The 56,369-nt window shown below is 73.6% G+C and carries 55 protein-coding genes and 1 riboswitch (1 of these 56 running past the window's edge); of the genes, 9 read left to right on the forward strand and 46 right to left on the reverse strand.

Annotation, left to right across the window (positions count from 1 at the left end; all coding sequences use genetic code 11):
* Positions 1-306: 306 nt before the first annotated feature.
* From AC4BGE_RS18525 to AC4BGE_RS18570, 10 genes are read right to left on the reverse strand one after another with little or no spacing between them, the layout of a single operon-like run.
* Positions 307-915 carry a DNA-3-methyladenine glycosylase gene (locus AC4BGE_RS18525; protein WP_490576245.1) on the reverse strand — a complete coding sequence of 203 codons (609 nt, stop codon included), beginning with the start codon at positions 913-915 and terminating at the stop codon, positions 307-309.
* On the reverse strand, positions 899-2,293 hold the full coding sequence (gene argH / locus AC4BGE_RS18530) for an argininosuccinate lyase (protein WP_490576281.1): 1,395 nt from the start codon (positions 2,291-2,293) through the stop codon (positions 899-901). The genes AC4BGE_RS18525 and argH overlap by 17 nt, the downstream gene beginning before the upstream one ends.
* Before the next feature lie 59 nt (positions 2,294-2,352).
* Positions 2,353-3,786: an argininosuccinate synthase gene (argG, locus tag AC4BGE_RS18535; protein WP_490576246.1), complete on the reverse strand. Its 1,434-nt coding sequence runs from the start codon at positions 3,784-3,786 to the stop codon at positions 2,353-2,355.
* 51 nt (positions 3,787-3,837) lie between these two features.
* The gene (locus tag AC4BGE_RS18540; RefSeq protein WP_490570227.1) at positions 3,838-4,350 is read right to left on the reverse strand and encodes an arginine repressor; all 513 of its coding nucleotides are present in this window, start codon (positions 4,348-4,350) and stop codon (positions 3,838-3,840) included.
* 5 nt (positions 4,351-4,355) lie between these two features.
* Entirely contained in the window at positions 4,356-5,291 is a 936-nt protein-coding gene (gene argF, locus AC4BGE_RS18545; protein WP_490570208.1) for an ornithine carbamoyltransferase, read from the reverse strand.
* On the reverse strand, positions 5,288-6,421 hold the full coding sequence (locus AC4BGE_RS18550; protein ID WP_490576282.1) for an acetylornithine transaminase: 1,134 nt from the start codon (positions 6,419-6,421) through the stop codon (positions 5,288-5,290). The genes argF and AC4BGE_RS18550 overlap by 4 nt, the downstream gene beginning before the upstream one ends.
* Positions 6,422-6,450: 29 nt before the next feature.
* On the reverse strand, positions 6,451-7,389 hold the full coding sequence (argB, locus tag AC4BGE_RS18555; RefSeq protein ID WP_490570207.1) for an acetylglutamate kinase: 939 nt from the start codon (positions 7,387-7,389) through the stop codon (positions 6,451-6,453).
* Entirely contained in the window at positions 7,386-8,537 is a 1,152-nt protein-coding gene (argJ, locus tag AC4BGE_RS18560; RefSeq protein WP_490576247.1) for a bifunctional glutamate N-acetyltransferase/amino-acid acetyltransferase ArgJ, read from the reverse strand. Before argJ ends, argB begins: the two co-directional genes overlap by 4 nt.
* A complete protein-coding gene (argC, locus tag AC4BGE_RS18565) occupies positions 8,534-9,568 on the reverse strand; it encodes an N-acetyl-gamma-glutamyl-phosphate reductase (protein ID WP_490576248.1) in 1,035 nt (344 codons plus the stop codon). The genes argJ and argC overlap by 4 nt, the downstream gene beginning before the upstream one ends.
* A 29-nt stretch (positions 9,569-9,597) precedes the next feature.
* Positions 9,598-11,199 (reverse strand): GDSL-type esterase/lipase family protein, encoded by a 1,602-nt coding sequence (locus tag AC4BGE_RS18570; protein WP_490576249.1) that lies wholly within the window; start codon positions 11,197-11,199, stop codon positions 9,598-9,600.
* A gap of 64 nt (positions 11,200-11,263) precedes the next feature.
* Here AC4BGE_RS18570 and AC4BGE_RS18575 point away from each other — a divergent pair, with 64 nt between their 5' ends.
* Entirely contained in the window at positions 11,264-12,094 is an 831-nt protein-coding gene (locus AC4BGE_RS18575; RefSeq protein ID WP_490576250.1) for a maleylpyruvate isomerase family mycothiol-dependent enzyme, read from the forward strand.
* Between the two features lie 21 nt (positions 12,095-12,115).
* Here the strand turns inward: AC4BGE_RS18575 and AC4BGE_RS18580 are convergent, their stop codons facing one another.
* The 11 genes from AC4BGE_RS18580 to AC4BGE_RS18630 form a co-directional block, all read right to left on the reverse strand.
* Positions 12,116-12,997, reverse strand: coding sequence for an alpha/beta hydrolase family protein (locus AC4BGE_RS18580; protein ID WP_490570202.1), 882 nt, complete (start codon positions 12,995-12,997; stop codon positions 12,116-12,118).
* 163 nt (positions 12,998-13,160) lie between these two features.
* Positions 13,161-15,641, reverse strand: coding sequence for a phenylalanine--tRNA ligase subunit beta (pheT, locus tag AC4BGE_RS18585; RefSeq protein ID WP_490576251.1), 2,481 nt, complete (start codon positions 15,639-15,641; stop codon positions 13,161-13,163).
* A 10-nt stretch (positions 15,642-15,651) separates the two neighbouring features.
* Positions 15,652-16,749: a phenylalanine--tRNA ligase subunit alpha gene (pheS, locus tag AC4BGE_RS18590; RefSeq protein WP_490570200.1), complete on the reverse strand. Its 1,098-nt coding sequence runs from the start codon at positions 16,747-16,749 to the stop codon at positions 15,652-15,654.
* Between the two features lie 37 nt (positions 16,750-16,786).
* Positions 16,787-19,459, reverse strand: a complete 2,673-nt coding sequence (locus tag AC4BGE_RS18595) for a DUF4153 domain-containing protein (RefSeq protein ID WP_490576252.1) — start codon at positions 19,457-19,459, stop codon at positions 16,787-16,789.
* Positions 19,456-20,187: a response regulator transcription factor gene (locus tag AC4BGE_RS18600; protein ID WP_490570198.1), complete on the reverse strand. Its 732-nt coding sequence runs from the start codon at positions 20,185-20,187 to the stop codon at positions 19,456-19,458. Before AC4BGE_RS18600 ends, AC4BGE_RS18595 begins: the two co-directional genes overlap by 4 nt.
* Positions 20,188-20,286: 99 nt before the next feature.
* Positions 20,287-21,321 carry a sensor histidine kinase gene (locus AC4BGE_RS18605; protein ID WP_490576253.1) on the reverse strand — a complete coding sequence of 345 codons (1,035 nt, stop codon included), beginning with the start codon at positions 21,319-21,321 and terminating at the stop codon, positions 20,287-20,289.
* A gap of 79 nt (positions 21,322-21,400) precedes the next feature.
* A complete protein-coding gene (locus AC4BGE_RS18610; protein ID WP_490576254.1) occupies positions 21,401-22,201 on the reverse strand; it encodes a TrmH family RNA methyltransferase in 801 nt (266 codons plus the stop codon).
* A gap of 10 nt (positions 22,202-22,211) precedes the next feature.
* Complete coding sequence (gene rplT, locus AC4BGE_RS18615) at positions 22,212-22,595, reverse strand: 50S ribosomal protein L20 (RefSeq protein WP_490570195.1); 384 nt, start codon at positions 22,593-22,595, stop codon at positions 22,212-22,214.
* Between the two features lie 71 nt (positions 22,596-22,666).
* Entirely contained in the window at positions 22,667-22,861 is a 195-nt protein-coding gene (rpmI, locus tag AC4BGE_RS18620) for a 50S ribosomal protein L35 (RefSeq protein WP_157339999.1), read from the reverse strand.
* Between the two features lie 67 nt (positions 22,862-22,928).
* Complete coding sequence (gene infC / locus AC4BGE_RS18625) at positions 22,929-23,639, reverse strand: translation initiation factor IF-3 (RefSeq protein ID WP_490570194.1); 711 nt, start codon at positions 23,637-23,639, stop codon at positions 22,929-22,931.
* A gap of 263 nt (positions 23,640-23,902) precedes the next feature.
* Positions 23,903-24,421, reverse strand: a complete 519-nt coding sequence (locus AC4BGE_RS18630) for an SseB family protein (protein ID WP_490570193.1) — start codon at positions 24,419-24,421, stop codon at positions 23,903-23,905.
* A gap of 41 nt (positions 24,422-24,462) precedes the next feature.
* On the opposite strand from AC4BGE_RS18630, the gene AC4BGE_RS18635 reads away from it, so the two are divergent.
* The 5 genes from AC4BGE_RS18635 (at position 24,463) to AC4BGE_RS18655 (ending at position 29,700) form a co-directional block, all read left to right on the forward strand.
* A complete protein-coding gene (locus AC4BGE_RS18635; RefSeq protein WP_490570192.1) occupies positions 24,463-24,936 on the forward strand; it encodes a hypothetical protein in 474 nt (157 codons plus the stop codon).
* A complete protein-coding gene (locus AC4BGE_RS18640; RefSeq protein WP_490576255.1) occupies positions 24,936-26,153 on the forward strand; it encodes an amino acid deaminase/aldolase in 1,218 nt (405 codons plus the stop codon). Before AC4BGE_RS18635 ends, AC4BGE_RS18640 begins: the two co-directional genes overlap by 1 nt.
* A gap of 11 nt (positions 26,154-26,164) precedes the next feature.
* The gene (locus tag AC4BGE_RS18645; protein WP_490576256.1) at positions 26,165-26,785 is read left to right on the forward strand and encodes a nucleoside/nucleotide kinase family protein; all 621 of its coding nucleotides are present in this window, start codon (positions 26,165-26,167) and stop codon (positions 26,783-26,785) included.
* Between the two features lie 69 nt (positions 26,786-26,854).
* On the forward strand, positions 26,855-28,414 hold the full coding sequence (locus AC4BGE_RS18650) for a DUF1800 domain-containing protein (RefSeq protein ID WP_490570189.1): 1,560 nt from the start codon (positions 26,855-26,857) through the stop codon (positions 28,412-28,414).
* Positions 28,415-28,419: 5 nt separating this feature from the next.
* The gene (locus AC4BGE_RS18655) at positions 28,420-29,700 is read left to right on the forward strand and encodes a DUF1501 domain-containing protein (protein WP_490570188.1); all 1,281 of its coding nucleotides are present in this window, start codon (positions 28,420-28,422) and stop codon (positions 29,698-29,700) included.
* A 43-nt stretch (positions 29,701-29,743) separates the two neighbouring features.
* Here the strand turns inward: AC4BGE_RS18655 and AC4BGE_RS18660 are convergent, their stop codons facing one another.
* From AC4BGE_RS18660 to ribD, 8 genes are read right to left on the reverse strand one after another with little or no spacing between them, the layout of a single operon-like run.
* Positions 29,744-30,187, reverse strand: coding sequence for a PH domain-containing protein (locus AC4BGE_RS18660; RefSeq protein WP_490570187.1), 444 nt, complete (start codon positions 30,185-30,187; stop codon positions 29,744-29,746).
* Positions 30,171-31,037: an ATP phosphoribosyltransferase gene (gene hisG / locus AC4BGE_RS18665; RefSeq protein WP_490576257.1), complete on the reverse strand. Its 867-nt coding sequence runs from the start codon at positions 31,035-31,037 to the stop codon at positions 30,171-30,173. The genes AC4BGE_RS18660 and hisG overlap by 17 nt, the downstream gene beginning before the upstream one ends.
* Before the next feature lie 12 nt (positions 31,038-31,049).
* A complete protein-coding gene (locus AC4BGE_RS18670) occupies positions 31,050-31,313 on the reverse strand; it encodes a phosphoribosyl-ATP diphosphatase (RefSeq protein ID WP_490570185.1) in 264 nt (87 codons plus the stop codon).
* 28 nt (positions 31,314-31,341) lie between these two features.
* Positions 31,342-31,884 (reverse strand): 6,7-dimethyl-8-ribityllumazine synthase, encoded by a 543-nt coding sequence (gene ribH / locus AC4BGE_RS18675; RefSeq protein ID WP_490576258.1) that lies wholly within the window; start codon positions 31,882-31,884, stop codon positions 31,342-31,344.
* A complete protein-coding gene (locus AC4BGE_RS18680) occupies positions 31,881-33,104 on the reverse strand; it encodes a bifunctional 3,4-dihydroxy-2-butanone-4-phosphate synthase/GTP cyclohydrolase II (RefSeq protein WP_490576259.1) in 1,224 nt (407 codons plus the stop codon). Before AC4BGE_RS18680 ends, ribH begins: the two co-directional genes overlap by 4 nt.
* Positions 33,101-33,823, reverse strand: coding sequence for a nicotinamide mononucleotide transporter family protein (locus tag AC4BGE_RS18685; RefSeq protein ID WP_490576260.1), 723 nt, complete (start codon positions 33,821-33,823; stop codon positions 33,101-33,103). Before AC4BGE_RS18685 ends, AC4BGE_RS18680 begins: the two co-directional genes overlap by 4 nt.
* Positions 33,820-34,452, reverse strand: a complete 633-nt coding sequence (locus tag AC4BGE_RS18690; RefSeq protein WP_490570181.1) for a riboflavin synthase — start codon at positions 34,450-34,452, stop codon at positions 33,820-33,822. The genes AC4BGE_RS18685 and AC4BGE_RS18690 overlap by 4 nt, the downstream gene beginning before the upstream one ends.
* A gap of 1 nt (position 34,453) precedes the next feature.
* The gene (ribD, locus tag AC4BGE_RS18695) at positions 34,454-35,521 is read right to left on the reverse strand and encodes a bifunctional diaminohydroxyphosphoribosylaminopyrimidine deaminase/5-amino-6-(5-phosphoribosylamino)uracil reductase RibD (protein ID WP_490576261.1); all 1,068 of its coding nucleotides are present in this window, start codon (positions 35,519-35,521) and stop codon (positions 34,454-34,456) included.
* An 84-nt stretch (positions 35,522-35,605) separates the two neighbouring features.
* A riboswitch (FMN riboswitch) is annotated at positions 35,606-35,760 on the reverse strand.
* A 148-nt stretch (positions 35,761-35,908) separates the two neighbouring features.
* Here ribD and AC4BGE_RS18700 point away from each other — a divergent pair.
* Complete coding sequence (locus AC4BGE_RS18700; protein ID WP_490576262.1) at positions 35,909-37,279, forward strand: hypothetical protein; 1,371 nt, start codon at positions 35,909-35,911, stop codon at positions 37,277-37,279.
* Between the two features lie 25 nt (positions 37,280-37,304).
* Here AC4BGE_RS18700 and rpe read toward each other — a convergent pair whose 3' ends face one another.
* The 6 genes from rpe to def are packed head-to-tail and all read right to left on the reverse strand — an operon-like array spanning position 37,305 to position 42,397.
* A complete protein-coding gene (gene rpe / locus AC4BGE_RS18705) occupies positions 37,305-37,973 on the reverse strand; it encodes a ribulose-phosphate 3-epimerase (protein ID WP_490570178.1) in 669 nt (222 codons plus the stop codon).
* A 20-nt stretch (positions 37,974-37,993) separates the two neighbouring features.
* A complete protein-coding gene (ligD, locus tag AC4BGE_RS18710; RefSeq protein ID WP_490576263.1) occupies positions 37,994-38,956 on the reverse strand; it encodes a non-homologous end-joining DNA ligase in 963 nt (320 codons plus the stop codon).
* 38 nt (positions 38,957-38,994) lie between these two features.
* A complete protein-coding gene (locus AC4BGE_RS18715) occupies positions 38,995-40,461 on the reverse strand; it encodes an RsmB/NOP family class I SAM-dependent RNA methyltransferase (RefSeq protein ID WP_490576264.1) in 1,467 nt (488 codons plus the stop codon).
* Positions 40,454-40,912, reverse strand: coding sequence for an MmcQ/YjbR family DNA-binding protein (locus AC4BGE_RS18720; RefSeq protein WP_490576265.1), 459 nt, complete (start codon positions 40,910-40,912; stop codon positions 40,454-40,456). Before AC4BGE_RS18720 ends, AC4BGE_RS18715 begins: the two co-directional genes overlap by 8 nt.
* A gap of 1 nt (position 40,913) precedes the next feature.
* Complete coding sequence (gene fmt, locus AC4BGE_RS18725) at positions 40,914-41,849, reverse strand: methionyl-tRNA formyltransferase (RefSeq protein ID WP_490576266.1); 936 nt, start codon at positions 41,847-41,849, stop codon at positions 40,914-40,916.
* A 2-nt stretch (positions 41,850-41,851) separates the two neighbouring features.
* Entirely contained in the window at positions 41,852-42,397 is a 546-nt protein-coding gene (gene def, locus AC4BGE_RS18730) for a peptide deformylase (RefSeq protein WP_490576267.1), read from the reverse strand.
* A gap of 103 nt (positions 42,398-42,500) precedes the next feature.
* Between def and AC4BGE_RS18735 the strand changes: the two genes are divergently transcribed.
* Both AC4BGE_RS18735 and AC4BGE_RS18740 read left to right on the forward strand, forming a co-directional pair.
* Positions 42,501-43,418, forward strand: a complete 918-nt coding sequence (locus AC4BGE_RS18735; RefSeq protein ID WP_490570172.1) for an ABC transporter ATP-binding protein — start codon at positions 42,501-42,503, stop codon at positions 43,416-43,418.
* Positions 43,415-44,266, forward strand: coding sequence for an ABC transporter permease (locus tag AC4BGE_RS18740; protein ID WP_490576268.1), 852 nt, complete (start codon positions 43,415-43,417; stop codon positions 44,264-44,266). The genes AC4BGE_RS18735 and AC4BGE_RS18740 overlap by 4 nt, the downstream gene beginning before the upstream one ends.
* Before the next feature lie 49 nt (positions 44,267-44,315).
* On the opposite strand, the gene AC4BGE_RS18745 is transcribed toward AC4BGE_RS18740, so the two are convergent.
* The 11 genes from AC4BGE_RS18745 to carB all read right to left on the reverse strand — a co-directional run.
* Positions 44,316-46,382: a primosomal protein N' gene (locus tag AC4BGE_RS18745; RefSeq protein ID WP_490576269.1), complete on the reverse strand. Its 2,067-nt coding sequence runs from the start codon at positions 46,380-46,382 to the stop codon at positions 44,316-44,318.
* Positions 46,383-46,443: 61 nt separating this feature from the next.
* Positions 46,444-47,637: a methionine adenosyltransferase gene (gene metK, locus AC4BGE_RS18750; protein WP_490576270.1), complete on the reverse strand. Its 1,194-nt coding sequence runs from the start codon at positions 47,635-47,637 to the stop codon at positions 46,444-46,446.
* 66 nt (positions 47,638-47,703) lie between these two features.
* On the reverse strand, positions 47,704-48,966 hold the full coding sequence (gene coaBC / locus AC4BGE_RS18755) for a bifunctional phosphopantothenoylcysteine decarboxylase/phosphopantothenate--cysteine ligase CoaBC (protein WP_490570168.1): 1,263 nt from the start codon (positions 48,964-48,966) through the stop codon (positions 47,704-47,706).
* A gap of 9 nt (positions 48,967-48,975) precedes the next feature.
* Positions 48,976-49,305, reverse strand: coding sequence for a DNA-directed RNA polymerase subunit omega (gene rpoZ / locus AC4BGE_RS18760; RefSeq protein ID WP_490570167.1), 330 nt, complete (start codon positions 49,303-49,305; stop codon positions 48,976-48,978).
* Positions 49,306-49,338: 33 nt separating this feature from the next.
* Positions 49,339-49,953 carry a guanylate kinase gene (gene gmk / locus AC4BGE_RS18765; RefSeq protein WP_490576271.1) on the reverse strand — a complete coding sequence of 205 codons (615 nt, stop codon included), beginning with the start codon at positions 49,951-49,953 and terminating at the stop codon, positions 49,339-49,341.
* Complete coding sequence (gene mihF / locus AC4BGE_RS18770; RefSeq protein WP_490570165.1) at positions 49,950-50,270, reverse strand: integration host factor, actinobacterial type; 321 nt, start codon at positions 50,268-50,270, stop codon at positions 49,950-49,952. The genes gmk and mihF overlap by 4 nt, the downstream gene beginning before the upstream one ends.
* Positions 50,271-50,455: 185 nt before the next feature.
* Positions 50,456-51,283, reverse strand: a complete 828-nt coding sequence (pyrF, locus tag AC4BGE_RS18775; RefSeq protein WP_490576272.1) for an orotidine-5'-phosphate decarboxylase — start codon at positions 51,281-51,283, stop codon at positions 50,456-50,458.
* A 19-nt stretch (positions 51,284-51,302) separates the two neighbouring features.
* On the reverse strand, positions 51,303-52,121 hold the full coding sequence (locus AC4BGE_RS18780) for a tRNA-dihydrouridine synthase (RefSeq protein ID WP_490576273.1): 819 nt from the start codon (positions 52,119-52,121) through the stop codon (positions 51,303-51,305).
* Complete coding sequence (locus tag AC4BGE_RS18785) at positions 52,118-52,936, reverse strand: iron-sulfur cluster-binding protein (RefSeq protein ID WP_490576274.1); 819 nt, start codon at positions 52,934-52,936, stop codon at positions 52,118-52,120. Before AC4BGE_RS18785 ends, AC4BGE_RS18780 begins: the two co-directional genes overlap by 4 nt.
* A 4-nt stretch (positions 52,937-52,940) precedes the next feature.
* Complete coding sequence (locus AC4BGE_RS18790) at positions 52,941-54,032, reverse strand: quinone-dependent dihydroorotate dehydrogenase (RefSeq protein ID WP_490576275.1); 1,092 nt, start codon at positions 54,030-54,032, stop codon at positions 52,941-52,943.
* Positions 54,005-56,369, reverse strand: partial view of a carbamoyl-phosphate synthase large subunit gene (carB, locus tag AC4BGE_RS18795; protein ID WP_490576276.1) — the 3' portion only. 941 nt of this gene lie beyond the right edge of the window; only the last 2,365 of its 3,306 coding nucleotides appear in the window; its start codon lies beyond the right edge, outside the window — the gene reads right to left on this strand; the stop codon is at positions 54,005-54,007. The genes AC4BGE_RS18790 and carB overlap by 28 nt, the downstream gene beginning before the upstream one ends.

The following is a 56,369-nucleotide window of genomic DNA, read 5'->3' on the forward strand; positions in this document are numbered from 1 at the left end:
ACCACATCATGTTGACGGGGCATAACAAACTAATTCGTCGACTATGACACACTGTTGAGTTCTCAAGAATCAATCGCACCCGACCGCAGATCTCTCGATCCTTGTACCGGGACAACCTCGCCAACTTTACTTGGCTGGACCCTCTTCGTCAAGACGAAGCCGATCCGGGCGGCCGCCGTGCGAGACCCTCCCCTGCTTCGGCCAAGAAGGCCAGTGGCGGGGAGCCGCTCGCGGCGACAGGTGAAACATTAGCCCACATCCTGCGAGAGCGCCAACTCGGGGGGTGCGTCTACGCGTTTGCCCAGGTCAGAGGCCCTTTGGGCGGTTCGGCACCCCGCGGCGTGCTGCCGGCCGGTAGGCCGAGACGGAGGCGGTTCCGGTGATCCAGAACCTCCAAGGCCGGTCCGCCGCGTGCCTCAGACCCACGCGTGGGCCGGCCGAGACGCTGCTCGAGGCGACCGGGGGCCCGAGACGCAGATGCCCTTGGAGGGACATCCCGTCGTCGGCCACGCCGAGACCCAGGCTCTGGACCAGGTTGGCCGGCCCCCGGGCCAGCCGCTCCGCGGGCAGGTCACCGCGGCGGGCCCGGGCCAGCTCCTCGCCCTCGACGACCTCCGCGGCGCGCAGGAGGACGGCGGATGCGTCGCCCTCCGGGCCGCAGACCACGTTGGCGCAGGTGTGCAGGCCGTAGATGCGGTAGCAGTAGAGGTGCCCGGGCGGGCCGAACATGGTGGCGTTGCGCCCGGTCTGTCCGCGGTAGGCGTGGGACCCGGGGTCACCCTCCCCCTCGTATGCCTCGACCTCGGTCAGCCGGAGGGTGACGCCGTTGACGCTCAGCAGGGCGCCGAGCAACCGGGGGGCGACGTCGAGCGCCGCCCCCGAGAGGAGCCGACGGGCCTCAGGCCAGCCGGTCACGGAGGGCCCGGGCGCGCTGCCCGACCTCGCCCAGCTGCTCGCGCACCCGCACGGGTGCGGTGCCCCCGCGGCCGTTCCGCGCCGCCACGGATCCCTGCGCGGTCAGGACCTCGCGCACCCGCGGGGAGAGGTCGGGCGAGATCTCGGCGAACTGCTCGTCGGAGAGCTCGTGCAGCTCGAGGCCGAGCTCCTCGCAGCGGCGCACGCAGGCGCCGGCGACCTCGTGGGCGACCCGGAAGGGGGTGCCCTCGCGCACCAGCCACTCCGCGATGTCGGTGGCCAGGGAGAACCCCTGGGGTGCCAGCTCGGCCATCCGTTCGGTGTTGAAGGTCAGCGTCGCGACCATGCCGGTGAAGGCCGGCAGCAGGACCTCGAGGGTGTCGACGGAGTCGAAGACCGGCTCCTTGTCCTCCTGGAGGTCCCGGTTGTAGGCCAGCGGCAGCGCCTTGAGAGTGGCCAGAACCCCGGCCAGGTTGCCGACCAGGCGGCCCGCCTTGCCGCGCGCCAGCTCGGCGATGTCGGGGTTCTTCTTCTGCGGCATGATGCTCGAGCCGGTGGACCACGAGTCGTGCAGCGTCACGAAGCCGAACTCGCGGGTGGACCAGAGGATGACGTCCTCGGCCATGCGGCTGACGTCGACCCCGATCATCGCGGTGACGAACGCGAACTCCGCGACGAAGTCGCGTGCGGCCGTGCCGTCCAGCGAGTTCGCGGTCGAGCCGGTGAACCCCAGCTCGGCCGCGACCGCCTCCGGGTCCAGCCCCAGGGTGCTGCCGGCGAGCGCGCCGGACCCGTAGGGAGAGTCGGCGGCCACCCTGGCGTCCCAGTCGCAGAGACGGTCGACGTCTCGCAGCAGCGGCCACGCGTGCGCCAGCAGGTGGTGGGAGAGCAGCACCGGCTGGGCGTGCTGGAGGTGGGTGCGCCCCGGCATGATCGCGTCCAGGTGCTCCTCGGCCTGACGCGAGAGCACGTCGACCAGGTCGAGCACCTGCCCGGCCACCACCCGCGCGTGGTCACGCAGGAAGACCTTGAAGAGCGTCGCGATCTGGTCGTTGCGGCTGCGCCCGGCGCGGAGCCGGCCCCCCACCTCCGGGCCGACCTCCTCGAGCAGCAGGCGCTCGAGCGCGCCGTGCACGTCCTCGTCGGAGGGCGCGGGCAGCAGGGCGCCGGCGGCGAACCGCTCCCCCAGCCGCTCCAGGCCGCCGATCAGGGCGGCGTGGTCGGCGTCGCTGAGCAGGCCGGCCACGTGCAGGGCGTTGGCGTGGGCCCGCGACCCGGCCAGGTCGTAGGGGGTGAGCCGCCAGTCGAAGTGCGTCGAGCGCGACAGCGCCTCGAGCTCCGGGGACGGGCCGCCGGCGAAGCGTCCGCCCCACAGCATGCCGGTGTTGGTGCCGCTCTTCTCAGTCACGTCGTGCTCCTCTCTCGCCCGGGCCGACCTCAGTCGGTCCCGGCCTCCATGGCCGCGTGGTCCAGCGCCAGCTCGGCGATGTCGCGCTCGGCCTGGGGGTTCTCCGCGATCCGCTCCGCACCGCCCTTCTCGATCTTGCCGAGCAGGTGACCGTTCTCCACGAGGACCTGGCCCTCATCGAGCGGCTGGGCCGCGTAGAGCTCCAGCTTGGCCCGGGAGTCGGCGATGTCGAGGTTGCGCATCGTCAGCTGCCCGATCCGGTCGGTCGGCCCGAAGGCGGCGTTCTCGGTCCGCTCCATCGAGAGCTTGTCGGGGTGGTAGGAGAACGCCGGGCCGTCGGTACGCAGGATGGTGTAGTCCTCGCCCCGCCGCAGCCGCAGCGTCACCTCGCCGGTGACCAGGGAGGCGATCCAGCGCTGGATCGCCTCGCGCAGCATCAGGGCCTGCGGGTCCAGCCACCGGCCTTCGTAGAGGAGCCGCCCGAGCCGGCGACCCTCCGCGTGGTAGTTGGCGATGGTGTCCTCGTTGTGGATCGCGTTGAGCAGCCGCTCGTAGCCCGCCCAGAGCAGGGCCATCGCGGGCGCCTCGTAGATGCCGCGCGACTTGGCCTCGATGATCCGGTTCTCGATCTGGTCGGACATGCCCAGCCCGTGGCGCCCGCCGATCGCGTTGGCCTCGTGGACCAGGGCCACCGGGTCGTCGTAGCGCGTGCCGTTGATCGCGACGGGGCGACCCGACTCGAAGCGCAGGGTGACGTCCTCGGTCTCGATGTGGACCGACGGGTCCCAGAACTTCACGCCCATGATCGGCTCCACCGTCTCCAGCGAGACGTCGAGGTGCTCGAGCGTCTTGGCCTCGTGGGTGGCGCCCCAGATGTTGGCGTCGGTGGAGTACGCCTTCTCCTTGCTGTCCCGGTAGGGCAGGCCCTGCTCGGTGAGCCACTGGCTCATCTCGGCCCGGCCGCCGAGCTCCTGGACGAAGTCGGCGTCCAGCCACGGCTTGTAGATCCGCAGGTCCGGGTTGGCCAGCAGCCCGTAGCGGTAGAAGCGCTCGATGTCGTTGCCCTTGAAGGTCGACCCGTCACCCCAGATGTCGACCCCGTCCTCGTGCATCGCCCGGACCAGCATCGTGCCGGTCACCGCGCGACCCAGTGGGGTGGTGTTGAAGTAGGCGCGCCCGCCGGAGCGGATGTGGAAGGCGCCACAGGCCAGCGCCGCCAGGCCCTCCTCGACCAGCGGGCCCCGGCAGTCGACGGCCCGGGCGATCTCGGCGCCGTACTCGGTGGCGCGGTCGGGGACACTGGAGATGTCCGGCTCGTCGTACTGCCCCAGATCGGCGGTGTAGGTGCAGGGCACCGCACCCTTGTTGCGCATCCAGGCGACTGCCACGGAGGTGTCGAGGCCGCCGGAGAAGGCGATGCCGACCCGCTCGCCGACGGGAAGGGAAGTCAGGACCTTGCTCACTGGTGTGTTCCTTGTCTTGGTTCGTGTGGGAGGAGGTGCGGGAGCTGGGGTTCAGGGCGCTTGAGAGCTGCTCGCAAGCGCCAAGAATCGTCGGGCGAGCTCCTCGCCACTCCCCTCGTGCCGTCCGATCACCAGCAATGTGTCGTCGCCGGCGATGGTGCCCAGGACGTCGGCCAGCTCGGCGCGGTCGAAGGCGGAGGCCAGGAACTGCGCGGCTCCCGGAGGAGTGCGCAGGACGACCATGTTCCCGGTGGACTCGGCGCTCACCAGGAGCTCCGCGCAGAGCCGGGCCAGGCGGTGGTGCGAGGCCGCGGTGGTCTCCTGCGGCGCCACGCCCCGCGCGCCGCCCTCGGCCGGCACGGCGTAGACCAGCGAGCCGTCGGCCGCGCGGACCTTGACCGCGTCGAGCTCGACGAGGTCACGCGACAGCGTGGCCTGGGTCACGTGCAGCCCGTCGGCGGCCAGCAGCTCCGCCAGCTCCGACTGGGACCGCACCTCGTGATGGGTCACCAGGTCGATGATGCGGCGCAGTCGCGCGCTCTTGGTCGTCGGAGTGCTGCCCATCTCGCTCACCCGCCGGACTCCAGCAGCCAGGTCAGCACGGCCTTCTGCGCGTGCCGCCTGTTCTCCGCCTCGTCCCAGACCACGCTGCGTGGGCCGTCGAGGACCTCCGCACTGATCTCCCGGTCGCGGTAGGCGGGCAGGCAGTGCATCACGATCGCGTCGGGGGCGGCCAGATCCAGCGTCGCGCCGGTGACCGCGTACGGGGTCAGGGCCGCCACCCGGTCGGCCGACTGCTCCTCGAAGCCCATCGACACCCAGGTGTCGGTGACCACCACGTCGACCCCCTCGACGGCCGCGCGCGGGTCCTCGACCACGACCGCGGAGCCACCGGTGCGATCCCCGATGCCCACCGCCCTGGCCACCACCTCGGGCGACGGCTGGTAGCCCCGCGGAGCACCGATGCGCACGTGCATGCCGGCCGTGGCTCCCGCGAGCAGCCAGGAGTTGCCCATGTTGCAGGCGCCGTCGCCGACGAAGGCGACAGTGGCGCCGGCCAGCTCGCCCCGGTGCTCACGGATCGTCAGGAGGTCGGCCAGCAGCTGGCACGGGTGGTAGTCGTCGGTGAGCGCGTTGACCACCGGGACGCCGGCGTGCCGGGCCATCTCCTCGAGCCGCTCCTGGGGGCCGGTGCGCCACACGATCGCCGAGGCCTGACGGCCCAGCACGCGGGCGACGTCGGCCACCGACTCCCGCACCCCGATGCCGGCCAGGACGCCGTCGACCACCATCGGGAACCCGCCCAGCTCGGCGATGCCGGCCGAGAAGGAGGTCTGGGTACGCAGCGTCTGCTTGTCGAAGACCATCGCCACCGTCCGCGGGCCCTCGAGGGGACGACGGGAGAAGGGCTCGGCCTTGAGCGCGGCGGCCAGGTCGAGCACCTCGGCCTGCTCGGCCGGGGTGAGGTCGTCGTCGGCCAGCAGGTGGCGCACCGGGGCGGTCATGCCCCTGCCCCCCGGGCCAGGAGGTCGGGCCACACGGCAGCCAGCTCGGCCACGTCGTCCTCGGTGATCACCAGCGGCGGTACGAACCGGAGGGTGGACGGGCCGGTGGCGTTGAGCAGGAACCCCGCCTCGCGCGCCGCGGCGACGACGGCGGGCGCGTGCTCGCCGTCCAGCTCAGCGGCGAGCATGAGGCCGGCACCGCGCACCTCGAGGACCTGGTTGGGCGCCGCGAGCTCGTCCGCGAGCCGCTTCCCGACCCGCCGCACCTGCTCGAGCAGCCCGGTCGAGGCCAGGGTGTCCAGCACGGCCAGGGCCGCCGCGCACGACACCGGGTTCCCGCCGAAGGTGGTGCCGTGGTTGCCGGGGGTGAAGAGGTCGGCCGCTGCCCCGGTGGCCAGGGTGGCCCCGATCGGGAGGCCGCCGCCGAGGCCCTTGGCCAGGGTGACGACGTCGGGCACCAGGCCCGGGACGACCTGGTGGGCGAACCACTCCCCCGTGCGCCCGATCCCGGTCTGCACCTCGTCGAACCAGAGCAGCGCCCCGTGCTCGGAGGTGATCCGCCGGGCGTCGCTCAGGTAGCCGGACGGCGGCACCCGGACACCGGCCTCGCCCTGGAGCGGCTCGAGGACGACGGCGGCGGTGCGGTCCGTGACGGCCGCGGCCAGGGCCTCGGAGTCGCCGTACGGCACCCAGGTCACCTCGCCGGGGAGCGGCTCGAACGGCGTCCGGTAGGCCTCCTTGGCGGTCAGCGCGAGTGCCCCCATGGTCCTGCCGTGGAAACCGCCCTCGGCGGCGACCACGTGGGTGCGACCGGTGAGCCTGGAGAGCTTGAAGGCGGCCTCGTTGGCCTCGGCGCCGGAGTTGGAGAAGAACACCTTCGTGCCGTGCCCGAGCAGCTCGGCGAGCCGCTCGGCCAGCAGCAGCTGCGGCTCGCTGGCGAAGAGGTTGGAGACGTGGCCCAGGGTGCCGAGCTGACGGGTCACGGCCTCCACCACGGCCGGGTGGGCGTGGCCCAGGGAGTTGACCGCGATGCCACCGAAGAGGTCGAGGTACGCCTTGCCGTCGGTGTCCCACACCCGCGCACCCTCGCCGCGCGCCAGCTCGAGAGACGGCGTGCCGAAGGTGTTCATCAGCGAGGCGGTGTAGCGCTCCTGCCACGTCACGACGTCTTCTCCCCTGCGCTCGAGTAGGCCTTGCGGATCTTGGTCTCCACGCCGGGGAGCACCTGGGTGCCGACCCCCTCGTCGGTGAAGATCTCCAGCAGCACCGCGTGCGGCTGGCGGCCGTCGACCACCGTGGCGCGCTGCACCCCGTTCTGGACGGCGTTGAGGCAGGCTCGCATCTTGGGCACCATGCCGCTGGCCAGCGAGGGCATCAGCTCGGCCAGCGCCTCCGGGGCGATCTCCTGGATGACGTCGTCGCTGTCGGGCCAGTCGCGGTAGAGGCCTTCGACGTCGGTCAGCACCAACAGCTTCTCGGCGCCGAGCGCCGCCGCCAAGGCAGCCGCGGCGGTGTCGGCGTTGACGTTGTGGACCAGGCCGTCCTGGTCGGGGGCGACCGAGGAGATGACCGGGATGCGCCCCGCCTCGAGGAGGTCCTGGACCGCCTCGGGTCGCACGGAGGCGACCTCGCCGACCAGGCCCAGGTCGACCTGCTCGCCGTCGACCATGGTGTTGGCCGGCTCGGCGGTGAAGAGCCCGGCGTCCTCGCCGGAGAGCCCGACGGCCAGCGGCCCGTGCTGGTTGATCAGGCCGACGAGCTCGCGCTGCACCTGCCCGACGAGCACCATCCGGACCACGTCCATCGCCTCGGGGGTGGTGACGCGCAGCCCGCCGCGGAACTCCGACTCGATGCCGAGCCGGTCCAGCATCGCGGAGATCTGGGGGCCTCCGCCGTGCACCACGATCGGCTTGAAGCCGGCGAACCGCAGGAAGGCGATGTCCTCGGCGAAGGCGACCTTCAAGGAGTCGTCGATCATCGCGTTGCCGCCGTACTTCACCACGATGGTGCGGCCGTGGTAGCGCTTGAGCCAGGGCAGGGCCTCCGCGAGGGTGGCGGCCTTGGCGGGGTCGGGGGCGTTCTTGCTGCGTTCTGTCATGAGCTGTACGCGCTGTTCTCGTGGACGTAGGCGTGGGTCAGGTCGTTGGTCCAGACGGTCGCCCGCTGGTCGCCGGCCTTGAGGTCGACCGTCACGGTGACCTCGCGGCCGGAGAGGTCCACCTTGGCGGGGTCCTCGGCGGGGGTGGAGCTGCGGCAGACCCACACGCCGTTCATCGCGACGTCCAGGTCGGCCGGGTCGAACGCCGCCGCGGTGGTGCCGACGCTGGCCAGCACCCGGCCCCAGTTGGGGTCCTTGCCGAAGACCGCAGCCTTGAAGAGGTTGCTGCGGGCGATGCTGCGACCGACCTCCACGGCGTCCTCCTCGCTGGCCGCGTTGAGCACGGTGATCGCGATCTCGTGGTCGGCGCCCTCGGCGTCCTTGAGCAGCTGCATCGCCAGGTCGGTGCAGGCGCGGGCGAGCGCCTCGGTGAAGTCCTCGGGCGTCGGGGTGATGCCCGACGCACCGCTGGCCATCACGGTCACGGTGTCGTTGGTCGACATGCAGCCGTCGGAGTCGAGGCGGTCGAAGGAGACGCGGGTGGCCGCCCGGAGCGCGGCGTCGAGGTCGCTCGCCGGGACCACCGCGTCCGTGGTGAGCACGACCAGCATGGTGGCGAGCTGCGGCGCGAGCATCCCCGCGCCCTTGGCCATCCCCCCGATCGACCAGCCGGCGCCCTCGACCACCACGGTCTTGCTCACCGTGTCGGTGGTCATGATGGCGGCGGCAGCGTCGGTGCCGCCCTCGGCGCTCAGACCGGCGTGCGCGGCGTCGACCCCGTCGAGCAGGAGCTCACGGGGATTCGCCAGGCCGATCAGGCCCGTGGAGCAGACGACGACGTCGATGGCGCCGATGCCGAGCCGGTCCGCCACCCGCTCGGCCACGGCGTGCGTGGTGGCGAAGCCGTCGGGGCCGGTGTAGCAGTTGGCGCCGCCGGAGTTGAGGACGACGGCGCGGACGACGCCGTCCTTGACGACCTCCTGGCTCCACAGCACCGGGTTGGCCTTGCAGCGGTTGGCGGTGAAGACGGTGGCCGAGTCGAAGGTGGGCCCCTGGTTGACCACCAGGGCGAGGTCCTTGCCACCGCTGGTCTTGAGGCCTGCGGTGACGCCGGCGGCGAGGAAGCCGGCGGGGTGGGTCGTGGTCATGGTGCGAGTCCGATCGTGTTGAGTCCGGTGGTCTCCTCGAGCCCGAGGGCGAGGTTGAGGCATTGGACGGCGGCCCCCGCGGTGCCCTTGGTGAGGTTGTCCACCGCGCCGACCGCCACGAGTCGTCGGGCGTCGCGGTCGACCGTGACCTGCAGGTGCACGGCGTTGGAGCCGACGACCGACTTGGTCTGTGGCCACTGGCCGAACGGCAGCAGGTGCAGGAAGGGCTCGTCGGCGCAGAAGGCCGCGTAGGCCTCGTACGCCTGCTCAGGACTCACGTCGCGCGCCAGCGGCGCCGAGACGGTGGCGAGGATGCCGCGCGGCATCGGCACCAGGAGCGGGGTGAAGGAGACCCGCACCTGCGCGCCGTGGACCGAGGTCAGGTTCTGGACGATCTCCGGGGTGTGCCGGTGGGCTCCGCCGACCCCGTAGGCCGAGGCGTTGCCCATCACCTCGCTGCCGAGCAGGTGCGTCTTGGCGGCCTTGCCGGCCCCGGAGGTCCCGCTGGCGGCGACCACCGTGACGTCGGGGGTCACCAGTCCGGCCGCGAGGGCGGGGGCTGCCGTGATCGTCGAGACGGTGGGGTAGCAGCCCGGCACGGCGATGCGCCGCGCACCGGCCAGCAGCTCGCGCTGGCCGGGGAGCTCGGGCAGGCCGTAGGGCCAGGAGCCGGCGTGAGCCGAGCCGTAGAACTTCTCCCAGGCCGCCGGATCGGTCAGGCGGAAGTCTGCGCCGCAGTCGATGACCACGGTCCCCTCCCCCAGCGCCTCGGCGACCTCGGCGGACTTGCCGTGCGGCAGCCCCAGGATGACGGCGTCGTGGCCCGCCAGCACCTCGGCGGTGGTCGGCTCGAGCACGCGGTCCGCCAGGGGCACGAGGTGTGGTGCGAGCGAACCCATGGTCTGGCCGGCGTTGGAGCCCCCGGTCAACGCCCCGATCTCGACGTCGGGGTGGCCCAGCAGCAGGCGCAGCGCCTCACCCCCGGCGTACCCGCTCGCTCCGGCAACGGCGACCTTCACTTTCCCACTCACAGTGCATATCTATACCAGCATTTGCATTGTCATGCAGAGGGAGGGCCGAGGAGCAGTCGGGCGACACCTCGCCCGGCCAGGTCGTCGTGGCGCACGCGTACCCGGAACTCCACCCTCTCACTCGCCCGCACGCGCACCGTCACGCGGCGCGGCCGGGGCACGGGGACCGTCCTGACCACGGTCCAGCGCCCCCGGCGTCCAGCCGTGCGGACCTCCACCACGTAGTGGGTGGCGTGGCGGCTGCGCGCCCACCGCAGGACCACCTTGGTGCCCGACGACCGGGAGGCCCTGAACCAGGCCGGAGCGGCGGGCCGCGGGCCACCGGGGGTCCCGGTCACCGGCTTCGACGGAGCACCCGGGCCGGCGGGTCCGACCGCGCGCACGACGACCTTGTGACGCGCACCGGAGCGCAGCCCCGTCACCAGGAGACGAGGCGCCGTGGTCGGGTGCGCACGCCACGCGGCGCCCCGCCGTGGACCTCGCACGGAAACCAGGTAGGACGTCGCCCCCGGGACCCGGCGCCAGCGTGCGAGCAGGCCGTCGCGGCGCTTCTCGACCTTGAGGCCGCGTGCCGGCGCCGGCGGGGCCCACAGGGTGATCACGTTGCTGGCAACGTCGGCGAGCGAGAGCCGGTAGTGCTTCCACGGCAGGATCCAGAAGGCGTACTCGTGGCCGGGCGTGAGGCCCTGGATCGTGGCCGTGGTGCCGAGCAGCTTCTCGTGGTGCAGGACCGGCCCTCCCCCCTCGGTGAGGTCCTGGGCCCACAGCTGGTGCGCGGTGGCTCCGGGCGCCGGGACCCACCGGAGCTGTGGGCCGGCCGCCACCTGGGCGCCGTCGAGCCGGGACGCGCTGCGCAGGCCGTCCGCGGGCATCGGGGCCGGCCTGGGATAGGGCTCGCCCACACCCAGCGCGGCAAGCGCATCGGCCACCGCCACGGCGATCTTGACCTGACCCGAGGTGTCCGGGTGCATGCTGTCCCAGGTGTCCTCCGCGACATCGAACCCCGCCGCGGCCCGGGCCACCGCCACCGGCGAGGTCTCCGTCGACCAGCGGGCCGCCTCCTCGAGGAGCAGCGCGTTGTAGTGAGAGACCCCGGGGACGTCCAGCGTCGTGACCTCGACGACGACGATGCGCAGGTCCGGGCGCCAGGCCCGGGCGCGCTCGACGACCCTCCCCATCTCCGTCACGGTCTCCACGGGCCCCAGTCCCAGCCACGCAAGGTCGTTCGTCCCGAGGGCGATCACCAGGACGTCGGGGTCCTGGGCGGCCATCAGCGCATCGAGGGAGAGCTGAGGCAGCGCGAGGGAGTCACCCCACTGCGCGGCATGGTCGGTGTCGAAGTCCGGGTCGGCGTAGTGCGGGGACGACCCGGAGGCGTCGTCGTGGAGATCGTTGTTCGGGCCGACCAGGTCCGCGTCGGTCCCCACGGCGGCGAGGTGGCGGTCCAGGAAGTAGCGCCACGTGTAGTCGCCCGAGGAGCCGTGACTGCTCGAGTCGCCCCGCACGGCGATCCGGAGGGCGGCCTCCGGCACCACAGCCCCGCTGTCGGCCCCCGCAGCCGACCCGGTCCCGGGCGTCGCGGTCGCCAGCACGACGAGGAGCGCAACGAGGGCTTTGGCCAGGGCGGACACCCACACAGGGTCTCGCGGCCGGACGCCTCTTCGCAGGAGAACCCGACCGAACTACGGTGATTCGATGGATCACCTGCGGCAAGGCCCCATCCCCGGCGGGACCACACGCCTGGACCCGACGCAGTACCTCAGGCACCTGAAGACGGAGACGGCGCGATTCCGCGACGTCCTCGAGGCGGCGCCGGGCGACGCCCGGGTCCCGAGCTGCCCCGACTGGGACGCCGACGACCTGCTGTGGCACCTCGGAGAGGTGCAGCACTTCTGGTCCGAGGTGCTGCGCCGACGTCCCGCTCCGCCCGACGAGGGGGCGCAACCCGAGCGGCCCGGCTCCCGCGCCGAGCTGCTCGCCTTCTTCGACCGGGCGAGCGCCGACCTGCAGCAGCAGCTCGCCGGCGGCAGGCCCGAGGAGGAGGCGTGGACGTGGTCGCAGGACCACACCGTCGGCTTCGTGCTGCGCCGTCAGGCACACGAGGCCCTGGTGCACCGGCTGGACGCGGAGCTGACCGTGGGCGCTCCGACCGCCCTCGACCCGGTCCTGGCCACGGACGGCGTCGACGAGGCGCTGACCGTGATGTACGGCGGCTGCCCCCCGTGGGGGTCGCAGGAGCCGACCGACTTCCACGTCTGCATCGACTGCACGGACACCGACGCCCAGGTATGGGTCAACCTCGTGCGGTTCACCGGCACGCATCCCGAGCGCGGTACGAAGTACGACGAGGACGACCTGCGGGTGGTGCCGGACCCCGGGCACGAGCCGGCGGCGGTGGTGCAGGGCCCGGCGGGCGATCTCGACGCCTGGTTGTGGCACCGGGCCCCCGACGACGTGCTCCACGTCGTCGGGGACCCGGGCGTGCTGGCCAGGTTCCGCGCGGTCCTCGCTCAGCCGATCACCTGAGCAGCGGACGGCGTTGCGGGCTCAGGCGGTGCAGGTGTTGCGGTAGTCCGACACCGCGCCCGACGTGGAGGGCCGGGGGCCGGGGCACAGGAACTGCCGGTAGCGCTCGTCGTCGTCCACGTAGAGCTTGAGCCAGCTGATCGTGCTCGAGGCGATGGTGGTGTTCTCGCTGTTGGGCGCGAAGTGGCTGGCGTTGTTCAGCTCCAGGTAGGCCTTGGGGGTCGAGGACGGGATCGACTGGTAGAAGGGGATCGCGTGCGACCCGACGGCCGCCACGCTGTCGCTCTCGGCGCCGATCACCAGGCTGGGCGTGCTGATCTCGGGCCAGCTCTTGTCGAGGTTCCACGGAGTGAGGCCGATGGTGGCCTGCAGGGACGGCCGGTCCTTCGCGGCCTCCAGGGTGCCTCCACCGCCCATCGAGTGACCGATCACCGCCAGGCGGTTGGGGTCGACCCGCTGCCGGACCGTGGCGCTGCTGCTCCGCACCACGTAGTCGAGGGCGGCCAGGAGCTGGTCACCGCGCTGTCCGGGCTGGTCGAGGCGCGACTGGGTGTTGAAGGTGATCACCACGAAGCCCTGCGACGCGATCCGGGGACCGAGCCAGGAGATGGTCGACTCCGAGGCCGTGTAGCCCGGCGAGACCGCGACCACCCCGTAGGTCCCCTCGCTGGTCGAGGTCGGGTAGGTGATGGTGGCCGAGCCGAACCCCGGGGTGGACAGGGCCGAGACGGAGGTCGAGGAGACCGCGAACGGACCGCGCCGTGCCTCGATGCTGGATTGCGAGGGGTCCGGCCCTCGCTCGTACGGACTCTCCGCCGCGGCGGGACCGCTCGGTCCCACCAGGACGGAGAGACCGACGAGCAGGGACAGGATCGCGCCGGACAGGCGCTTGGAGTGCCTCATGGATGCTCCCGAGAGGGCGGGGGCGGCGATCGCCCCGGTGGATGTGACACCAGTCACGCTAGGAAGCCGGAGCTCTCTCCACCATGGGCGCGTCGCCCAGTTCTGGCGGTCTCAGCGCAGCCCCGTCCCGGCCCCGCCCGGCCGCCAGGTCACCCGTCGGCGCTCAGCGCTGGACGGCCCCGGTCGACTCGGTCGCCCGCGCCACGGCGGCGGCCCGGGCGGCAGCCGCCTCACCCTCCTTGAGGGTGCGGTCGGGTGCCCGGAACCGCAGCGCGTAGGCCAGGGACTTGTGCCCCTCCCCGACCTGCTCGCCGGTGTAGACGTCGAAGAGCCGGACCGACTCCAGGAGGTCGCCGGCGCCCTCGCGCAGCGCGGCCTCGACGTCGGCGGCCGGGACCGACTCCTCGACCACCAGGGCGACGTCCTCCTTCGCCACGGGATAGCTGGAGAAGACGGGCGCGGGACGGAGGTCGACCGCCCGGTCGATGAGCACGTCGAGGTCGACCTCCGCGGCGACGCTGCCGCGCGGCAGGCCCACCGCGGCGCACACCGTGGGGTGCAGCTCGCCGGCGTGGCCGATCACCTGTCCGCGCACCGACAGCTCCGCGCAGCGTCCCGGGTGCCAGGGGGCGTGCTCGACCCCGCGAGCCTCGACGAGCAGGCCGACCGAGTCGGCCAGCGCGCGGACCGCGTCGACCGCGTCCGCCCACGAGACGGCCCGGCCCTCGCCCCACCAGCCGGACGCGTCGGCCTCACCGACGGCCACCAGCCCCAGGTGCAGCGGCTGGCGGGGCAGCGCGGCCTCCAGGGCCGCCAGCTCGTCCTCGGTGGGTCGCCGGTCGACCGGGAGGATCGGCGCGACGCCGCCGGTGGGCAGGGTGACGGTGGCGGTCTCGAAGAGGCCGAACGAGGTCGCGCCGAGGCCGACGTTCTTCGCCGCCGCGCGCAGCAGCCCGGGCAGGACCGTGGTGGTCATGCAGGGCGCCTCGTTGCTCAACGGGTTGGCCAGCCGCAGCGTGTCGCGGCGGGGGTCACCCGCCTCGATGCCCAGGGCGTCGAGGTCGGCCTCGCCCACGAACGGGAAGGTGACGACCTCGGTGTATCCCTCGCCGGCCGCTGCCCGCGAGAGCCGGCGCCGCAGGCGCTGCGTCCGGGTCAGTCCGCGGCCGGCCGGCGGCACCGGCACCACCGACGGGACCCGGTCGTAGCCGACGAGCCGGATGACCTCCTCGGTGGTGTCCTGGGGATCGGTGAGGTCGGGGCGCCACGGCGGGGGAACGACGCTCAGGGAGCCGCTCCCCGTCACCTCGCAACCGACGGCGCGGAGCGCCTCGACGCACTCCTCCTCGGAGATCTCCATCCCTGAGACCCGGGCAGCGAGGTCACCGGCCACGGTGATGGTGGGCATCGCGGGCGGGGTGCCCACGACGGTGACACCGGCGTCGGCCCGGGCCCCGCCGTGGGTGACCAGCAGCTCGACGACCCGGTCGGCCGCGGCCTCGCAGATCGTGGGGTCGACGCCCCGCTCGTTGCGCTTGCCGGCCTCGGAGGTGATCTTGTGGCGCTTGCCGGTGCGGAACATCGAGACGGCATCCCAGTGCGCCGCCTCGACCAGGATCGAGGTGGTGGTCTGGGAGATCTCGGTCGTCTCGCCGCCCATCACCCCGCCGAGCCCGATGATCCCCGAGTTGTCGGTGACCACGAGATCCTCCTCCGACAGCACCCGCTGGGTGCCGTCGAGGGTGACCAGCCGCTCGCCGGCGGCGGCGCGGCGCACCACGAGGGGGCCCTGCACCTTGTCGGCGTCGTAGCCGTGGATCGGCCGGCCGGTCTCGAGCATCACGTAGTTGGTGACGTCGACCGCCAACGAGATCGAGCGCATGCCGGCGGCCTCCAGGCGCTCGGCCATGAAGCGCGGGGTGGGGGCGGCGGGGTCGAAGCCGGTCACCTTGCGCGCCACGAAGACGGGGCAGCCGGCCTGGTCCTCCAGCACCACCGGGTGACCCTGGTCGTTGGCGGGCGGGCAGTCGCGCAGCGCCGGGTCCCGGAAGCCGGTGGCGCCCTCGACGGAGACGGCCACCTCGCGGGCGATCCCGCGCAGGGAGAGCGCGTAGGCCCGGTCGGGGTTCACCTCGAACTCGATGATCTCCTCGTCCAGGCCGAGCACCGCGCGGACGTCCTGGCCGGGCTCCCCGGCGTCGGCGGGCAGCACGATGATGCCGTCGTGCTCCTCCCCCAGCCCGAGCTCACGGGCCGAGCAGATCATCCCGGCCGAGACGTGGCCGTAGGTCTTGCGGGCGGAGATGGCGAAGTTCCCGGGGAGCACGCCGCCGGGGAGGATCACCACCACCAGGTCGCCGGGGGCGAAGTTGTGGGCACCGCACACGATGCCCTGCGGCTCACCGGTGCCGTTGGCGTCGCCGACGTCGACGGTGCACCAGTTGATGGTCTTGCCGTTCTTCTGCGGCTCGGGCTCCATGGTCAGGACCCGGCCGATCACCAGCGGTCCGGTGATCTGGGCGCCGGGGCTGTCGATCGCCTCGAGCTTGAGCCCGGTGGCCGTCAGCCGGCGGGTGAGCTCCTCGGTGGTCACGTCGGCGGGGACGTCGACGTACTCCTTGATCCAGGAGAGGGGGGCCTTCATCGTCTTCTCCTCAGATCTCGGTGCCGAAGGCGGAACTGAAGCGCACGTCGCCCTCGAAGAGCGGGCGCAGGTCTCCCAGGTCGTGCCGGAACATGAAGGACCGGTCGATCCCCATGCCGAAGGCGAAGCCGGAGTAGACCTCCGGGTCGACGCCGCAGGCCACCAGCACGCGCGGGTTGACCACGCCGCAGCCGCCCCACTCGATCCACCCCTCTCCCCGGCAGGTCCGGCACTCCTCGGGGTTCTCCCCGCGGCACACGAAGCACTGCAGGTCGACCTCGGCGGACGGCTCGGTGAAGGGGAAGTAGGAGGGGCGGAAGCGGGTGCCGATGCCCTCGCCGAAGAGGCGAGCCGCGAAGTGGTCCAGGGCGCCCTTGAGGTGGGCCATCGTGATGCCCTCGTCGACCACCAGGCCCTCGACCTGGTGGAACATCGGGCTGTGCGTGGCGTCGTACTCGTCGGTGCGGAAGACCCGGCCGGGGCAGGCGACGTAGATCGGGGGCCGGCGGGTCAGCATCGTGCGGGCCTGCACCGGCGAGGTCTGGGTGCGCAGCACGACGTGGTTGCCGGCGGGCTCGGTCCAGAAGGTGTCCTGCATGGTGCGGGCCGGGTGGTCCGGACCCAGGTTGAGGGCGTCGAAGTTGAGCCACTCGGCCTCCACCAGCGGACCCTCCGCGATCTCCCAGCCCATGGAGGTGAAGATGTCGGCGATCAGCTCGGACTGGAGCGTCAGGGGGTGGCGCGAGCCGCGCCGGCGCCGGGTGGTGGGGAGAGTGACGTCGACCGTCTCGGTGCGCAGCATCCGCTCCTCGTGCTCGGCCTCCAGCGTCTCCTGACGCTGGGCCAGCGCCTTCGACACCGCGCCCCGCGCCTGGCCGACCCGCTGACCGGCCTCCTTGCGCGCCTGCGGCGGGAGCGCGCCGATCTCGCGGTTGGCGAGCGCCAGCGGCGAGCGGTCGCCCGCGTGGTCGAGCCGGACCTGCTTGAGTGCGTCGAGGTCGCCGGCGGCGGCGATCGCGGCCAGGGCCGCGTCGCGCATCGCTTCGACCTGCTCGGCCTTGAGCGGGGTCACCTCGACAGGGTCGTAGTCGGTGTTGGGGCCGGACATGGCTCCCTTTCCAGCGGTGATGGGGACTCGTCAGAGTCTAGGGCGGATCTGCACGGACCCTCGCGCTGGGACCCGGGGGCGGGAGCACCGCGCGGCACTCGGGCGGGTCGGCCGCGGTGACACCCGGGAGCCGTTCGAGCTCGCGCTGGGCGCGGGAGCGTGACCACGTCCAGTCCTGCCACCCCTGCTCCTCCCCCGCCGCCCCAGTGGAGCCGGAGGTCCGCAGCGCCAGCACGCACCGGGCCACGTCCTCGGGGAGGCGCTCGACCAGGACCGGCACGGCGTCGTCGGAGAGCTCGGAGAGGTAGGCGGCGTCCAGGTTGCCGGTCCGCTCGTAGAGCTCGATGTTGCGCTCGGCCACCCAGGCGTCGGGGTTGACCAGCAGCAGCCCGAGCAGGGAGAGGCCACCGGAGAGCAGGGCGAGGCGCGGCACCCACGCCGTACGCCCGAGCAGACCCAGCACCAGCACCGCCGCCACCACCAGGCCGAGCCATCCCTCGAAGACGTTGACCACCAGCCGCAGGGTGGTGAACCCGTAGGCGTCCTGGTAGACCGCCATCCGCCCCAGCGCCGAGGCGACGACGCCCAGCGCCAGGACCCCGAGGAGCCCGGCCGCGGCCTGCAGCAGGCGACGGTCGCCGGCGTCGGGGCCGACCCGTCGCGCCGCCGCCCAGACCACCAGCAGCGTGAGTGCGGTGGCCACCACCAACTGCCCGAAGCCCTGGTGGGCGTAGTCGGCATAGCTCAGGTCGGCGGTACGGCGGACGTAGGCGTGGCCGCCGAGCACGACCCGGGCCTGGGCGGCCACGAAGACCACGAAGACCGCGTCGACGGCGAGCAGGGGCACCAGCCACTCCCAGCGCGACCTGGCCGGGACGAGGGCCGTGGCCACCGGATCCACCCGGGCCGGGTTGCGGGCCAGGTAGGCCGCGGCCAGCGTCATGCCGAAGACCGCCAGCGTCACGAAGACCCGGGCCACCGCCTCGTCGAAGCCGGCCTCCGGCACCAGCGCGTCGAGCCAGCGGGCGAAGGTGAGGTCGGCCGAGGCGAAGAGGAGCGCGAAGACGGAGGCGGCCAGGACGGAGACGAGCACCGTCCGGACCACCGCGGGACCCCGGCCCCGCGTCCCGACGAGCCGGAGCGTGCGGCCGAACCAGGGCAGCCCACGCAGGCCGGCGACCGGCCAGGCGACGCCGCTGAGGAGTATCCCCCGGAAGGTGCGGGCGCCCGTCACCCCGGCGAGGAAGACACCGGCGGCGGTCAGGACGGCGAGCACCGCGAGGCCCTGGTTGGCCCGCAGCGCCACCGTGGAGACCAGGGCGGCGGCGAGCACCCCGCAGGCGAGGGTGAACCGGTCGGAGAGCCGCGCGGAGGCCAGCCCGGCGCACAGCCCGGCCGCCAGCAGCACCAGGGTCCAGGAGAGGCCGGGACCGGAGAACGCCACCGTCGCCCCCGCCAGCACCCCCACCGCGAGGGCGCCCAGCACCGGCCGCAGGTCGGCCCCCGGAGCCCGCTCCGGCCACACCTGACCGAAGAGCTGGTCCAGGGCGGAGACCGGCACGGTCGTCGGCTCGGGGCCCGCCGTCGGCGGCGGCGCGGACCGGGTGCCCGGTGTCCGCGGCCCGGCGTCACCGGCGTCGCCGCCGACGGCTGCGGGGACTGCTCGGACAGGGGCGGCGGACGAGCCGGCGGGGGCTGCGGGGGCGCCGGCGGGCAGCTCGAGGCGGAGCCGGGCGCCACCCTCCGGTCCGGGGTCGACGAAGCGCAGGGTCCCGCCGTGCAGGCCGGCCACCCAGCGGGCGATCGCCAGGCCGAGGCCGGTGCCCCCGCCCGTGGGGTCGGTGCCGAAGCGCTCGAAGACGCGCTCCCGGTCGGCCGCCGGGACGCCCGGCCCCTGGTCCCGGACCTCCAGCCACCAGCCCTCCTGCTCCTCCGGGCGGGTCGCAGCGGGCCCCGCGGGCCCAGCGGCGACCGTCACCCCGCCCTCCGGCGGGGTGTGGCGGGCGGCGTTGTCCAGGGCGTTGACCAGGAGCTGACGCAGCCGGGCGGGGTCGACCAGGACCGACATGCCCGGCGGCACCTCCACCCGCACCGGTGCCTCACGGCCGGCGCGGCGCACCTGGTCCACACACTCCGCGACGAGCTCGGCGAGGTCGGTCGGGGCCGGGGCCAGCTCCACGACACCGGCCTCCAGCCGGGAGAGCGCGAGCAGGTCGGCGACCAGGTCGCCGAGGCGCTCGGCCGTGCCGAGTGCCTCGGCCAGGTGTCGCCGGTCGGCCGGCACCACGCCGTCGACCAGGTTCTCCAGCTGGGCGCCCAGCGCGGCGACCGGGGTGCGCAGCTCGTGGGAGACGGTCGCCACCAGGTCACGGCGCTCCGCGTCGGCCCGGGCGAGGTCGGCGGCCATGGTGTTGAACGCGGCGGCGAGCTGCCCCACCTCGTCGGTGTTGGGGGTCACCACGCGGATCGCGTAGTCCCCGCGGGCCATCTGCTCGGAGGCATGCGTCATCTCGCGCAACGGGGCGACCATCCCGGCGGCCAGCAGCTGGGTCACCGCCAGCGCCAGGAGCACCGTCACCGGGAGGCCGAGCCAGGCCGGCACGCCGGCGGCCGCTCCCACCGTGGCCACCAGGGCGGCCACCAGCACCGAGGCCGCGACCAGCGCGCCGAGCTTGGTGCGGATCGACCCCAGCGGATCCAGCGCGCTCACTGTTCCCCCTCCGGGCGTTCCAGGGCGTAGCCGACGCCGTGCGCGGTCCGGATGCGGTGCACGCCGATCTTGGCGCGCAGCGCCTTGACGTGGCTGTCGACCGTCCGGGTCCCCGACGCCTCGGCCCAGCCCCAGACCCGCGCGAGCAGCTGCTCACGGGTCAGCACCCGTCCCGGCTCCGCGGCCAGGCAGGCCAGCAGGTCGAACTCGGTGGGCGTCAGGTGGACCGCCTCGCCGGCCACGGTGGTACGCCGTGCGGCCCGGTCGACGCACACCGCGCCCACCACCAGCGGCCGGAGACCGGACGCGGTGCTGGCCAGCTCCTCGGCCCGCTCCACCCGGCGCAGCAGGGCGGCCACCCGCGCCACCACCTCCCGCATCCGGAAGGGCTTGGTGAGGTAGTCGTCCGCGCCCACTCCGAGGCCGACCAGCACGTCGGCCTCCTCGTCTCGGGCGGTGAGCATCAGCACCGGGACGGGGCGCTCGGCCTGGAGCCGACGGCAGACCTCGTGGCCGTCGTAGCCCGGCAGCATCACGTCCAGGACCACGACGTCCGGGGGACTGGCCGCGGCCCGGGCGACCGCGCCGGGACCGTCGAAGGCTCGCTCCACCTCGTAGCCCTCGGCGACCAGGCGGTCGGCCAGCGCCTGGTTGATCGCCGCGTCGTCCTCCACCACCAGGACCACGCGTCGCGCGCCGCCCACCGTCTGCGCCACCGTCTGCACCATGGTCACGACCCTAGGAGCCGAGCCGTGTCGGTGGTGGTGACGACTCGTGGAGGTTCGGTGCAGATCCGGGCAGGTCCTGGCGCTTCCGGGCAGACGCCCTCACTCGGGTCGGCGGTCCTCCCCCGGCCACTCGATGGTGACCCGGGCACCGCCGCCGGGACGGTCGTCGATGGAGAGGTGCCCGCCGTGGGCGCGGGTGAGGCCGTGGGCGATGTACATGCCCAGGCCGGAGCCGCCGGCCGCGCCGGAGGTCCAGAACTTCGTCAGCACCCGACGGCGCAGGGCTTCCGGGATGCCCTCACCCTCGTCGGTGACCACCAGGACGGCTCCGGCGCGCTGGTCGGCCGCCGCCCTCTCCAGGTGGACCCGGACCGTGCCGTCACCGTGCCGCACGGCGTTCTCGACCAGGTTGGTGACCACCTGGGTGAGCTTGTCGGGGTCGGCGAACACCCCCACACCGCCGGCGGGCGCCTCGAGCACCAGCGTGCGCGAGGTCGCGGCCTGCACCGAGTCGACGACGCGGCGCACCAGCACCTCCGCGTCGACCTCACGCGGATAGAGGCTGAGCCGGCCGGTGTCGATGCGGGCGACGTCGAGGAGCTCGGCGATGAGCCGCGCCAGCCGGTCGGCGTCGGCGTTGACCGTCTCGAGCATCAGCTTCTTCTGCTCGTCGCTGAGCTGGTCCCAGCGGTTGAGCATGGCCTGGACGAACCCCTTGACCCCGGTCAGCGGGGAGCGCAGCTCGTGCGCGACGGTGGCGACGAGGTCGGAGCGCTCGCGGTCGAGGCGCTCGCGGCCGCGGCCGCTGCGCAGGCAGACCGCCACCTGCTCGACCGGCGCGTGGGGCGCGGGCCGGTGCATCCGGGCGCTGACCAGCACCTCGCCACCGCTGGGCAGCAGCCAGGACTGCTCCGGCACCCCGGTCCGGGTGCCGAGGCCACCGTAGGGCGCGTTCCAGGCGCACCAGTCCCGGCCGGCCTGGTCGACCAGGGTCAGCACCTCGGTCAGCGGGCGGCCCTGCACCGCAGAGCCGCCGAGCATCTCCCGGGCCACCTTGTTGAGGGCGGTGACGCAGCCATCGGCATCCGACACGACGACCCCGTCCGGGAGCAGGTCCAGGGTGGTGTCAGTCACGCGGAGCATCTAACCAGCCGACCGGGCGCAGGCCCGGCTGCGGCGCGCGGGCGCCCGCCTCCCGGACCGGCGGCCGGGGTCAGGCGGAGGGACGCTGTGCCCGTGCGCTGGCGTAGAGGCAGACGGCGGCGGCGGTGGAGAGGTTCAGGCTCTCCGCCCGGCCGTGGATCGGGATGGCCACCCGGGCGTCGGCCGTGGCGGAGACCTCGTCAGGAAGGCCGTGAGCCTCGTTGCCGAAGAGCCAGGCGGTGGGCCCGGCGAGGTCGGTCCCGAAGAGGTCGCTCTCCCCCGAGCCGTCGGCCGCGAGCACCGAGACCCCGGCCCCACGCAGCGCGGCCAGCACCGCCTCGAGGTCGGGCTCCACCACCACGGGCAGGTGGAACAGGCTGCCCACCGACGCCCGCACCGCCTTGGCGTTGTAGGGGTCGACGGAGCTGCCGGTCAGGACGACGAGGTCGGCCCCCGCCGCGTCGCTGACCCGGATCACCGCACCCGCGTTGCCCGGGTCGCGGATCTCGTGGCAGACGGTGACCAGGCGCGGGCCGCCGTGGTCGCCCGCCAGCTCGAGCGCACGCGAGATGGTCACGTCGAGGAACCGGCAGACCGCGACGACGCCGGCCGGGGTGACGGAGTCGGAGAGGCCGGCGAGGGCGCGGTCCTCCACCAGGGTGAGCCGCGGCGCGGGCTCCAGCAGGGCCGCGAACTGGTCGGCGGCAGCCACCGAGGCGAAGACCTCGACGACGCACCCCGGGACCGAGAGGGCACCCTCGACGGCCTTCGGACCGTCGGCAAGGAAAAGCCGCCGCTCGGTGCGGACCGAGCGGCGGCTGAGCTTCCTGGCCTCCTTCACGCGGGCGTTGCCCGCGGACAGAGGAGTCACCACAGCGTGGTCAGGAGGCCTTGGGGGCGTTGACGTCCTCGGGGAGGGCAGCCTTCGCGGCCTCGACGAGAACGGCGAACGCGGGCGCGTCGTTGACGGCCAGCTCGGCGAGGATCTTGCGGTCGACCTCGATGCCGGCCAGGTTGAGGCCCTGGATGAAGCGGTTGTAGGTCATCCCGTTGGCGCGGGCGGCAGCGTTGATCCGCTGGATCCACAGCTTGCGGAAGTTGCCCTTGTTCTTGCGGCGGTCGTTGTAGCTGTAGACCAGCGAGTGGGTGACCTGCTCCTTGGCCTTGCGGTAGAGCCGCGACCGCTGACCGCGGTAGCCGGAGGCGCGCTCGAGGACGACCCGGCGCTTCTTGTGGGCGTTGACTGCCCGCTTGACGCGTGCCATTTCTTACTCCTTGTTGCTGTCTGTCACCCCGGTCGGCGGACCGGGAGGAAGTGTGAGGGGGTGAAGAGCGGTCAGAGACCCAGCATCTTCTTGGCACGCGGAACGTCAGCCTTGGCGACCTCGACGGTCCCGGTCATCCGACGGGTCACCTTGGAGGGCTTCTTCTCCAGGTTGTGACGCTTGCCGGCCTTCTCGCGAAGGATCTTGCCCGAACCGGTCACGCGGAAGCGCTTGCCGGCACCGGAGTGGCTCTTGTTCTTGGGCATGTCGATGCTCTCTCTTCTCGTGGTGCGTACGACGACCGGGCCGGGTCGCCGAAGTATGGGTGGGTGCTCAGGCCTCGATCTCGGGGTCGAGGTTCTCCGAACGGCCGCGCTCCTTCTTCTGGGCGATCTTGCGGCCCGCCTCGGGCGCGAACGCGGCGCGCTCCTCGGCCTCGGCCGCGGCCCTCTCGGCGGCCTTGGTCTCCTTGGCCGCCTGCATCTCGACCTTGGCGTCGGCCTTCTTCTTGTTCGGCCCCAGGACCATGATCATGTTGCGGCCGTCCTGCTTGGGCGCGGACTCGACGAAGCCCAGCTCCGCGACGTCCTCGGCGAGCCGCTGGAGCAGCCTGAAGCCGAGCTCGGGACGGTGCTGCTCGCGACCGCGGAACATGATCGTGATCTTGACCTTGTCACCGGCGCTGAGGAAGCGGACCACGTGGCCCTTCTTCGTCTCGTAGTCGTGAGCGTCGATCTTGGGACGAAGCTTCATCTCCTTGATGATGACGTTCGTCTGGTTCCGCCGTGCCTCACGGGCCTTCTGGGCGTTCTCGTACTTGAACTTCCCGTAGTCCATGAGCTTGCAGACGGGCGGACGCCCCTGGGGAGCGATCTCGACGAGGTCGAGGTCGGCTTCCTGGGCAAGCTTGAGTGCCTGGTCGGTCGGCACGATGCCGACCGTCTCGCCGTTGGGTCCAACGAGACGGACCTCGGGAACCCGGATCCGGTCGTTGATACGCAGCTCTGTGCTGATGTGTCCTCCAGTGGTCTTGTGCGAGGACACCGTCTCCGAAATGGACGATGGCTCCCGCTCGTTCCAAGCGGAAGCCAGTCAGACGCATCCCCCAGCACAACTCCGGGAACACTCCGGAACCACCCCACGGGGTTGTTCCGTGACCGGACCCGACGACCTTGCGCGGTCGGTGCGGGTGGGAGACGTCTTGCAAGCCTCCGCTTGGTGACGGGCCCGTGGTTCCGGGCACGTCGGGTCAACTCCTCGATGCTACCCGAGGCGGTCCGCCGGCGCCAAGCCGGCGCCGGACCGCCTCACTCGCCGGGCCGCAGCCAGCCGTAGCGGTCGCCCACCTGGGCCAGCTTCCAGCCCGCGGCGAACGCCTCGAGGTCCTGTCCCTCCAGCACGAAGGGGCTGGGACCCGCGACGTCGACGACCAGGGCGTCCGCCTGCTCCTGGACCGCGCTGAGCGCGGCCACCTCGGCCGTCACCGGCACCGGACGGGCCTGCGGGTCCCAGGCGGCGAGCGACTGGGTCGAGGTGAAGGCGAGCAGCGCCAGCCTGCCGTCTCCCCCGGTGAGCAGGACGGCGGCCATGTCGCTGGACTTGTCGTGGGCCAGGCCGGCCTCGTCGATCTCCACCTCCCCCAGCACCGCCACCACGGGGACCAGCAGGCGGCTGCCGGCCAGGGCGGAGACGGCCGCGGCGAAGGCGGCCGGCGTGCGGTCGAAGGAGGCCAGCGCCGAGACCACCGCGGGGTCCGCCTCTCCCGTGTCGCCGGGGAATCCGGGCTTGAGGATGCGGGCGCCGTCGAAGCGCGGGGAGTCGGCCATGATGTCGCCCAGCCTAGACAACGGTGTGGGACCCTGGGGCCGTGGACGAGGTGACCTGGAGCGCACTGACGCTGACCCTGACCCTGGTCGGAGCCATCTACACCTGGTGGGCGGCCCGCAACAGGGGCGCCGCCGCGGCCACTCGCGGCGCGGCCTTCACCCTGCTGCCGGCCGCGGCCTGGCTCACCGGCACGTTGGAGATGTTCACCGAGATCGGCGGCTCCGTCGCCGACTGGGCGACCCATCTGGTGCTGAGCCCCGTCGTCTGGTCCGGGGTCGGCCTGGCCGGTCTCTCGGTGCTGCTCTTCCTGGTCTCGGGCTACCTGCGCGGCCGTGAGCTGGCGCGCGGCCCCCGCAGCCGCGAGGAGCTGCCCCGCGCCGCCACCGGCCGGACCCTGCCCCCCGCCGCCGGTGGCAAGGAGACCGGGGGCAAGGGGAAGGGGCGCCGGGCCGAGCCGGTCGACGACGAGCTCGCCGACATCGAGGCCCTGCTGCGCAAGCGCGGCATCACCTGATGAACACCGCCCTGATGGAGCGCAGCCGGCTCTGGAGCCGGTTGCGGGAGGCCACCGCGACCCTGCCCGAGCCGCCCGCCACGCCGCTGGCGGTCGTCGACCTCGACGCCTTCGACGCCAATGCCGCCGACCTGGCGCGCCGCGCGGGGGCCACCCCGATCCGGGTGGCGTCCAAGTCGCTGCGCGTCCCCGCACTGATCTCCCGGGCCCTGGCACGACCCGGCTTCCGCGGCGTGCTGGCCTACACCCTGCGCGAGGCGATCTGGCTGCACCGCGAGGGCATCACCGACGACGTGGTGGTGGCCTACCCCACGGTCGACCGGGCGGCCCTCGCGGAGCTCGTCGCCTCCCCGGCGACGGCCGCGGCGGTCTGCCTGATGGTCGACGACGTCGCCCACCTCGACGTGGTCGACTCGCTGCGCGCCTCCAAGGCGGTCCAGATCCGCGTGGCCCTCGACGTCGACGCCGGGCTGCGGGTCGCCGGTCAGCACGTCGGACCCAAGCGCTCCCCCCTGCACGACGCGGCCTCCGTCGCCGCCCTGGCCGACCAGGTGGCCGGGCGCGACGGCTTCCGGTTGGTCGGGGTGATGACCTACGAGGGCCAGGTCGCCGGGGTGCCGGACGACGTGCCGGGTGAGCGGGCCCGCTCCAGCGTGGTGCGCCGGATGAAGGCCGCCTCCGTGCGCCAGCTCGCCACCCGCCGCAGCGAGGTCGCCGACGCCCTCGCTCCCTACGGACCCCTGGAGTTCTGGAACTCCGGTGGCTCCGGCTCGGTGGAGACGAGCGCCGCGGACCCGCACGTCACCGAGGTGGCCGCGGGCTCCGGCCTGCTGGTCCCCGGCCTCTTCGACCACTACCGCTCGTTCCGACCGCGACCGGCGGCCTTCTTCGGCGTGCCGGTGACCCGTCGTCCCGGACCCGGCGTCGTCACGGTCCACGGCGGCGGGCTGATCGCCTCGGGACCTCCCGGCGCCGACCGCCAGCCCGTCCCCTGGTGCCCGCCCGGTCTCGAGCTCACCGGGCTGGAGGGAGCCGGGGAGGTCCAGACGCCGCTGACCGGCCACCCGGTCGGCGGGCTGGCGATCGGCGACCTCGTCTGGTTCCGGCACGCCAAGTCCGGCGAGCTCTTCGAGCACACCCCCACCGTCCACCTCCTGCACGGCGACCGGATCGTCGACTCGGCGCCCACCTACCGGGGCGCCGGCCAGGCCTTCTGAGGGATCGGACGGTGGAGTCGGCCGCCGCTCGCAGCGGCGCGGCAGGGACGGCCGGGACGGTCGACGCGGCGACGCCGCGGCGGGTCCTCGAGCTCGTCGACACGGCCGCCGTGCGACCGCCCGTCCTCTGCGTGGACGGCCCGGCGGGCGCGGGGAAGACCACGCTCGCGGCCGCGGTGGCCGCGGCACGGACCGGCACCAGGGTGCTTCACCTCGACGACCTGCTCGCCGGGTGGGAAGGCGGCCTGGACCGGCTGGCCGCCGACCTGGTCGCCGACGTCCTGGCGCCCTGGCACGCCGGCCGCAGTGCCCGTCCTCGACGCTTCGACTGGCGCGCCGGGCGCTTCGCGGAGCGGATGCTGCTGGCCCCGGCGCCCCTGCTGGTGGTGGAGGGGGTGGGCGCCGGGTCCCGGATCACGGCCCCCTACCGGAGCGCCCTGGTGTGGGTGGAGGCCCCGCCGACGCTGCGCCACGCCCGGGGGGTGGCCCGGGACGGTGACGACTTCGCGCCGCACTGGCACAGGTGGGCGGAGCGGGAGGAGCGGCACTTCGCGCGGGAGGGCACGCGGGCACGCGCGGACCTGCGGCTGTCCACCGCGGCGCCGGCCGCGGACCAGGTGGGCTCCCGCTGACCTCGGGCACGAGGAGGTCGTATCCGGGTTCGCGGGACATGTCGGCCCGCACCTCCTAGGCTCGCGGACATGTCGTCTCGGACCACCTCCCCCGGTCGTCGCGCCGTCCTGCGCGGAGGCACTCTGGCGGCCGGCGCCACGGTCGCCCTGGCGGCGCCCTCCGCCGCCGCTCCCCGCTACCGGCCGCGCACCTGGGCCGAGCGCCCCCTGCTGGAGAAGCAGGACCGCCACCTGGTGAGCCGGTTCAGCTACGGGATCACTCCCGAGCTGGCCAGGGAGGTACGCCGCAAGGGCGGCGCCCGTGCCTGGTTCGCCTGGCAGCTGAAGCCGTCAAAGGTCTCGGACAAGACCCACGCGCGCACCGCCACGTGGTGGCCGTTGCTCAACCACGGCCCCCTCGCCCTGTGGCAGAACCACTCCGACGGCATCCGCGGCGGCTGGCTGGTGATGGAGGACTACCAGCGCTGGGTGATGGCACGGCGCATGCACTCCCGGCGCCAGGTCCAGGAGACCATGGCCCAGTTCTGGGAGAACCACCTCAACGTGCCGACCAACGGCGAGCAGTGGTTCCTCTACCGCCGCGACTACGGCGAGACGATCCGCCGCAAGGCGCTGGGCCGCTTCGACGACCTGCTGGTCGCCGCCATCACGCACCCGGCCATGCTCATCTACCTCGACAACGCCAGCTCGACCGCCACCCGCCCGAACGAGAACCTCGGCCGCGAGCTGCTCGAGTTGCACACGGTGGGCCGGGGCAACTTCGACGAGGACGACGTCAAGGCGTCGGCCCGCATCCTGACGGGCTGGCACGTCGACATGTGGCGCAGCTGGGAGGCGTCCTACCGGTCGGACCTGCACGCCACCGGGCGGGTCCGGGTCAAGGGGTTCTCCGACCCCAACGCCGCCGCCGACGGGCGGGCCGTCACCCGTGCCTACCTGCGCTACCTCGCCCACCATCCCGACACCGCGGAGCGCATCGCGCGCAAGCTGGCCACCAAGTTCGTCGCCGACGACCCGCCGGCGCGCCTGGTCGCCCGGCTCGCGAAGGTCTACCGCGACCACGACACCGAGATCAGGCCGGTGCTCGAGGCGCTCGTCGACTCCCGCGAGTTCCGGCGCTCCATCGGCGACAAGCTCCGTGACCCCGCCGAGGACGTGGTGGCCACCTACCGCGCCCTGCGGGTGCGGGTCCGGCCGCCCTCCGCCTCGGACTCCGCGGCCAACGCGATGCTGTGGCAGGCCCAGACGGTGGGGGCCATGCCCTTCTCCTGGCCCCGCCCGGACGGCACCCCCCTGACGAACGCGGCCTGGTCGTCCACCTCCCGGCTGCTGGCGTCGCTGCGGATGCACTACTCCATGGCCGGCGGCTGGTGGCCCACCAAGGACATCTCCTACCGCCCGGCCAAGGCGTGGGTGCCGAAGTCCGGGATGCGCTTCGACGAGCTCGTCGACCACCTCTCCCGCGAGCTGCTGCACCAGCCTTCGACCGCCTCCCTGCTCAAGGCCTGCTGCGAGGCCACCAACCTGCGCCCGAGCGAGAAGATCACCCACGACCACCCCCTGGTCCGGTGGAGCATGGCCAGGCTGCTCACCACCTTCCTCGACTCCCCGGAATTCTTCGTCAGGTGACCGCCATGACCTCCTCCCCCGACCTCCCCCCGGGCCGCGACGCCTCCTGCTGCGCCGAGTTCTCCGAGATGACCCGGGCCTCGCGCCGCGCCTTCCTGGGCGGCGCACTGGCCGCCGGGGTGGCCACCACGTTCGGCACCGCCGTCGTCCAGCCGGCCGCGGTCGCCGCCTCCGGCAAGGCCCGCGGGGTGGTGGTGGTGCTCTCGCTGCGCGGTGCCGCCGACGGGCTCTCGCTGGTCGTCCCGCACGGCGACCCGGTCTACGCCCAGGCCCGTCCCCGGCTGGCCGTGCCGGCCGCGTCGCTGATCGCCGCGGACGGCTTCTACGGCCTCCACCCCGCCCTCTCGCCGCTGCTGCCGCTGTGGGAGGCCGGAGCGATGGCGTGCGTGCACGCCGCCGGCCTGCCGGCGCGCAACCGGTCGCACTTCGCCGCCATGGAGGAGCTCGAGGACGCCGCCCCCGGCGCCGCGACCCGCACCGGCTGGCTCAACCGGCTGGTCGGCGCGCAGCCGCTCGGCACCCCGCTCCAGGCCATGCACCTGGGCGGCAGCTCACCCGCCTCGCTCTACGGGCCGGCACCCCACCTGACCACCCGGAGCATCGCCGACGTGGGCATCGCCGGAGCCGACCAGTGGGACGTCCACGGCGGCCGGGTGAAGTCGCTGCACACCCTGTGGGACAAGCGGCAGACGCATCTCGCGAGGTCGATGCGCGCCACGTTCACCGCGGTGGGCGACTTCGCGCCGGTCAAGCAGGCCGAGAAGACGCCGCAGAACGGGGTCACCTACCCCACCCACGACCTCGGTCGCGCCCTCGGCGAGGTGGCGCGCATCGTGCGCAGCGACGTCGGCGTCGAGGTGGTCACCGTCGATCACGGGGACTGGGACATGCACACGGGCGTCGGCACCGTCGCCAGCGGCGCGATGAAGAGCAACGCCGAGCAGCTGGCCGGCGCCCTCGCCGCCTTCTTCGCCGATCTCGGCGACCTCGGCCAGGGGGTCACCGTCGTCTGCGTCAGCGAGTTCGGCCGCCGGGTGCGGGAGAACGCCAACTGGGGACTCGACCACGGCTACGGGACCGTGATGCTCCTGCTCGGCGCCGGGGTGCGGGGCGGGTACCACGGCACCTGGCCGGGACTGGTCGACGGACCCGACTCCGACCTGCTGGTCACCACCGACTACCGCAGCGTCCTCGCCGAGGTGGTCTCGGTCCGGTTCGGGGCGAGCATCGCCCAGGTGTTCCCCGGCTTCACCCCCGCCCGGGTGGGAGCGATGCTCGGCCGCTGAGCGAGCCGCCACCCGGCCTCACCCGGCGCCGCCGGGACGGGGCTCAGCGGTCCAGGCAGGAGCGCAGCTCGCGCAGCGCCTTCCTGGCGCGGTCCCCGTCGGAGCCCTGGATCGCCATCAGCGGCACGGTCGTGCCGTCGCTGAGGTCGATCGTCGCCCAGGGCGACCCCGGCGGCATCCGGACCGCGACGACCTGCGCCCAGCCCAGCTCGCGGCGCCGGTACCCGTTGACGACCACCAGGCCCTCGGCCCGGGCGACCACACGGGAACGGGCCAGCGCGTGACCGACGGAGAGCGCCATCAGCGCCAGGACGAGCATGGTGCTCTTCTGGAACAGCGTGAACCGGGCGCGGATCGACTCGTCGAAGCCGAACCAGGCCGCGGCACAGACCACCAGCAGCATCACGGCGCACGCGGTGGCGGCCAGGCGGACGCCGAGCGGGCGCCAGGTGTGCGGGAGCCGCGGCGGCTCAGAGACGACAGGCATGGACATCGGTGAGCAGGATGCCACGAGCACCCAAGTCGTAGAGCTGGTCCATCAGGCGCTGCGCGCCCTCCCGCGGGACCATGGCGCGGACCGCGACCCAGCCCTCCCGGTGCAGGGGGGAGACCGTCGGGCTCTCGATCCCGGGGGTCAGCGCGACCGCGTCGGTGACCTGCTCGGTGCGGATGTCGTAGTCCATCATCACGTAGCTGCGGGCGACCAGCACGCCCTCGATGCGGCGGCGGAAGACCTCCAGCCCGGTGTGGGGCGTGCCCCGGCGGGCGATCAGCACCGCCTCGGAGGAGAGGATCACCTCACCGAAGACGGCCAGGCCGGCGGCGCGCAGCGTGGAGCCGGTCTCAACCACGTCGGCGATCACGTCGGCGACGCCGAGCTGGATGCTCGTCTCGACCGCGCCGTCGAGCCGGAGCACCGTGGCCTCGATCCCCTGCTCGTCGAGGAAACGCTGCACCACGCCCACGTAGGAGGTGGCGATGCGCTTGCCCGCCAGGTCGGCCAGGTCGGCGTACCGGCCGGCCGGACCGGCGAAGTGGAACCGCGAGCGCCCGAAGCCCAGGCCACGCACCTCGTCGGCCTGGGCGCCGGAGTCGAGCAACAGGTCACGCCCGGTGATCCCGACGTCGAGGGTGCCCTCGCCGACGTACAGGGCGATGTCGCGCGGCCTCAGGTAGAAGAACTCGACCCCGTTCTCGGGGTCGACCAGCGCGAGCTCCTTGGTGTCGCTGCGCTGCCGGTAGCCGGCCTCGCGCAGGATCTCCGAGGCGGCGTGGGAGAGGGCGCCCTTGTTGGGCACCGCGACGCGCAGCAGCGCGCCGTCGTGGATCTCGGTCATCGGGTCAGAGCCTCACAGGTGTGCGTAGACGTCGTCGAGGCTGATGCCGCTGGCCAGCATCAGGACCTGGGCGTGGTACAGGAGCTGGCTGATCTCCTCGGCGGCCCGGTCCTTGCCCTCGTGCTCGGCGGCCATCCAGGACTCGGCGGCCTCCTCGACCAGCTTCTTGCCGATCGTATGCACCCCGGCATCCAGGGCTCGCACGGTGCCGGAACCATCGGGACGGGTCCGAGCGAGCTCGTTGAGCTCGTCCCACAGACCTTCGAACGTCTTCACACGCCCAGCCTAGGTGGTGGTCCGGGCGTCAACGACGCCGGTCCACTCCGGCGGCCGGCTCGTCGCCCGCGTCCCGGTGCAGGTCCCGGTGCAGGTCCCGGTGCAGGTCCTTGAGCAGGCGCGCGGTGGCCAGCGCCGCCGAGGCGGCCTCGAGGCCCTTGTCCTCCGAGGACCCGGGCAGTCCCGCGCGGTCCAGGGCCTGCTCCTCGGTGTCGCAGGTCAGGACGCCGAAGCCCACCGCGACACCGTGGTCGAGGGCGACCCGGGAGAGGCCGTCGGTGGCGGCCGAGCAGACGTACTCGAAGTGCGGGGTGCCGCCCCGGATGACGACCCCCAGGGCCACGACCGCGTCGTACCCCCGGGCGCCCAGCGCCGCCGCGACGACCGGCAGCTCGAAGGTGCCGGGCACCCGCAGCTCCAGCGGCGCCTCCACGCCGGAGTCGGCCAGCGCGCGCCGGGCGCCGGCCAGCAGGCCGTCCATCACCTGGGTGTGCCAGCTGGCGGCGACCACCGCCACCTTCAGGTCACTGCCGTCGACCGGCTCGTGGGTGGGTGCTCCTGCGCCGCTCATGCCTGCTCCTCGAGGTCGGGAAGGTGATGGCCCATCCGGTCCCGCTTGGTCAGCAGGTAGGCCAGGTTGTGGTCGTTGGGGTGCGGGGTGAGCGGCACCCGCTCGGCCACCCGGATCCCGAAGTCCTCGAGGCTGCGGGTCTTCTCGGGGTTGTTGGTCATCAGCCGCACCGCGCCGACGCCCAGGTCACGGAGCACCTGGGTGGCAGCGCCGTAGTGGCGCGCGTCGGCGGGCAGCCCCAGGTCGAGGTTGGCGTCGACGGTGTCCCGGCCGCCGTCCTGGAGCTGGTAGGCCTGCAGCTTGCCCACCAGCCCGATCCCGCGCCCCTCGTGGCCGCGCAGGTAGACCACCACGCCACGACCCTCCTCGGCGATCCGGGCCATCGCCTCGTCGAGCTGCGGTCCGCAGTCGCAGCGCCGGCTGCCGAAGACGTCACCGGTCAGGCACTCCGAGTGGACCCGGGTCAGCACCGGCTCGTCCCCGCTGATGTCGCCGCGGACCAGGGCGACGTGCTCGGAGTCGTCGATGGTGATCCGGTAGCCGTGGGCGACGAAGTCGCCGTGCCGGGTGGGCAGCAGGGTCTCGGCCACCCGGTCGACGTGCATCTCGTGGCGGCGCCGGTAGCGGACCAGGTCCTCGATGGAGATCATCGCCAGCCCGTGCTCGTCGGCGAACTCGCGCAGCTCGGGGCCGCGCTTCATGGTGCCGTCGTCGTTGACGACCTCCACCAGCACCCCGGCGGGGGTGAGACCGGCCAGCCGGGCCAGGTCGACCGCCGCCTCGGTGTGACCCCGCCTGACCAGCACGCCGCCCTCCCGGTAGCGCAGCGGGAAGACGTGGCCGGGCCGCGTCAGCTCCCACGGCTCCGTCGCCGAGTCGGCGAGCACCTTGGCGGTGTGCGCCCGGTCGGCGGCGGAGATGCCGGTGGAGACGCCGTCACGGGCGTCGACCGAGATCGTGTAGGCGGTGCGCAGCTTGTCCTTGTTGTGCGGCGTCATCAGCGGGATCTCCAGCCGGTCCAGCATCTCGGCCGGCATCGGCACGCAGATCACCCCGCTGGAGTGCCGGATGGTGAACGCCATCAGCTCCGGGGTCGCCTTGCTGGCGGCGAAGATGATGTCGCCCTCGTTCTCGCGGTCCTCGTCGTCGACGACGATCACCGCCCTGCCGGCCGCGATGTCGGCGACCGCCCGCTCGACACTGTCCAGTCGGATGCTCACGCGTGCGCTCCTTCTCCTGCTGCCGGCTCCGGCAGCGAACCGTCCCGGTTCCGGGACTCCTCGTGGTCCTCCGCCCGCCGGGCGGCCCGCCACCAGACGGCGAAGCCGACCACCACGAAGGCGGCGTAGACCAGGTACATGACGGCGGTCGGGTAGTAGCCGGCCTGCATCAGGGTGGTGACCCCGACGACGTCGACCAGCACCCAGACCAGCCAGAACTCCACCCATCCCCGGGCCATCCCCCAGGTCGCCAGCATCGAGCCGGCCAGGATCCAGGCCTCCGTCGCCGGGCCCCAGGAGCCGAGCCGGGTCAGCGCCCAGTACGCCACGGCGTAGCCGACGAGGCCGACCACGAGCAGCTGGCCGCGCTCGCCCCAGGTCGCCCAGCGCGGGGTGATCGCCCCGCCGTCCGCGGCGCCACCGGCCCGGTGGGCCCGGCTCCAGCGGACCCAGCCGTAGAGACTGACCGCGGCGAAGAAGACCTGGCGCCCGGCCTGCCCCCACAGCGGCTCGGAGACCACGTTGCTCAGCTCGCCGGTGGCGAAGACCCCGAAGAGCAGGACGTTGCCGACCAGCCCCACGGGCCAGGCCCAGACGTAGCGACGCATCCCCAGGACGGCGCTCATCAGCCCGAAGACGTTGCCGATCACCTCCGGCGCGCTCAGGCTGCCCCCGGGGACCGGGATGGTGCCGTGGACGAGCCACTCCAGGATGATCATGGCCTCTCCCCCGCCGGCAGGTAGGCGCGGACGAGCTTGGCCACGTGCTTGGCGATCATGTCGGTCTCCAGGTTGACCCGGTCGCCGGGCTGCCGGAAGCCGAGCGTGGTGCGGGCGAGCGTCTCGGGGATCAGGCTGACGGTGAAGCTGGACTCGCCGACGTCGACCAGCGTGAGGCTGACCCCGTCGACCGCGATCGATCCCTTCTCCACCAGGAAGGGCGCGAGCTCGGCGGGCAGCGAGACCTCGACCACCTCCCAGTGCTCGCTGGGGGTGCGGGAGAGGACCTCCCCCACCCCGTCGACGTGGCCCTGCACGAGGTGACCGCCCAAGCGGGTGGCCGCGGTGACGGCACGCTCCAGGTTGACCCGGTCGCCGGGCGCCACGCCGGCCAGGCTGGTGCGGTCCAGCGTCTCCTGCATCAGGTCGGCGGTCCACAGGTCGACGGCGCCGCCGGGTCCGCTGGACCCGGTCTCGCTGACGGTGAGGCAGCAGCCGTTGACGGCGATGGAGTCGCCCAGGTGCACGTCGTCGAGCACCGTCGCCGCGGCGATGGTCAGGCGCAGGGCGTCGCCCTGGTCGAGCACGGCGTGCACGGTGCCGAGCTCCTCGACGATTCCGGTGAACATCTCAGGAGTCCTCTCGGGCGGGGTCCCGGGGAGCCGGGACCTCTCGCGGGGTCATGGTGAGGCGGAGGTTGGTCTCGGGGCCTTCCCCGAGGACGGTGACGTCGAGGACGTCGAGGTGGAGCGCGTCACCGATCGTGGTGATGCCCAGGTCGCCCACGGCGCAGCGTCCGGCGCCGAGCAGCATCGGGGCCACGTAGGTGACGACCTCGTCGACCAGGCCGGCCGCCAGGAAGGCGGCGGCCAGGGTGGGACCCCCCTCGAGGAAGACGTGCTGGCGGTCGAGGGCCCGCAGCCGGGCGAGCGCCTCGTGCGGGTCCCGGGTGCGGAGCCGGACCGTCTCGGCCGCGTCGTCGAAGACCCGGCGATCCTCCGGCAGCTCGCGCAGGCCCATCACGGCGCGGAGCAGCTGGCGGGGCAGTGGCCGGTCGTGCTCGTCGCGGACGGTCAGCTGCGGGTCGTCCACGGCGACGGTGCTGGTCCCGACCAGGATGGTGTCGCAGAGCGCACGGAGCCGGTGGGTGTCGACCCGGGCGGCGGGCGAGCTGACCCAGCGGCTGGTGCCGTCGGCGGCGGCGCTCCGGCCGTCCAGGGTGGTGGCGAACTTCCAGGTCACGAAGGGTCGACCGTGCTCCACGGCGAAGCTCCACACCCGGTTGACCGCGCGGGACTCCTCGGCGAGCACGCCGCCGAGCACCTCGACGCCGGCCGTCCGCAGCGTCTCGGCGCCGCCGCCCGCCACCGGATTGGGGTCGGCCTGGGCGTAGACGACGCGGCGCACGCCCGCCTCGACCAGTGCCTGGGCGCAGGGGCCGGTCCGACCGGTGTGGTTGCAGGGCTCCAGGGTGACCACGGCCGTGGACCCGCGCGCGGACTCCCCTGCCCGGGCCAGGGCATCGGCCTCGGCGTGCGCGGTGCCCGCGCCACGGTGGAAGCCCTCGGCCACGACACCGCCGTCCGCGTCGAGCAGCACGCACCCGACGCGGGGGTTCGGTCCCAGCGGGACGCCGGGGGTGACGGCGAGCGTGAGCGCGCGCTGCATCGCCCGCTGCTCAGCTGCTGTCGCCCTCATTCGCCTCTCCCAGGTCCGTCGCGGACATCTGGGGGCGCGGTCTCACGGAGGCTCCCCCGACGAAGGGGGTCTGCTCTGCGAGACCTGCGTGCGTCTTCTCATCCGGACTTTGACCGTCGGTCCAGGAATCTCACCTGGTCAACCGGCCACTGGCAGTGGCCGGGTCGCGGACTTCCGGACGAGGCGCACCTCGTCCAGTCACCGCCGGTGCGGAGTTTCACCGCCCCCAGAGCACGCGAGCTCTCATTCTTGCTCTTGCGGACCCAACTGTGCCACACACCCGGAGCGGCGAGGCGCGCGCGTCCAGGGCCGCGGGGCGAACGGACGCGTGACCGGGGCGCGGACCGCTACCGTTCAGGCTCGCTGCACGACCACCCTGGGGGACCCATGCGCCGTACGCCCGTCCTGCTGACCGCCGCGCTCGTCGCCACGACGCTGCTGGCCCCGACCGCCGGCACCGCAGCCGACGGCGCAGTCGGCGGCGCAGTCGGCAGGACCTGCCGCGGACTGCCCGTGACGATCTACGCCACCACCGGGACCGTGCGGGGCACCGAAGGTCCCGACGTGGTGCTCGTCGACGGTGCCAGGGACGTGGAGACCTACGGCGGCGACGACGTGATCTGCGTGATCGGCCGCGACCGCTACGAAGAACGCCTCCGGGGAGACCTCGTCTCCGTCGACGCCGGACCGGGCGACGACGTGGTGGACGGCACCGGCGCTCCGGGCCGCAACATCTCCGCGTCGCTCGGGGAGGGCACCGACCGCTTCGAGGGAGGGCCCGGCAGGGACATCGTCTCCGGGGGCGCCTGGATCCTCGAGGCGGGCGAGTACATCGCCGTCGACACCGAACCGGACGTGATCTCCGGCGGGGGCGGCCAGGACCAGGTCAACAGCGGCAGCCCGGGGCAGCCCAACGCGGACGTCGTCGACCTCGGGGCGGGAGCCGACAGGCTCGTTCACGCAGGGACGTGGGCGGCGGGTGGTTCGATCGTCGGTGGTCGGGGCGACGACCTGTTCCTCCGCGACCTGGCGGCGGGCGCGACGATCCTCGACCATGCCGCCGGGCAGCTCGTGGAGGCGGGGAGCCTCGTCGCCGCGTGGAGCGACCTCGACCGCTTCCACCTCGCCACCGACGACGCCACGCCGCGCGAGCTGACCCTGGTGGGCTCGGCCGGCGACGACTCCGTCAGCTACCTCGGGGAGAACGTCCTGGTCACCGGCGGGCTCGGCGACGGCGACGACACGTTGAGCGTCGCGGGCTGGCTCCCGGCCCAGGGCAGCGTCGTCGACGCCGGTCCCGGACGGGACCTCTTCGACGTGCAGCTCTACTCCCCCGGCTCGTTCGTCTGGGACATGCGGGCCGGCGGCTACCGGGCCACGGGGACCACGACGTCCGAGGGCGAGCTGAACGGCTTCGAGGACGCCTCCGCCCTCGGCGACCACGTCGAGCTCGCCGGGACAGACCGGGCGAACGACCTGTACATGGGCGCTTGCTCGGGCGCCCTGACGGGACGCAGCGGCGGGGATCGGCTCAAGGCGGCCAAGTCCGGGGAGTTCCGGTGGTTCTCCTCGTGCGACCGGAACACCTTCAGCCTGCTCGGCGGACCCGGCAACGACCGTCTCGAAGGGGGCCCGCGGAAGGACCGGCTCGTCGGTGGACCGGGTCACGACGTGGCCGACGGCGGCGCGAGGCGGGACCGATGCTCCGCCGAGGTGCTCAAGCGGTGCGAGACCGGGCCACGGCCCGGCCGAGCATGACCGGACCGGCTCTGTGCGGGTCGCCTCAGGGGCGCCCGGAGGCTGCCGTCGCGCGAGCCTTCAGCTCCTGGACCATCCGGTCGGGGTCCGCGGCGGAGTAGACGGCGGAGCCGGCCACGAAGACGTCCGCCCCCGCCTCGGCACACCGCTCGATCGTCTCCAGGCTGACGCCGCCGTCGACCTGGAGCCAGGTCTCGACGCCGTGCTTGTCCATGAGGGCTCGCGCCGCGCGGATCTTGGGGAGGCACAGGTCCAGGAACTTCTGTCCCCCGAACCCCGGCTCCACCGTCATGATCAGCAGCATGTCCAGCTCGGGCAGCAGGGCCTCGTAGGGCTCGACCGGGGTGGCGGGCTTGAGCGCCATGCTGGCCCGGGCGCCCTGCGCCCGGATCTCGCGGGCCAGACGCACCGGGGCCTTCGCCGCCTCGACGTGGAAGGTGACCGAGCCGCAGCCGGCCTCGGCGTACGCCGGCGCCCAGCGGTCCGGGTCCTCGATCATCAGGTGCGCGTCGAGGGGCAGCTCGGTGTGCTTGGCCAGGCTCTCGACCACGGGCAGCCCGAGGGTCAGGTTGGGGACGAAGTGGTTGTCCATCACGTCCACGTGCACCCAGTCGGCGCTGCCGATGCGGCCCACCTCCGCCCCCAGGGCGGCGAGGTCGGCGTTGAGGATGCTCGGCGTGATCTGGATACCCACGCGCCCATCGTAGGTGCGGCTCAGTCCGGTTCCGCGGGTGGCTCCGCACCCGCTGCCTCATCCCGGTCGGCCCACTCCAGCAGCGGGGCGATGTCGAAGACCTCCTCATCGATCGAGGCGTGCAGGTCGCCGATCTCGGCGAACCGGGCGGGCACGGTGAAGATCGTGAAGTCGTCCGGCTCCGCGTCGTCGACCTCGTCCCAGCGGATCGGTGCCGAGACCCGGGCCTCGGGCACCCCGCGCACCGAGTAGGCGGCGGCGATGGTGTGGTCGCGGGCGTTCTGGTTGTAGTCCACGAACAGGGCGCCGGGGTCCCGGTCCTTGCGCCACCAGGCGGTCGTCACGTCCTGGGGCGCGCGGCGCTCGACCTCGCGGGCGAAGGCCAGGGCGGCCCGCCGCACGTCGGCGAAGCCGTGGTCGGGGGTGATCCGCACGTAGACGTGCATCCCGCTGCCGCCGCTGGTCTTCGGGAAGCCGGTCGCACCGAGCTCGTCGAGCACCTCGTGGGCGACGTGCGCCACCCGGCGCACCTGGGCCCAGTCGGAGGCGGGGCCCGGGTCCAGGTCGATCCGCCACTCGTCCGGCTTCTCGGTGTCGGCGCGGCGGCTGTTCCACGGGTGGAACTCCACCGTCGACATCTGCACCGCCCAGATCACCTGGGCCAGCTCGGTGACGCACAGCTCGTCGGCGGTCCGCTTCCACCGGGGGAAGTAGAGCTCGACGGTCTCCACCCAGGGCGGCGCCCCGGCGGGCAGCCGCTTCTGGTGCACCTTGTCGCCCGCCAGGCCCTTGGGGAAGCGGTGCAGCATGCACGGCCGCTCCTCGAGCGCGTTGACGATGCCGGGGCCCACGCTGAGGTAGTACTCGACGAGGTCGAGCTTGGTGGCTCCGCTGGCGGGGAAGTAGACCCGGTCGGGGTTGCTGATCCGGACCGTGCGGTCGTCGACCTCGAGCTCGACGGCGGGCGGCTTTCCAGGGGGCACGCCCAGCAGGCTAGCGCGGCGGCGCCCTCCCGGCAGGCTCAGTGAGTCCGCTCCAGCAGCGCCATGAACATCGCGTCCGTGCGGTGGCGGTGCGGCCACAGCTGCACGCTCCCCGGCAGCGGGCCGACCCCGTCGCTCACCTCCGGCAGCAGCGGGGCCAGGTCGCCCAGCCGTACGTCGTCACGTTGCTCCAGCACCGCCTCGACCACCCCCGCGGTCTCGGCGAGCACCGGGGAGCAGGTGGAGTAGAGCACCACCCCGCCCGGCCGTACCGCCTCCACGGCCCGGTCGAGCAGGGCGCGCTGGAGCTCGACCAGCCCGTCGAGATCGGCGGCACGGCGGCGCCAGCGAGACTCCGGCCGCCGGCGCAGGGCACCCAGGCCGGTGCAGGGCACGTCGACCTGGACCCGGTCGAAGGAGCCGGGGCGCCAGGCCGGCACGGTCCCGTCCGCGGTGAGCACCCCGAGGGACCCCTCGGCACCGTCGAGGGCCCGGCGCACCAGGCGGGCCCGGTGCTGCTGGCGCTCCACCGACAGCAGCCGGGCGGGCACGGCCGCGGGGTCGCCACCGGCCCGGGTCGCGGCGAGCGCGGCGAGCAGGGCGGACTTGCCGCCGGGCCCTGCGCAGAGGTCGAGCCACCGCTCCTGCGCCACCGGTGCGGCGTCGAGCCGCGCCCGGGAGAGGGCGAGCGCGACCAGCTGCGAGCCCTCGTCCTGGACCCCGGCCCGTCCTTGCGCCACCGCCGGCACCTCCCCGGGGTCGCCACCGTCCAGCACCACGCCGTACGGCGAGAGCGGGGTCGGTGTGCCGGGGAGCTCGGCCCGGTCGGCGCGCCCGGGCCGGGCCACCAGGCAGACGGCCGGCGCCTCGTTGTCGGCCGCCAGCAGCGCCTGGAGCTCGTCCGCGGTGGTGGTCGCCGCCTCGGTGCGCGGGCTGCGGGCCAGCGCCTCGCCGAGCGCGTCGACCACCCAGCGGGGGTGCGAGTACGCGACCGAGGCGAAGCCGTGCGGGTCGCGCACCGGGTCGGGAGCGACCTGGCGGACCCAGGCGGACAGGTCGTGCTCGGCGACGCGGCGCAGCACGGCGTTGGCGAAGCCCGCCGCCCCTTGGCCGGCGGAGTCGCGGACCAGGTCGACGGTGCTGCTGATCGCGGCGTGGGACGGCACCCGCATCGAGAGCAGCTGGTGGGCGCCGAGGCGGAGCGCGTCGAGCACCTTCGCCTGCACCTTGGCCAGCGGCCGGTCCAGGCAGGCCGCCAGGACGGCGTCGTAGGTGCCCCGGCGGCGCAGGGTCCCGGAGACCAGCTCGGTGGTGAAGGCGGCGTCGCGGCCGGTGAGCCCGTGGCTCCGCAGCACCGAGGGCAGGACGAGGTTGGTGTAGGCGTCGTCGACGCGGACGGCGGTGAGGACCGCCAGCGCCGCCCGGCGTGCCGGGTCGGCCGACTTCCCGGCGCGCGGCGGACGGCCACCGGGACGTCGTCCGCGGCCCTGACGGGGGTCAGCCATCCAGCTGCTCCCCGGCGCGCAGGGCGTTGACCAGGCGCCGCGGGGCGCGGCACGCCCAGGCCTCGGTCAGGATCTCGCGCAGCTCGGCGAGGGTGAGCTCGCAGAGCCTGGACTGCTGGACCAGCACGGCGTTGGTGCTCCTGAAGTGCTCGATGGTGAAGAACGGGTTGGCGGGATCCTCGACCAGCGCGGCCTTCTCCCCCGCGTCCGCGGTGACGACGACCAGGAGGTCGTCGTACATCTCCCCGGTCTCCGGGTCGATGGCGGAGTGGTGCGGTCGGCGGTAGAGCACGAAGCCGCGACCCTTGTCGCCGCGCGGCACCTTCCAGCTCGGCACGTCCCCCCAGGTGATGCCGAGCTCGGTCTGCGGCAGTGCCGCGCAGATCTCGTCGACGTCCTCGGGACGCGCCGGTCGTCCGGCGTCGGTCCCGGGCACGTCCGCAGAGGTCATGTCAGACAGGATCGCCCAGACGGAACCCGGAGTCGAGCCGCGCGCCGCGTGCCCAGTCCGCGGCCGCCATCTCCTTCTTGCCGAACGGCTTGACCCGGTCCAGCTGCACCGGGTCGGTCGCCGTGCCGACGAAGAGGGCCTGCCTGGTCACCTCGACCACGCCGGGCGCCAGCGGCTCGCGACCCGAGGTCGGGCGGACCGGACCCAGCTTGATCCGCTCCCCCTCGTGGGTGCTCCAGGCGCCGGGACCGGGCGTGCACGCCCGGATCCGGCGGTCGACGGCGACGGCGGGCTCGGTCCAGTCGACCCGGGCGTCCTCGACGGTGATCTTGGGGGCGAAGGTCACGCCCTCGGCCTGCTGCGGGCGAGCCTCGAGCTCGCCGGACTCGATGCCGTCCAGGGTGCGCACCAGCAGCCCGGCACCGCCCTCGGCGAGCCTGGCCAGCAGGTCGCCGGCGGTGTCGTCGTCACGGATCCGCTCGGTCATCACCCCGAAGACGGGGCCGGCGTCCAGCTCCTTGACGATCCGGAACGTGGTCGCGCCGGTGACCTCGTCGCCGCCCCAGATGGCGTGCTGGACCGGGGCCGCACCCCGCCAGGACGGCAGCACCGAGAAGTGCAGGTTGATCCAGCCGTGCGGCACCAGGTCGAGCGCGGACTGCGGCAGCAGCGCGCCGTAGGCCACCACGGGGCAGCAGTCGGGTCGCAGCGCCCGCAGCTCCTCCTGGAACTCCGGGTCGCGCGGGTGGGCGGGCTTGAGCACCGGAAGACCGAGCTCCTCGGCGCGCTGCGCGACCGGGCTGGCCACGAGCTTGCGTCCCCGGCCCGCGGGCGCGTCGGGACGGGTGACGACGCCGACGACCTCGTGGGCCGACGCGACCAGGGCTTCCAGGGCGGGGACGGCGACCTCGGGGGTGCCGGCGAAGACGAGGCGCATGCTCAGAAACCGAATCCGTTCGTGGGATGGGGTGAGACCTTGACGACGGGCTGCTCGAGGCCGAACCAGTCGGACTCGCGGATCGCCCGCATGGCGGCCTTGCGGGCCTCGGCGTCGAGCCGGTCGATGAACAGGACGCCGTCGAGGTGGTCCGTCTCGTGCTGGATGGCGCGGGCCAGGAGGTCTGAGCCCTCGACGCGCACCGGCTCGCCGTGCATGTCGAAGCCCTGGGCCACCACCCGCAGCGCGCGGCGGCAGTCGAAGGTCAGGTCGGGCAGGGAGAGACAGCCCTCGGGGCCGTCCTGGATCTCCTCGGACAGGCTCAGGGTGGGATTGATCAGGTGGCCCACCTCGCCCTCGACGTTCCAGGTGAAGACGCGCAACCCGACCCCGATCTGGGGAGCGGCGAGGCCCGCGCCGGGAGCGGCGAGCATCGTGTCGGTCAGGTCCTTGACCAGCGTCCGGATCTCCTTGTCGAAGGCGTCGACCTCCAGGGCGGGCCGGCGCAGGACCGGGTCACCGAACAGGCGGATGGGCTGGACTGCCACGGACATGCGCTCCTCGGGTGGGGGAAGCCCCCAGTCTACGAACGACGCCGGGGCCGGTGTCCCATCGGTGCAAGACTGTGCCCGGCTTCAGGGAGGGAGCGAGATGGCGACGGTGATCGACGTCCGGGACCTGCGGATGCGCTACGGCGACCACGACGTGCTGGCGGGCGTGGACTTCACCGTGCACGCCGGCGAGGTGGTCTGCCTGCTGGGGCCCAACGGAGCCGGGAAGACCACGACGATCGAGATCCTCGAGGGGTTCCGCCTTCGCTCCGCGGGCGAGGTCCGGGTGCTGGGGCACGACCCGGCGACCGCCCCGGAGGACTGGCGTGCCCGCACCGGCGTGGTGCTGCAGTCCTGGCGCGACCACCCGCGGTGGACCCCGCGTCGGCTGCTGACGCACCTGGGTCGCTTCTACGCGCCCTTCTCCCGGCCGGACCGCCCGAGGCCCCACGACACCGAGCTGCTGCTGGAGACGGTGGGCCTGAGCGAGCACGCGGACCGCAAGCTGAGCACCCTCTCCGGTGGCCAGCGCCGGCGCCTGGACGTCGCGGCCGCCATCGTGGGCAGACCCGAGCTGCTCTTCCTGGACGAGCCCACCACGGGCTTCGACCCCCAGGCCCGCCGCGACTTCCACGACCTGATCCAGCGTCTCGCCGCCGCGGAGGGCACCACCATCCTGCTCACCACCCACGACCTCGCCGAGGCGGAGAAGCTGGCCACCCGGGTCCTGGTGCTGGCCGGGGGCCGCATCGCCGCCGACGACACCGTCGACGGGCTGGCCCGCCGCGCGGCGGACGAGGCGACCGTGCGGTGGCGGGTCGACGGGGTCGCGGGCAGCGCCGCGGTGAGCGACGCCACCGCCTACGTGCGCGCCCTCCTCGCCGAGCACGGCGACCGGCTGACCGACCTCGAGGTGCGCCGGGCCAGCCTCGAGGAGGCCTACCTGGCGCTCGTCCACCGCCACGAGTCGGGCCAGCAGGCCGCCGCCGCCCAGCTCTTCGCGCAGGTGGCCCGGTGAGCCCCTCGTTTCACGCCTACCGTCTCGGGCTCCGACGCGGGTGGGTCGAGTTCGTGCAGAGCCTGCGCAGCACCCAGGACCAGGGGTTCTACCTCTTCAGCGCCGTGGCCACGGTGGGCTACCTCTTCACCCAGCGCGACGAGCAGGTGGCCGGCACCGACCTCCTGGCTCCCACCGTGCTGCTGCCCAGCCTCCTGGGGGCACTGATCTGCTTCGGGATGGTGATCGGCCCCGCCGGCAGCCTGGCGATGGAGAAGGAGGACGGCACCCTGCTGCGCCACAAGGCGGTGCCGCACGGCCTGCGGGGCTACTTCGCCGGTCAGCTGCTCTTCCACTCCCTCGGGCTGGTGCCCCAGATGCTCGTCATCCTGGTGCCGAGCTTCCTGCTCTTCGAAGGACTGATGAGCGACCCGGCCGGCTGGCTGACGGTGGGCTGGGTGGTCCTGCTGGGGCTGGCGGCCACCCTGCCGCTCGGCATGATCCTGGGCGGCCTGGTGCCCAGCCCCCAGAAGCTCGGGACCTGGGGGATGCTGCCGGTCCTGCTGCTGATCGGGATCTCCGGGGTGCTCTACCCCCTCGACTCCCTCTGGGGCTGGGTGCAGGTGGTGGCCCAGGTCTTCCCGGTCTACTGGATCGCGCTCGGGCTGCGCTCCGCCTTCCTGCCGGACTCGGCGGCGCAGCTGGAGGTCGCCGAGAGCTGGCGCACCCTGGAGTCGGTCGCCGTCCTCGGGACCTGGGCCGTGGTGGGCGCCCTGCTCACCCCGGTGGTGCTGCGCCGGATGGCCCGCCGCCAGACCGGCTCGCAGGTGGAGGCCGCCCGGGAGGCCAGCATGCAGTGGATCAAGTGAGCGGAGCCCGAGCGGGAGGAGCCCTGGGCGTCGGCGCCCCGGGACGCGCTCAGAGCTCGTGCGGGTCGACCTGGACGCGCACCGCCTGGAGCTTGCGGGCCGAGCGCACCCGCTGAAGCTCACCCAGCGCCTCGGAGAGCTCAGCCCCGAGAGCCCGCGGCACGCGCACCACGAGCCGGACCTCGGTCGACGCCGCGGCCCGCTCGGCGCCCGGAGAGGCGCCCACGGGGGCCGGCACCGGCGCCGGCCCCAGCACCTCGGCCACCTCCGGGAGCGACAGCAGGGTGAGGGCGTCGTCCACCGCCCCGGGCTCGCCGGTGATCGTGGCGAGCCGGACGACGGGCGGCAGGTGGGCCTGGGCCCGGGTCTCCAGCTCACGGTCGGCGAAACCGGCCGGATCCCAGCGCACGAGCGCCTGGAGGGCGGGGTGGGCGGGGTCGCCCACGGCCATCACGTGGCCGCCCGGGCGGACCAGGCCGGCGGCCGCCATCCAGCGGCGCAGCGCCTCCTCGTCGGTGCGCAGGTCGGTGCGGCCCAGCGGCATCCAGGTGTCCAGGAGCAGCACCCCGGCGTAGCCGTCGGCGGCCGGCGGCTCCGCACCCGGGGTGGCGACCACGACCTCGGGACGTGAGCCGACGCCCGCCAGCACCCGGTCTCCCCCGGAGCTGCGGATCGTCGCGCCGGGCAGGCTGCGCCCGAGCTCCTCGGCCGTGCGGTCGCGACCGACGACCGGTGCCCGCAGCCCACGGTGACCGCACTCGCCGCAGGACCAGCGCTCCTCCCGCCGCGCGCACCAGCGGCAGCGCGGGGCCTGGGTGCTGCCCGCCAGCTCCAGCGGCCCCCGGCACGCCGCGCACCGGGCCGGGGTCCGGCACCGCTCGCAGGCCAGCGACGGCGCCCAGCCGGCGCGAGGCACCTGGACCAGGACGGGCCCCGAAGCCAGGGCGCGCCGCAGCATCGCCTGCGCGACGCCGGGGATCCGGGCGGGCACTCCCCGCTCCTCGGCCGGCACCACGTCGACCCGGGCCGCGGCGCGGACCGTCTCCCGGGCCGGGACCAGCGGCCGCGCCCAGCCGGTGCGCAGCAGGTACTCGGCCTCGCAGGTGCGGGCGAACCCGCCGACCAGCGCCCCGGCGCCCTCCAGCTCGGCCCTGGTCAGCAGCACCTCGCGGGTGTGCGGGTAGGGGGCGCGCGGCTCGGCGTGGAGGTCGTCGCCGTCGTCCCAGATGACGACGAGGCCGAGGTCGCGCACCGGCGCGAAGGCGGCGGAGCGGGTGCCCACCACGACCCGGCGCTCGCCCCTGGCCACCGACAGGAACGCCGCGTAGCGGCGCGCCGGCCCCCCGTCGGCGGTGAGGACCGCATGCCGGCCCTCCCCCAGCGCAGCGGTGAGCGCGTCGGAGACCCGGGCCACGTCGCGGTGGTCGGGGACGCAGACCAGCACCCCACGCCCGGCCGACAGGGTCACCGCGGCGGCCTCGGCCACCAACCGTGGCCACGCGGTGCCGGGCGCGGCCTGCCACACGACACGAGGCGCCTTCGCCTGGGCCAGGGCCTCCAGGACGTGCCGATGCCCGTGACCCTGCCCCGACCACGCCTCGAGGGCGCGCGGGAGGTCCAGCGGGGGCGGCGGCGACGGTGGGGACGACGGGGCCTTCTCGGTGGTGGCGTGCCGAGGAGGCACGGCGAGGCGCAGCACGTCGGCCCGGGCGCCCGCATAGCGGTGGGCGAGGCGGGCGGTGAGCTCGGCCACCTCACGGCTGAGCACCGGCTCCGCGCTCACCACCCGGCGCAGCGGGGCGAGCCGGCCGGGATGCTCGCTGGAGGCGGCCCGCTCGACCACGAAGCCGTCGACGTCCTGACCGGCGAACCGCACCTTGACCCGGGCGCCCGGCACCGCGGTCTCGGCCATCGCCACCGGGACCGAGTAGTCGAAGGGCCGGTCGAGATGGGCGAGCGGGACGTCGACGAGGACCTTGGCCACCGGGTCGACCTCGGCCGGCGCGGCCTCCGCGGCCCGGCGCCGCCCGTCGGCCCGGGTGCGGGCGCGCGCCTCGGCCACGGACGCACGGAGGCCGGGCAGCATCTCCGGCTGCCCGGCCTCGCGCTCGCTCATGAGCGAATGTCTATCAGGCACCACCCACGGTCCCGGTCGCCCGGGCGTGGGGGCTGTCGCCTCAGAGACCGACCGCCGCCCGCAGGGCGTCGGCGCGGTCGGTGATCTCCCAGGTGAAGCCGGGGAGCTCGCGACCGAAGTGCCCGTAGGCGGCGGTCTGCGCGTACTTCGGCTTGAGCAGGTCCAGGTCGCGGATGATGGCGGCGGGCCGCAGGTCGAAGACCTCGAGCACGGCCTGCTGGATCCTCTCGTCGTCCACGACACCGGTGCCGAAGGTCTCGATGAAGACCCCGACCGGGGCCGCCTTGCCGATCGCGTAGGCGACCTGCGCCTCGCAGCGACGCGCCAGGCCGGCCGCGACGACGTTCTTGGCCACCCACCGCATGGCGTAGGCGGCCGAGCGGTCCACCTTGGAGGGGTCCTTGCCGGAGAAGGCTCCTCCGCCGTGGCGGGCCATCCCCCCGTAGGTGTCGATGATGATCTTGCGCCCGGTCAGCCCGGCGTCACCCATCGGCCCGCCGATGACGAACCGGCCGGTGGGGTTGACCAGCATCCGGTAGCCCTCGGACGGGATGTCGAAGCCCGCGAGGACGGGGTCGATGACGTGCTGCTGGATCTCGCGCTCCAGCTTGCTGAGGTCGGTGTCCTCCGAGTGCTGGGTGGAGAGCACCACCGTGTCGACCCGCACCGGGCGGTTGTCGACGTCGTACTCGATGGTGACCTGGGTCTTGCCGTCGGGACGCAGGTGCGGGAGCGTCCCGTCCTTGCGCACCGTGGAGAGACGCTCGGCGAGCCGCTGCGCGATGGTGATGGGCAGCGGCATCAGCTCGGGGGTGTCGTCGCAGGCGTAGCCGAACATCAGCCCCTGGTCCCCGGCGCCCTGACGGTCCAGCTCGTCGGTCGACTGGTCGTGGCGCTCCTCGTAGGCGTCGTCGACGCCCTGGGCGATGTCGGGCGACTGCGAGCCGATCGCCACCTGGACCCCGCAGGAGCGGCCGTCGAACCCCTTGTCGGAGCTGTCGTAGCCGATCGCCAGCACCCGGTCGCGGACCAGCTGGGCGACGGGAGCGTAGGCCTTGGTGGTGACCTCCCCGGCGACCACGACGAGACCGGTGGTCAGCAGCGTCTCGACGGCGACCCGGCTCTCCGGGTCGTGCTCGAGCAGGTAGTCGAGCACCGAGTCGCTGATCTGGTCAGCGATCTTGTCCGGATGACCCTCGGTCACCGACTCGGACGTGAAAAGTCGTCCAGCCACGAAGTCACTCTCCCTTGAGGTTGATGCGGCAACACTAGAGGCGGCCCAGCATGCAAGACGGCTGTCTCACACGGTGAATCGCCGGACGACCTCGTCCCAGATCGCATGGGCCACGTCGGTCTTGGAGGAGCGCTCCACCGGTCGCGCGGAGCCGTCGGACCCGAGGATCACGACCTCGTTCTCGGCGCTCCCGAAGACCGACCCCCCGCTGACGTCGTTGACCACCAGCAGGTCGCAGCCCTTGCGGGCCAGCTTGGCCCGGCCGAGGTCCAGCACCGAACCCGTGCTGTCGCCGGTCTCGGCGGCGAAGCCGACGACCACCGACTCGGGCCGGGCGCGCCGGGTCGCGAGCTCGTGGAGGATGTCGGGGTTCTGCTCCAGCACGAGCTGGAGCGAGGAGCCGTCGGCGGCCTTCTTGATCTTCTGGCTGGTGCGGCTCGCCGGCCGGAAGTCGGCCGGGGCCGCGGCCATCACCAGCACGTCGGCGGACTTGCTCTCCTCGAGCATCGCCGTTCGCAGCTCCTCGGTGCTGGACACGTGCACCACGCGGGCGCCGGCCGGATCGGCCAGCGCCACGTTGGCGCTGACCAGCGTCACCTCGGCCCCGCGGGCCAGGGCCGCGCGCGCGAGCGCGTAGCCCTGCAGACCCGAGGAGCTGTTGCCCAGGAACCGGACCGGGTCGAGGTGCTCGCGGGTCCCGCCGGCGGAGACCACCACCCGCCGCCCGGCCAGGTCCGGGGCCAGGTCGGGGCGGGCCAGCACCTGGGTGGCCACCTCGAAGATCTCCGCCGGATCCGGCAGCCGGCCCTTGCCGGTGTCCCGGCCGGTCAGCCGGCCCTCGGCCGGCTCCAGCACCAGGGCGCCGCGCGAGCGCAGGGTGGCCACGTTGGCCTGCGTGGCGGGGTGCTCCCACATCTCGGTGTGCATGGCGGGCGCGAAGACCACCGGGCACCGCGCGGTGAGCAGGGTGTTGGTGAGCAGGTCGTCGGCGAGCCCGTGGGCGGCGCGGGCGAGCACGTCGGCGGTGGCCGGGGCCACCACCACCAGGTCGGCCTGCTGGCCCAGACGCACGTGCGGCACCTCGTGGACCCGGGTCCACACGTCGGCGGCGACCGGCTTCCCGGAGAGCGCCGCCCAGGTGGGGGCGCCCACGAACTCCAGCGCCGCCCTGGTCGGCACCACCGTCACGTCGTGACCGGTCTCGCTCAGCCGGCGCAGCAGCTCGCACGCCTTGTAGGCGGCGATGCCGCCGCTGACCCCGAGCACGACACGAGGCCGCGCCCGCGTGAGCGGGGCGGCGTCGTCGGCCGGGTCGGCCTGGTCAGTCACCGGGACGGGTCAGGCGGTGGGGGTGCCGGTGTCGGCCTGGGCGGCGGCCTGAGCCGCCTCCTGCGCCGCGAGCTCGGCCGGGTCGACGTGCTCGCAGGTGAGCAGGTCCTCGTTGATCTCGCGCAGGGCGATCGAGAGCGGCTTCTCCTGCACGTGGGTGTCGACGAGGGGGCCGACGTACTCCAGGAGACCCTCGCCCAGCTGGGAGTAGTAGGCGTTGATCTGCCGGGCGCGCTTGGCGCTGTAGAGCACCAGCTGGTACTTGCTGTCGGTCTTGGTGAGCAGGTCGTCGATCGAGGGGTTGGTCACGCCCTCGGCGGCGATGTGGGGGGCAGACACGCGTGAGCCTCACAAAGGAAGTCGGAGAAAAGATCAGGACTCGGGACCGAGCCCCATCAACGTTACCAACTCCTCCACCGCCTCGTGAACTTCCCGGTTGACGATGGTGACGTCGAACTCACTCTCGGCGGCCAGTTCCTCGCGTGCGGTGGTCAGCCTGCGCTCCCGTTCGGCCTCGGTCTCGGTGCCCCGACCGACCAGGCGACGCACCAGCTCGTCCCACGACGGGGGCTTGAGGAAGACGAAGAGCGCCTCGGGCATCGACCGGCGCACCTGGCGGGCACCCTGCAGGTCGATCTCCAGCATCGCGGGCCTCCCCGCGGCCAGCGCCTCGTCGACCGGTCCTCGCGGCGTCCCGTAGCGCGCCGTGCGGTGCACCGTGGCCCACTCCAGGAGCTCGTGGTCCTCGACCATCCGGTCGAACTCGGCGTCGGAGACGAAGTGGTAGTGCACACCGTCGATCTCGCCGGGGCGCGGCGCCCGGGTCGTCGCGGAGACCGAGATCCACACCTCCGGGTGGAACTCGCGGACGGCGGCGGCCACCGTCCCCTTGCCGACGGCGGTGGGACCGGCCAGCACCACCAGGCGGGAACGGCGCACCCCCGAGGAGCCGGCCTCGTCGGTGGCCACCTGCATGGACGCGCTCATTCCTCGGTGGCGAACTCGCGCTCGAGGGCCGCCACCTGCTTGGTGCCGAGGCCTCGCACACGACGGCTCTCGGCGATGCCCAGCCGCTCCATCAGCTGACGGGCCCGCACCTTGCCCAGTCCCGGCATCGCCTGGAGCAGGTCGACGACGCGCATCTTGCCGACGACCTCGTTCTCCTGCCCCTCACGGATGACCTCGATGATCGAGGCACCCGAGTTCTTGAGGCGGTTCTTCACCTCGGCCCGCTCCCTACGGGAGGCGGCGGCCTTGTCGAGCGCCGCCTGGCGCTGTTCGGGGGTGAGCGGGGGCAGGGCCACGTGTCGGTCCTCGTCGTCGTAGGGAAGTCGGGCGGAGTCGCGGGAGCGGTCCTCAGGCGTGGCCGCGGTGGTGGGACCGCGGGCGCACCGATCACGTCAATCTAGCCACGTCGCCGCCGGGGCGGCAATCGCAGGGGTCGGGGAGGGGCCCGTCGACGTGCGACAACCCACACCCCGGGGGCGGCTCACCCGCCCAGGGCCGCGACGTCGTCGTTGCCGCGTCGCGCCGCGTCACGCAGTCGCACCGGGTCGGGGCCCGCACCCAGGACGCCGCGCGAGGTGCTGGGGAGCACCCGGGGGGCCGCGGCGCCGAAGATCCGCCGCAGGTCCGCGACCGTCCCGCCCTGGACCCCGAAGCCGGGCGCCAGCAGCGGTCCGTTGATGTCCAGGGACTCCGCCGGGCGGTCCAGGGTGGCCCCCACCACGGCTCCGAAGTCGCCGAGCGGGGTGACGTCGCGGTTGAGCTCCCGCAGGTGCTCGAGCACGCCCCCGGCCACGGTCGTGTCCCCGGCCCGCGCCTGCTGCACCTCGGCCCCCTCCTTGTTGGAGGTCAGGGCCAGCACGAAGAGGCCGGCCCCGTGCCGGCGGGCCGTCTGCACCATCGGCTCCAGCGAGCCGAACCCCAGGAAGGGGCTGGCGGTGATGGCGTCCGCCGCCAGCGGCGAGGCGGGGTCGAGGTAGGCGTCGGCGTAGGCCTGGCTGGTGGAGCCGATGTCTCCGCGCTTCACGTCCAGCAGCACCAGCGCGCCGGCCTCGCGGGACTCCCGGAGGACCCGCTCGAGGACGGCGACGCCGCGGCTGCCGAAGCGCTCGAAGAACGCGCTCTGCGGCTTGACCACCGACACCACCGGGGCGAGGGCCTCCACCGCGGTGAGGGCGAACCGCTCGAGCCCCGCGACGTCGTCGGACAGGCCCCAGTCGGCCATCAGGCCGGCGTGCGGGTCGATCCCGACGCAGAGGCGCCCTCGGGCCCGTACGGCCTCGTGCAGGCGGCTGCCGAACGGCTCGGTCATGGTCTCTCCTCCGTCGTGGTCATGCGGTCTCGTGCAGGTCGGCCAGGGTGCGTGCCAGGCAGGTGGGGTCGTGCAGCAGCGCGGTGCCGACCTGCACGGCAACGGCGCCGGCGGACCGGAAACGGCGCACGTCGTCGGCGTCACTGATCCCGCCCACCCCGATCACCGGCACGTCGGGCAGCGCCGCGCTCACCTCGCGGACGCAGCGCAGGGCCACGGGGCGCACGGCCGGCCCACCCAGACCCCCCGGCCGGCCGTCCTGGAGGGCCGCGGGCAGCGAGTTGCCCAGCACCACCGCGGTGGCTCCGGCCTCGGCGACGGCGCGGCTCGTCTCCACCACCCGGGAGACGTCGGTGCGCAGCTTGGCCAGCACCGGGAGGTCACGCGGCACCTCCCGGCGCACGGCGCTGACGACGGAGCCGGCGTGGAAGGGCTCGCGGGCGTCGAAGAGACCGGTGCCGGCCGGGTCGGGCACCGAGATGTTGATCTCCACCCCCGCGAGTCCCGGTGCCTTCGCCGCCCGCCGCGCCAGCTCGGCGTACTCCCCCAGCGACGAGCCCACCAGCGACACGTAGACCCGCACCCCGGCGCGGACCAGCCAGGGCAGCTCCTCGGCCAGGAACCTGGACATGCCCGGGTTGCGGGTCCCGAGGAGGTGCACGAGACCGCTGGGCGTCTCCTCCAGCAGCGGGCCGGGCCCGCCGTCGCGGGCGTCGAGGGTGAGGCTGCGGGTGACGAAGGCGAGGCCGTCGAGCTCGACGTACGGCGCCAGCTCGCGGCCGGTCCCCCCGCACCCCGCCGCGACCATCACCGGCGCGCCCAGCCGAAGCCGGCTCACCTTCCTCCTCCGTGGGTCTCGAGACGGTCCCAGCAGACGCGGTCGGCGCGCATCGCGGGCCCGTCGACGCAGGCCCGGGCCCAGTGCGTCTCCCCCGCCGCGTCCTGCACCGCCACCTGGCAGGAGCCGCACAGCCCGGTGGCGCAGGGCATCGGCGGGGTCAGGGCCACCTGCGCGGAGATCTGCCGGTCCGCGGCGACCTCGGCCACCGCCCGGAGCAGCAGGGGGCTGCCGGAGGCGTAGACGACGCCCGCGTCGGTGCCGGCCAGCACCTCGCGCACCACCGACTCCGGTCGGCCCCTGGTCCCGACGGACCCGTCGGCCGTCACCACCGTCACCGACCTGGCCAGCCGCCGCGCCTCCAGGGCCGAGAGCAGGTGCGCCTCGTCCTGGGCGGCGACCAGCATGCTGACCGGGCACTCACGCTCGCGGAGCCGCTCGGCCAGGGTGAAGAGCGGCGCGGCAGCCACGCCCTCCCCGACGAGCAGGCAGGCCACCGGCTCGCGGGGCAGCGCGAAGGGCCGGCCCAGCGGCCCCGTCACCGGCACCCGCGAGCCCGGTCGCAGCAGCGAGAGCCAGGTGCCGCCGACTCCGTGCGGCTCGACCACCACGTCGAGGGTGGCGCCGTGGGTGCCGCTCTCACGCACCCGGTGGATCCACAGCTGGCGCCGGGCCAGCCGTCCCTCCCCCAGGGAGACCGCGACGAACATCCCGGGCCGGAAGCCCTGGGCCACGCCGGGGGCGGCGAGGGAGAGGACCCGGTGGGCTCCGGCACGCTTGTTGGCGAGCACCTCCGCGGTCACGTGCACCGGCACCGGGTCAGCCCTGCGCCAGGCCGCGGACCAGTCGTCGCGGCCACATCGGTCCCTCGTAGACGAAGGCCGTGTAGCCCTGCAGGAGCGTCGCGCCGGCCGCCAGCCGGGCGCGCGCGTCGTCGACGGTGGTGATCCCGCCGACCCCGATCAGGGTGAGCTCGGGGCCCACGCGCTCGCGCAGCAGCCGGGTCACCGCCAGGGCGCGCTCGCGCAACGGTGCCCCCGAGAGCCCGCCCGCCCCGATCTCCTCGACCTCGGCGGCCGGGGTGGTCAGGCCCTCGCGGGCGATGGTGGTGTTGGTGGCGATGATGCCGTCCAGCTCCACGGCGAGGGCGAGGTCCGCGACCGCCGCGACCGCCGCGACGTCCTCGTCGCTGAGGTCGGGTGCGATCTTGACCAGGAGCGGGACCCGTCGAGCGGTCACCACCTCGTCGGCGCGCCGGCGCACCGCCCGCAGCAGCGGCTCCAGCCGCTCCACGGCCTGCAGGTCGCGCAGGCCCGGGGTGTTGGGCGAGGAGACGTTGACGACCAGGTAGTCGGCGTAGGGCGCCAGCAGGCCGGCGCTCTTGCGGTAGTCGGTGATCGCCTCGTCCTCCGGCACCACCTTGGTCTTGCCGATGTTGACCCCGAGGACCACGCCCCCGGCGCCGGAGGTCTCGTTTCCCGCGAGCCGCGCGGCCCGGCGGGCGAGCCGCGCCGCGACCGCGGCGGCACCCTCGTTGTTGAAGCCCATCCGGTTGACGACCGCCCGGTCGGCGGGGAGCCGGAAGAGCCGGGGCCGGGGGTTGCCCGGCTGGGGCTCCCCGGTCACCGTGCCGATCTCCACGTGCCCGAACCCGAGCCCGGCCAGGGCGTCGATCCCCCGGCCGTCCTTGTCGAAGCCGGCCGCCAGGCCCAGCGCGTGGGGGAAGCGGATCCCCATCGCCTCCACGGCCCGCGAGTCGGGGACCCCTCGGGCCAGCACCCTCCCGGCCACCGGGCCGCCGGCCAGGATCGCCCGGAACGCCGCCTCGTGGGCGCGCTCCGGGTCGATCCTGGTCAGCACCCGGTCGAACAGCTGGTCGTACATCAGGGCCGCCCGGCGGCGGCGTTCCACTCCTGCAGGCTGCGCACCCCGATGTCTCCGCGGTGCAGCGCCTCGATCCCCTGCACGGCCGCCCCCAGCCCCTGCACCGTGGTGATGCAGGGGATGTTGGCCAGCACGGCGGCGGTGCGGATCTCGTAGCCGTCCGTACGCCCGGTCTTGCCGGTGGAGTACGGGGTGTTGATGACCAGGTCGATCTGCCCGTCGCGGATCATCTTGACCGTGGTGGGCTGACCCTCGGGGCCGTCGCCCTCGTGGTGCTTGCGCACGGTGGTGACCACGACGCCGTTGCGCCGCAGCACCTCGGCGGTGCCCTGGGTGGCGAGGATCTCGTAGCCCTTCTCGGCCAGCACCTTGATCGGGAAGATCATGTTGCGCTTGTCCCGGTTGGCGACCGAGACGAAGACCCGGCCCGAGAGCGGGAGCGAGCCGTAGGCCGCGGTCTGGGACTTGGCGAACGCCTTGCCGAAGTCGCTGTCGAAGCCCATCACCTCGCCCGTCGACTTCATCTCCGGGCCCAGCACCGTGTCGACGTGGGCGCCCTCGGCGGTGCGGAACCGGTTGAAGGGCAGGACCGCCTCCTTGACGGCGATGGGCGCGTCGGCCGGCAGCGTCCCGCCGTCCCCGGTGGCCGGCAGGACGCCGGCGGCCCGCAGGTCGGCGATCGACTCGCCCAGCATCACCCGGGCGGCGGCCTTGGCCAGTGGCGTCGCGGTCGCCTTGGAGACGAACGGGACCGTCCGCGAGGCCCGCGGGTTCGCCTCCAGCACGTAGAGCACGTCGGAGCTGAGGGCGAACTGGATGTTGAGCAGGCCGCGCACCCCGACGCCCCGGGCGATGGCCTCGGTGGCCCGCCGGATCCGCTTGATCTCGTAGGTGCCGAGGGTGATCGGGGGCAGGGCGCACGAGGAGTCGCCGGAGTGGATCCCGGCCTCCTCGATGTGCTCCATCACGCCGCCGAGGAAGAGCTCCTCACCGTCGAAGAGGGCGTCGACGTCGATCTCGACCGCGTCGTCGATGAAGCGGTCGACCAGCACCGGGTGCTCCGGGCTGATCTCGGTGGCCCGCTCGATGTAGCCGCGCAGGGAGGGGTCGTCGTAGACGATCTCCATGCCGCGGCCGCCCAGGACGTAGGAGGGCCGGACCAGGACCGGGTAGCCGATCCCCTCGGCGATCTCCTTGGCGTCCTCGTAGGAGGTCGCCATCCCGAAGCGCGGTGCCGGGAGCCCGGCGTCGGCCAGCACCTGACCGAACGCCCCGCGCTCCTCGGCGAGGTGGATCGCCTCGGGGGCGGTGCCGACGATCGGCACCCCCGCGTCGGCCAGCCCCTGGGCCAGGCCCAGCGGGGTCTGGCCGCCGAGCTGGCAGACGACGCCGACCACGGGGCCGGCCTGCTGCTCGGCGTGGACGATCTCCAGCACGTCCTCCAGGGTGAGCGGCTCGAAGTAGAGCCGGTCGGAGGTGTCGTAGTCGGTGGAGACGGTCTCGGGGTTGCAGTTGACCATCACGGTCTCGTAGCCGACCTCGCTGAGCGCGAGGGAGGCGTGCACGCAGGAGTAGTCGAACTCGATGCCCTGGCCGATCCGGTTGGGACCGGACCCGAGGATGATCACCGCCGGCCGCTCGCGCGGGGCGACCTCGGTCTCCTCGTCGTAGGAGGAGTAGTGGTACGGCGTGGCCGCCGCGAACTCCGCAGCGCAGGTGTCGACGGTCTTGTAGACGGGGCGCAGCCCGATCGCGTGCCGGACCGCCCGGACCTCCTCCTCGGTCATCTGGCGGATGCCGGCGACCTGGGCGTCGCTGAAGCCGTGCCGCTTGGCCAGCCGCAGCGTGGCCTCGTCGAGCTGGTCGGCGGCGCCGACCCGCTCGGCGACCTCGCGGAGCAGGAAGAGCTGGTCGACGAACCACGGGTCGATCCGGGTGTGCTCGAAGACCTGCTCGGGGGTGGCCCCGGCCAGGATGGCGTCCATCACGGTGCGCAGCCGCCCGTCGGTGGGCACCCGGGACTTCTCCAGCAGCGCCTCGACGTCGCCGGCGGGTGCGGCGAAGTCGAAGATCGCCTGCTTGCTCTCCAGGCTGCGCAGCGCCTTCTGGAGCGACTCGGTGAAGTTGCGGCCGATCGCCATCGCCTCGCCGACGCTCTTCATGTGCGTGGTCAGGGTCTGGTCGGCGCCGGGGAACTTCTCGAACGCGAACCGCGGCACCTTCACCACGACGTAGTCCAGCGTCGGCTCGAAGGCCGCCGGGGTGCTCTGCCCGTCAGGGCGGGTGGTGATGTCGTTGGGGATCTCGTCCAGGGTGTAGCCGATGGCCACCTTGGCCGCGATCTTGGCGATCGGGAAGCCGGTC

This window comes from Nocardioides sp. Z50_6, assembly GCF_058215755.1.

Excerpts from the sequence above, each read along its gene's own strand:
- rplT (WP_490570195.1), bottom strand. The coding sequence starts at position 22,595 with ATGGCACGCGTCAAGCGGGCAGTCAACGCCCACAAGAAGCGCCGGGTC.
- AC4BGE_RS18600 (WP_490570198.1), bottom strand. The coding sequence starts at position 20,187 with ATGGTGCAGACGGTGGCGCAGACGGTGGGCGGCGCGCGACGCGTGGTC.
- AC4BGE_RS18540 (WP_490570227.1), bottom strand. The coding sequence starts at position 4,350 with ATGGGCAGCACTCCGACGACCAAGAGCGCGCGACTGCGCCGCATCATC.
- AC4BGE_RS18655 (WP_490570188.1), top strand. The coding sequence starts at position 28,420 with ATGACCTCCTCCCCCGACCTCCCCCCGGGCCGCGACGCCTCCTGCTGC.
- AC4BGE_RS18660 (WP_490570187.1), bottom strand. The coding sequence starts at position 30,187 with ATGCCTGTCGTCTCTGAGCCGCCGCGGCTCCCGCACACCTGGCGCCCG.
- fmt (WP_490576266.1), bottom strand. The coding sequence starts at position 41,849 with ATGCGCCTCGTCTTCGCCGGCACCCCCGAGGTCGCCGTCCCCGCCCTG.
- pheS (WP_490570200.1), bottom strand. The coding sequence starts at position 16,749 with ATGTCCGGCCCCAACACCGACTACGACCCTGTCGAGGTGACCCCGCTC.
- AC4BGE_RS18640 (WP_490576255.1), top strand. The coding sequence starts at position 24,936 with ATGAACACCGCCCTGATGGAGCGCAGCCGGCTCTGGAGCCGGTTGCGG.
- argF (WP_490570208.1), bottom strand. The coding sequence starts at position 5,291 with ATGACCGCCCCGGTGCGCCACCTGCTGGCCGACGACGACCTCACCCCG.
- AC4BGE_RS18700 (WP_490576262.1), top strand. The coding sequence starts at position 35,909 with ATGCGCCGTACGCCCGTCCTGCTGACCGCCGCGCTCGTCGCCACGACG.
- ribD (WP_490576261.1), bottom strand. The coding sequence starts at position 35,521 with ATGAGGGCGACAGCAGCTGAGCAGCGGGCGATGCAGCGCGCGCTCACG.
- AC4BGE_RS18550 (WP_490576282.1), bottom strand. The coding sequence starts at position 6,421 with ATGAACACCTTCGGCACGCCGTCTCTCGAGCTGGCGCGCGGCGAGGGT.
- ribH (WP_490576258.1), bottom strand. The coding sequence starts at position 31,884 with ATGAGCGGCGCAGGAGCACCCACCCACGAGCCGGTCGACGGCAGTGAC.
- AC4BGE_RS18745 (WP_490576269.1), bottom strand. The coding sequence starts at position 46,382 with ATGAGCGAGCGCGAGGCCGGGCAGCCGGAGATGCTGCCCGGCCTCCGT.
- AC4BGE_RS18720 (WP_490576265.1), bottom strand. The coding sequence starts at position 40,912 with ATGACCTCTGCGGACGTGCCCGGGACCGACGCCGGACGACCGGCGCGT.
- AC4BGE_RS18715 (WP_490576264.1), bottom strand. The coding sequence starts at position 40,461 with ATGGCTGACCCCCGTCAGGGCCGCGGACGACGTCCCGGTGGCCGTCCG.
- AC4BGE_RS18575 (WP_490576250.1), top strand. The coding sequence starts at position 11,264 with ATGGATCACCTGCGGCAAGGCCCCATCCCCGGCGGGACCACACGCCTG.
- gmk (WP_490576271.1), bottom strand. The coding sequence starts at position 49,953 with ATGAGCGCGTCCATGCAGGTGGCCACCGACGAGGCCGGCTCCTCGGGG.
- AC4BGE_RS18690 (WP_490570181.1), bottom strand. The coding sequence starts at position 34,452 with ATGTTCACCGGAATCGTCGAGGAGCTCGGCACCGTGCACGCCGTGCTC.
- argB (WP_490570207.1), bottom strand. The coding sequence starts at position 7,389 with ATGACAGAACGCAGCAAGAACGCCCCCGACCCCGCCAAGGCCGCCACC.
- argJ (WP_490576247.1), bottom strand. The coding sequence starts at position 8,537 with ATGACCACGACCCACCCCGCCGGCTTCCTCGCCGCCGGCGTCACCGCA.
- AC4BGE_RS18630 (WP_490570193.1), bottom strand. The coding sequence starts at position 24,421 with ATGGCCGACTCCCCGCGCTTCGACGGCGCCCGCATCCTCAAGCCCGGA.
- AC4BGE_RS18685 (WP_490576260.1), bottom strand. The coding sequence starts at position 33,823 with ATGATCATCCTGGAGTGGCTCGTCCACGGCACCATCCCGGTCCCCGGG.
- AC4BGE_RS18580 (WP_490570202.1), bottom strand. The coding sequence starts at position 12,997 with ATGAGGCACTCCAAGCGCCTGTCCGGCGCGATCCTGTCCCTGCTCGTC.
- AC4BGE_RS18650 (WP_490570189.1), top strand. The coding sequence starts at position 26,855 with ATGTCGTCTCGGACCACCTCCCCCGGTCGTCGCGCCGTCCTGCGCGGA.
- hisG (WP_490576257.1), bottom strand. The coding sequence starts at position 31,037 with ATGACCGAGATCCACGACGGCGCGCTGCTGCGCGTCGCGGTGCCCAAC.
- pheT (WP_490576251.1), bottom strand. The coding sequence starts at position 15,641 with ATGAAGGCCCCCCTCTCCTGGATCAAGGAGTACGTCGACGTCCCCGCC.
- rpmI (WP_157339999.1), bottom strand. The coding sequence starts at position 22,861 with ATGCCCAAGAACAAGAGCCACTCCGGTGCCGGCAAGCGCTTCCGCGTG.
- pyrF (WP_490576272.1), bottom strand. The coding sequence starts at position 51,283 with ATGACCGAGCCGTTCGGCAGCCGCCTGCACGAGGCCGTACGGGCCCGA.
- argH (WP_490576281.1), bottom strand. The coding sequence starts at position 2,293 with ATGCTGTGGGGCGGACGCTTCGCCGGCGGCCCGTCCCCGGAGCTCGAG.
- AC4BGE_RS18735 (WP_490570172.1), top strand. The coding sequence starts at position 42,501 with ATGGCGACGGTGATCGACGTCCGGGACCTGCGGATGCGCTACGGCGAC.